This window comes from Aeromonas sp. SER, assembly GCF_038739615.1.
Taxonomy (GTDB): domain Bacteria; phylum Pseudomonadota; class Gammaproteobacteria; order Enterobacterales; family Aeromonadaceae; genus Aeromonas; species Aeromonas jandaei.
The window spans coordinates 230687-288101 of the sequence record NZ_JBCGFC010000003.1; the positions used below are offsets into that span (position 1 = coordinate 230687).

Below are 57415 nucleotides of genomic sequence, written 5' to 3' on the forward strand. Positions count from 1 at the left end.
CGGTCCGTTTGGGGATCTTGCGCAGCATGTACATGATAAAGCCGGCGATGGTCTCGTAATTCTGATCGTCCGGGAACTCTTCGATATCGAAGGCACGCATCACGTCGGAGATGGGGGTCACCCCGTCCACCAGCCAGGAACTCTCGTCCCGCTGCACAATCTGCTCTTCCACCACGTGGGTGGCCCACTCGCCCATGACGGTACTCATCAGGTCGTTCATGGTGACGATACCCACCACCAGCGCGTATTCGTTCATCACCACGGCAAAGTCGCCTCTGTGGTTCTTGAAGTACTCCATCGCCTCGTAGAGGTTGAGGGTATCGGGGATGATGATGACGTTCTGCACCAGCGAGCCGCTATTGAGGTCGATGCTCTGGCCACCGATGACGCGGATCAGCAGCTCTTTGGCATCGACAAAGCCCTTGATGCTGTCAAGGTTGTGGTCACAGACCAGAAACTTGTTGTGCGGGTGCTCGGCGATCTTGGCCTTGATGCTCTCTTCATCCTCTTGCAGGGTGAAGTAGATGAGGCTCTCGCGCGCGGTCATGGCGGAGGTCACGCCAAGGGACTGCAGCTCGAACACGTTCTCGATGAGCTGATGCTCCTCGCGCTGGATGACCCCCGCTTCGGCACCGGCATCCATCACTGCATAGATATCATCCGAGGTGATCTCGTCGTTGCGCACGGTGGAGACCCGCATCAGACGAAACAGGGCGTTGGCCAGTCCGTTGAAGATCCACACCAGCGGCATCAGCACGGTGACAAAGAAGAGCATGGGACGCACCACCACCACGGCGATCTGCTCGGGCATGATCATGGCGAGGCGCTTGGGCATCAGGTCGGCGATCAGGATAAACATACCGGTGACGAACACGAAAGATGCACCGGAGCTGATTTCGCCAAGCCAGGGGCCCTGATAGAACTCGGAGACGATCCCCTTGATGGCGGGGTTGAGGGCAGACTCACCCAGAATACCGCCCAGAATGGCAACGGTATTGAGGCCAATCTGCACCACGGTAAAGAAATTGCCCGGCTGGGCCTGCAGTGCCAGCACCTTTTCGGCCTGACGATTGCCTTCGTCCGCCATCACCTGCAATTTGATTTTGCGGGAGGCCGCGAGGGAGATCTCGGAGAGGGAGAAGAACACACTGCCGCCAACCAGCAGCATCAGAAAGAACAAACTATCGGCAAAACTCATGATTAACCTAATTGCTACGCCCGCCTTAGCACAAGACGGCAAACTGGGCCCGGGAGACCGGACCGTGAGTCCATCCGGGACTCACACAGGGGGAGTATTCTATCAGAAAACAGCCAGTTGGGGGCTTTATCTTACTCCGACCAGTTATGCAACAAAAAAGGCGCCTGACGCGCCTTTTTATTCACTTTTCGCTTAGCCCTTGCCCAGCAGGGTGCCCAGATCGTCCGCCTTGGTGTGGCGCACGTCCTTGCCCTTGACGTAGTAGACGATGTACTCGCAGATGTGCTGGCAGCGATCGCCAACCCGCTCGATAGCCCGCGCTGCCCACAGCACGTTGAGCACCTGCGGTATGGTGCGGGGATCTTCCATCATGTAGGTCATCAGCTCGCGGATGATGGACTCGTACTCGCGGTCTACCTTGTCATCTTCCTTGTAGACCGCCAGTGCCGCGTCCAGATCCATCCGGGCGAAGGCATCGAGCACGTCGTGCAGCATCTTGATGGTACGGCGGCCCATGTTCTCCAACGACACCAGCGGCGGCTGCGGCTTGTTGGCGTTGTCGGTCAGCATGCGGGCGATCTTGTCCGCCACATCGCCAATGCGCTCCAGATCGGTGATGGTCTTGATGATGGCCATCACCAGACGCAGGTCGGAGGCGGTCGGCTGGCGCTTGGCGATGATACGGGTGCACTCCTCGTCGATCGCAACTTCCATGGCGTTGACCTTGTGGTCATTGGCCACAATCTTGCGCGCCGCTTCCAGATCCTGGTCGTGGATCGCCGCGATGGCGTCGGTGAGCTGCTGCTCTACCATGCCACCCATCACCAGCACCTGGTTGCGCACACTCTCGAGCTCGGCATTGAACTGACCGGAGATATGTTTATTGAGGTTCATATTGTCCATACAAATAGTCCTTGATGCTCCGATTATGCCTTAGCCGTTGAATTGACTGCCAATCTGTTTGTGGTGGTTCATCCTCTCCTCTCCTTAACCGTAGCGACCGGTGATGTAGTCTTCGGTCTTCTTCTTGGCCGGGGTGGTGAAGATGGTGTTGGTATCCGAGTACTCAATCAGCTCGCCCATGTACATGAAGGCGGTCTGATCCGAGACCCGCGCCGCCTGCTGCATGTTGTGGGTCACGATCACCACGGTGAACTGGCTCTTGAGCTCGTTGATCAGCTCCTCGATGGTGAGGGTGGAAATCGGGTCGAGTGCCGAGGTCGGTTCATCGAGCAGCAGCACTTCCGGCTCGATGGCGATGGCGCGGGCAATCACCAGACGCTGCTGCTGACCACCTGAAAGACCGAAGGCGTTGTCGTGCAGACGATCCTTCACCTCATCCCACAGCGCCGCGCCGCGCAGGGAGCGCTCGGCGGCATCGTCCAGGGTACGGCGATCGTTGATCCCCTGCAGACGCAGGCCATAAACCACGTTCTCGTAGATGGACTTGGGGAAGGGGTTGGGGCGCTGGAACACCATGCCCACCCGACGACGCAGGGCGGAAACATCGACGCTCTTGTCATAGATGTTTTGACCGTGCAGCTGGATCTCACCATCGATGCGGCAAATTTCCACCAGATCGTTCATCCGGTTGATGCAGCGCAGCAGGGTCGATTTACCGCAGCCGGAGGGGCCGATAAAGGCGGTCACCTGACCTTTGGGGATCTTCATGTTGACGTTGAACAGCGCCTGTTTGCTGCCGTAGTACAGGTTGAGATCCTTCACCTCCAGCGCGGTCTGCTCCGGGCTCAGGTTGAGCAGGTCGGTCGCGGTATGCTGGGTCGCGGCGGTCGTTACGTTGATCATCTGTTACCTCAAAATCTGTCGGTGGCGGCGGGCAATCTCATCGCCCGCGGCCGGAACGCTTGGCTGGCAGGGGACCTGTCTCCTGCCCGTCTCTGTGGTGGCTGGCCTATCAATGTTCCAGCGACCGGAATTTCTCGCGCAGGTGGTTGCGAATACCGATAGCCGTCAGGTTGAGACCGACGATCACCGTCACCAGCAGGAAGGAGGTGGCGTAGACCAGAGGACGCGCCGCCTCGACGTTGGGGCTCTGGAAGCCGACGTCATAGATGTGGAAGCCCAGGTGCATGAACTTGCGCTCCACATGCAGATACGGGAAGTTGCCATCCATCGGCAGGGTCGGTGCCAGTTTCACCACCCCCACCAGCATCAGCGGCGCCACTTCACCGGCCGCACGGGCAATCGCCAGAATAAGGCCGGTCATGATGGCCGGGCTCGCCATCGGCAACACGATGCGCCACAGGGTCTCGGCCTGGGTAGCACCCAGCGCCAGCGAGCCCTGACGGATGGTGCTCGGGATCCGCGCCAGCCCCTCTTCGGTGGAGACGATCACCACCGGCAGGGTCAGGATGGCCAGGGTCAGCGCCGACCAGATCACGCCGGGTGAGCCAAAGGTCGGGCTCGGCAGCGCTTCCGGATAGAAGAGGCGGTCGATGCTGCCCCCCAGGGTATAGACGAAGAAGCCCAAACCGAACACGCCGTAAACGATGGAGGGCACGCCCGCCAGGTTGATCACCGCGATGCGGATAAGCTTGGTCAGGCTGTTCTTGCCCGCATACTCGTGCAGGTAGACAGCCGCAATCACGCCGAGCGGAGTGACGATGATCGCCATCAGGAACACCATGAAGACGGTGCCGAAGATGGCCGGGAACACCCCGCCCTCGGTGTTGGCTTCACGGGGATCGTCGGAGACAAACTTGCCGATCTGGTGGAACCAGTAACCTACCTTGGCCAGCAGACTCATGTCGTTGGGCCACACCACATCCAGTACCTTGGACATCGGCATGGTTACCTGCTCGCCACGCATATCCTTGACGGTGATGCTGTCTCGGTCAGCCTGACTGCGCAGGGAGAAGAGCTCCTTCTCCAGCACCTGATAGCGATCGTTGAGAGCCTGACGCTCGCTCGCCAGCTGGGCTTTGAGCTGATCGGTCAGGTTATTCTCAAGCTCGGCCTTGCGCTCCTTGAGGCGCAGCCGCTCCAGCTGATAGTTGATGCTGCCGATGTCCCCTTTTTGCAGGTCGTTCGCCTGTTCGGAAAGGCCATTGGCCCGCGCCAGCACCCGCTGCAGAGCGGCGTGCAGATCCGTGGTGATCTCGCGCCCATCCTCTTTGACCGAGCTGATGTAGCCGTAGAAGTTGCCGTTGGTGGCGCGCTCAATCATGGCGAGCTCGACCGGCTGACTCTGTGACTTGATGTCGGTCTCTAGCACCCAGCGGAAGTCCAGATCGACAAACTCGCGGTTGCCGGTCTTGACCAGATAGCGGGTCAGCAGCTCGCGCTCCTCCCCCTTGAGCGGCAGGCCTGCGGCGCGCAGGCGCTCCACCGGCACCAGCTCGCGATCGTTGATCTCGCCGATCAGCACGCTCTTGTTGCCGCTCGCATCTTCCAACTGCCACTCATAGATGGGGTGCGGCCAGAAGTAGACCAGACCACGCCAGCCGATGAGCAGCAACAGCCCCAGTACCGCGACCAGACTCAGGCTGACGGCGCCGCCGGTCATCCAGATCCACGGGGCCCCTGATTTAAACCACTTACCCATTGTCATTCCTTGGTCCTTACAGAGAGCTGTATTTTTCACGCAACCGCTGACGGATGAACTCGGCCAGGGTGTTGAACAAGAAGGTGAACACGAACAGGACGAAGGCTGCGAGGAACAGCACCCGGTAGTGAGAGCTGCCCACTTCCGACTCCGGCATCTCTACCGCAATGTTGGCGGCGAGGGTACGCAGCCCCTGGAACATGGAGAAGTCCATGATGGGGGTGTTACCGGTGGCCATCAGCACGATCATGGTCTCACCCACGGCGCGGCCAAGGCCCATCATCACCGCCGAGAAGATGCCCGGGCTGGCGGTGAGGATCACCACCCGGCTCAGGGTCTGCCACGGGGTGGCACCGAGGGCCAGCGAGCCCTGGGTCAGGTGCTTGGGCACCGAGAAGACCGCGTCTTCGGCGATGGAGAAGATGGTCGGAATGACCGCAAAGCCCATGGCGATACCAACTACCAGCGAGTTGCGCTGGTCGAACTTGATGCCCATGTCGTGGGTCAGCCAGATGCGCGAATCACCGTGCATAAAGGCATTTTCGATAAGCGGACTCAGCGCGAACGCCCCCCAACCGATGAAGAGCAGCACCGGAATAAGCAGGATGGCGTGCCACCCCTCCGGCAGCCAGGTACGGCTGCGCTCCGGCAGGTAGTTCCACACCAGCGCGGTCAGCAGCATTCCTGCCGGCAGCAAAATAAGCAGCAGCACCACGCCAGGCAGAGAGCCCTCGATGATGGGCGCCAGCCAGAGACCCGCCAGGAAGCCGAGGATAACGGTCGGCAGGGCCGCCATGATCTCGACGGTCGGTTTGACATATTTGCGCAGCCCCGCCGACATGAAGTAGGCGGTGTAGATGGCGCCCGCAACACCGAGCGGCACCGCAAACACCATGGCATAGAAGGAGGCTTTCAGGGTACCGAATACCAGCGGCACCAGGCTCAGCTTGGCTTCAAAGTCGTTGCTGGCGGAGGTGGATTGCCACACATACTGGGGCTCCGGATACCCTTCGTACCACACCTGTTGCCACAGGGCAGACCAGGTCACCTCGGGGTGCTCGTTCTCCACCGCAAACAGTTTGAACGTATCGCCCTGCTGGGTCAGCAGCAGGTTGTGGCGCGGCGAAATGGCCAGCGCAGAGAAGGCGCCGCCATCGACATGCTCGCTCAGCAGCTTGGTCTCGCCGGTGGCGTGGAAGAAGCTGACAGTGCCATCCTTGTCGGCGCTGATAAAGCCCTTGCGAAAGTGCTCCGGGGTCAGCTGCGCTACGGCACCATCACCCTTGAAGTCACGGATCTGGGTGAACTGGCGTTTGCCATCCTTTGCCACTTCAAACCACTGGGAGATGACGCCATTGTCATTGCCCACCAGCAGGGAAGAGGCGCCGGAGAGCAGCTCGACCCGGGTCACGTTGGCGTTGGGGGCATTGATCTCCAGCACATTGCGCACCGAGATATCGCTCAGGTTCTGGATGTCGTAGACAGAGAGGCGGTTGCCCTCGCGCACGAACAGAATGCGCAGGTTGGGGGTGAGCAGCATCTGATCCACATGGCGCGGCAGGGAGGGAATGGTGTAGTTCTGGGCACTCCACTCGATCTCGCCGGAGAGGAAGTTCTCCTCACCGCTCATCACCGTCATCACGCCACGACCATCTTCGGTCACGGCGGCGGCGGCCATCTTGTCCTTGGTGGCTTCAAACACCATGGTCTTGAGCGCCTTGCCCTCGGGATCCACTACCACCGGCTCTTCGCCGAAGGGGTACTGGAGGCTGGGCTCAATGACACGCACATCGTTGGGATAGGAGACCTTGAAGGAGGGCTGTACCACCTGCGCCTTGCCGTCGGCAAAACCGTAGGCGATCAGCTTCTGACCCGGCGCGGGCGGCGCCACGGCAGTGACGTCACCGGCTACCTCAGCCTGACCGAGGGATTGACCGACCTTGATCTTGCCATCGCCCTGCACGGCGAAGAAGTTGACCTGCCCGTTGTCGCTGAAGCGATAACCGATCTCGTTCTGCTCTTCCACCCCGAGCCAGGCGGTCTTGCCGCTTGTCGGCAGGGTAAACGAGGCGGTCGGCTCCATCGTGGCGCCATTGAAAATGGGCTTCACCACATAGAGCAGGTAAAAGAAGATAAGCAGGAGCGCCACCAGCACCAGCGCCCCACCCGTGGTGACGCCGTACTTGGCTAATTTGTCCTTGATGCGGCGTTTTCGACTCCCCGCCATACCCAGGTGTAACGATTCCGATGACATGCAAAACCTCAATGTAAGCTAGGCTTGGCGGCATTATATGGCGGTTGCATGACAGTTTTGTTACACCCGCCACCTTAAATAAGCAGGATAAACAGGGGCACGGAATACCAGGGGAGAGAGGGAGTGAAGGCTTAATAACTGATTGTTTTTAAAGTGGTTATAGAAATGGCATACGGCGGGTTAGCGCATCCCGCCGCCGACCGGCTCAGGCGGAGGCCTCACCCGATTGTTGCAGCGCCAGCTTGGCCGCCTTTTTCTCGGCGCGGCGCCGCTTGAAGAAATCGGAGAGCTGGGTCGAGCAGGCCTCGGCCAGCACGCCTGCGGTCAGCTCGACCCTGTGGTTGTGGCGCGAGTCCTGCAAGATCTCGAACACCGACCCCGCCGCACCCGTTTTGAGATCCCGGGCGCCAAAGACCACCCGTTTGACCCGGCTATGGATGAGGGCACCGGCACACATGCAGCAGGGCTCCAGCGTCACATAGAGGGTGGTGTCGAGCAGGCGGTAGTTCTCCAGCCGGCTACCTGCCGCGCGGATGGCCATCACTTCGGCATGGGCGCAGGCATCGTGCTCGCTGATGGAGCGGTTCCACCCCTCCCCCACGATCTCGTCACCCAGCACCAGCACGGCCCCAACCGGGATCTCGCCGATCCCCTCGGCGCGTCCCGCCAGTGCCATGGCGTGGCGCATCCACTTCTCATCCGTTGCGGCCTGTTCCGGCGCATCGGCCCCCTCTGCTGGTTTCACGGCCATGCCTCTCTGTCTGTTCAATCTCTGCATTGGTATTCCATACTTCCACACCTTTCAGCCGACATCATGAATATCTTGCATGAATAGTGGCTGCTGCGGGGCGGCGATTATGCCAAAACTCCCTCCTCCGCCCAAGCCGCATCTTGGCTGCGCAATAAAGAAGCAGTCGGCATCTCTATGATAAAAAAGGAGTTGCACCCATGGGTGCAGATCATTAGACTTCCTCCCCGTCAGCTCAGACTGACCTTGTCGGCGTGTAGCGCAGCCAGGTAGCGCACTGTCATGGGGTGTCAGGGGTCGGAGGTTCAAATCCTCTCACGCCGACCATTATTCCCCGAAAATAGCCCAGTCAAACGACTGGGCTATTTTTTTGCTCCCGTTTTTGCTCTGACCAGCCTTCCCTTTCCCGGCCTTTTGCCCGATTCAACCCGCGCCATCATCGTCAGGAACAAAAAACGTACAGAATCGCTTGAATCTTTTTGATGCGATCATTAATATGCGCAACTTTCCGCCGGTATCAAGACAGGGAGGTGGAGGCACAAGTGAAGGGATCACTGGCCGGCTTGCATTCAACACGGGAGCAAGCATGAACCAGACAACCGATTTCACCCCGCTCATTCCGCTCTACCCTGTTCCTCACGACAACTCCTGCACCCCGCAGGGTGAAGAGGAAGAGTTGGTCATCCAGCTGGATGTCATCGATCTGGCCGAACCTGACGATGACTACTGAGCCCGCCTGCGGGCGATTTTCCCTCTCTTTGCCTGATTTTTTCCCTGCTTTTCCCCGTCTTATGCCTCTTGAGACGTACCGTCTTAAAAAAACGACAAACCACTACCAAAACATGATTACTCAGTGTAATTGACTGCTATTTAACCACCGCTCCCCGCCCGGTTGATCCCCATCAGCTGATACAAACCTACGTTATTGCGCTCCACTTTCAATGCGGCAAGCCGTCAGCACCAACAGAGCCCTGCGAAAGCCTGATAGTTTTAAACGAACGTTCACTATCCAGCATCAACGCCATCAGCCTATTGATTGAAATATTTAAACACACTTCATACAGCTGTTTTTAAAAAGCCTGGAGTAAGGTCGGGATTTGTTTTTGCATTTGTAATTTTATTACGTAATAAGTTACGAATTGCATAACAAGAAGGGTGACCGGACGAGCCATCGCCCGGGCAGAAAAACCAGGAGCATAACCATCTGTGTAGAGCTTTTATACCAACCCAATAACTCAATTAAAAACATCAACTTAAATATCTACCCCAAACAGGCGTTTTAAAAAAACTGTTGACGTAATCGACAATATTTCGCACCTTATCAATCGTGTTATCCCGTTGTTGCGGGAACGTTTCAGGAACAGGAATTCGACTTTAGTCGTAGTTAGTTAGTTCAAAATGTAATTATCAAAGGAGTGAACCTTATGTCGGCACCGGCTCAGACCCACTGTAGCGCCCGCCTTCGCATCCAGGGCGAGATGCTGCCCGAATACGCGCAAATTCTGACGCCGGACGCGGTGGCGCTGGTCTCCGAACTGGTGGAACGTTTTGCTCCCCAAAGAGGGGAATTGCTGAAACAACGTGTGGCACGTCAGGCCCGTATCGATGGTGGCGAGCTGCCGGACTTCCTGCCGGAAACCGCCCACATCCGTGAAGGTGACTGGACCATTCGCGGCATTCCCGCCGACCTGCAAGATCGCCGTGTGGAGATCACCGGCCCGGTCGAGCGCAAGATGGTAATCAACGCCCTCAACGCCAACGTCAAGGTGTTTATGGCAGACTTCGAGGACTCACTGGCCCCCGCCTGGAACAAGGTGATCGAGGGCCAAATCAACCTGCGCGATGCAGTCAACGGCACCGTCTCCTACACCAGTCCGGAAGGAAAGGCCTATACCCTGAACACCAATCCAGCGGTGCTCATCTGCCGGGTGCGTGGTCTGCACCTGCCGGAAAAACATGTCACTTTCGATGGCGAGCCGATCCCCGGCGGTCTGTTCGATTTTGCCCTCTACTTCCTGCACAACTATCAGGCGCTGCTGGCCAAAGGCTCCGGCCCCTACTTCTACGTACCCAAGCTGCAGAGCCATCTGGAAGGGCGCTGGTGGAGCGAGGTATTCGCCTGGACCGAGGACAAGTTCGGTCTGCCCCGCGGCACCATCAAGGCCACCGTGCTGATTGAAACCCTGCCAGCCGTGTTCGAGATGGATGAGCTGCTCTATCAGATGAAGGATCACATCGTTGCGCTGAACTGCGGCCGCTGGGACTACATCTTCAGCTACATCAAGACCTTGAAGAACCATCCGGATCGCGTCCTGCCGGACCGCCAGGTGGTGACCATGGACAAACCGTTCCTCTCCGCCTACTCGCGGCTGCTGATCAAGACCTGTCACAAGCGCGGTGCGCTGGCGATGGGTGGCATGGCCGCCTTTATTCCGGCCAAGGACGCTGCCGTCAACGAACAGGTCTTCGCCAAGGTCAAGGCCGACAAGGAGCGCGAAGCCAATAACGGCCACGATGGCACCTGGGTTGCCCACCCTGGCCTCGCCGATACCGCCATGGCGGTATTCAACGCCACCATTGCGGCTGGCGCCAAGAACCAGATAGGCGTGCTGCGCGAGCAGGATGCCCCCATCACCGCCGCCGACCTGCTGGCCCCCTGTGAGGGCGAGCGCACCGAGGCGGGGATGCGCACCAATATCCGGGTCGCCCTGCAATATCTGGAGGCCTGGATCAACGGCAACGGCTGCGTGCCCATCTACGGTCTGATGGAAGATGCCGCCACCGCAGAGATCTCCCGCACCTCAATCTGGCAGTGGATCCGCCACGGCAAGAGCCTGTCGAACGGCAAGGTGGTAACCAAGGAGCTGTTCCGCCAGATGCTGGCTGAAGAGCAGGAGGTAGTCAAAGCCGAAGTGGGTGCCGAGCGCTGGCAGGCGGGTCGCTTTGCCGAGGCGAGCGAGCTGATGGAAGAGATCACCTGCGCCGATACCCTGATCGATTTTCTGACGCTGCCCGGTTACGAGCGGCTCTGAACTCCGGGCCCCGGGCGGGGCTCGCCAATAACAAGTCAATGGAAACGTGAAATCAATGAAAGAGGGAACTGATATGGCACTGACCCGTGAGCAACAGATCCAGGCTATCGAGAAAGACTGGGCGGAAAACCCCCGCTGGAAAGGGATCAAGCGCGGCTACAGCGCCGAAGATGTGGTAAACCTGCGCGGCAGCTTGCAGCCGGTGCACACCCTGGCCCAGCGCGGTGCCGACAAGCTGTGGGGTCTGATCCACGGCGACGCCAAGAAAGGCTACGTCAACTGCCTCGGCGCCCTGACCGGTGGTCAGGCGGTGCAGCAGGCCAAGGCGGGGATCGAGGCAATCTACCTCTCCGGCTGGCAGGTGGCGGCGGACAACAACTTGTCCTCCACCATGTATCCGGATCAGTCCCTCTACCCGGCCAACTCCGTACCGTCCGTGGTGGAGCGCATCAACAACTCCTTCGCCCGTGCCGACCAGATCCAGTGGGCCAACAAGGTCGGGCCGCAGGATGAGGGTTTTATCGACTACTTCCTGCCCATCGTGGCCGATGCGGAAGCCGGTTTCGGCGGCGTGCTAAACGCCTTCGAACTGATGAAAGGGATGATTGAAGCGGGTGCCGCTGGCGTGCACTTTGAAGATCAGCTGGCATCAGTCAAGAAGTGCGGCCACATGGGTGGCAAGGTACTGGTGCCGACCCAGGAAGCGGTGCAGAAGCTGGTTGCAGCCCGTCTGGCAGCCGATGTGTGCGGCACCACCACTCTGGTGATCGCCCGTACCGACGCCAACGCCGCTGACCTGCTGACCACCGACGCTGACCCGTACGATGCAGACTTCCTGACTGGCGAGCGCACTGCCGAAGGGTTCTACAAGGTGCGTGCCGGTATCGATCAGGCCATTGCTCGCGGTCTGGCTTACGCCCCCTACGCCGACATGGTGTGGTGTGAAACCGCCAAGCCGGATCTGGACGAAGCGCGTAAATTTGCCGAAGCGATCAAGGCCAAGTTCCCGGATCGCATCCTGGCCTACAACTGCTCCCCGAGCTTCAACTGGAAGAAGAATCTGGACGATGCCACCATCGCCCGCTTCCAGCAGGAGCTCTCCGACATGGGCTACAAGTATCAGTTCATCACCCTCGCGGGTATCCACAACATGTGGTTCCACATGTACGAACTGGCCTACCAGTACGCCCGTGGCGAAGGGATGAAGCACTACGTCGAGATGGTGCAGGAGCCGGAATTTGCAGCCGCCAGCCGTGGCTACACCTTCGTAGCCCATCAGCAGGAGGTCGGTACCGGTTACTTCGACAAGGTGACCACCGTCATTCAGGGTGGCCAATCCTCGGTCACCGCGCTGACCGGTTCCACCGAAGAAGATCAGTTCCACTGATAGGCAGAGCTGTCTTGAAATAGCAAAACCCCGGCCTGAAGCCGGGGTTTCTTTTTATCTGCCATTCAAACGAAAGTCAGGCCACAACCGCAGACCGCAGACCGCAGACCGCAGACCGCAGACCGCAGACCGCAGACCGCAGAGAGGATCAGAGCTCGAGGATCTCTTTGACAAAGGGAATGGTGAGCTTGCGCTTGGCGCGAAATGAGGCGTTGTCGAGCTGATTGAGAGTGGTGAGCAGGGTGCGCATATCGCGGGAGAGTCGGTTGAGCAGGAAGCGGCCCACATCGATGGGCAGTTTGAAGCCCCGCAGCTCGGCACGCAGCTGCAGGGCACTGAGCTTGCCTTCGTCATCCAGCTCTTCGAGATGGAAACTCACACCCCAGTCGAGGCGCGAGGCGAGATCCGGCAGCTGCAGCCCCAGTTTGCGCGGCGCGCTGCAACCGGTGACGATCAGCGTCCCTTCCCCTTTCTCCTGCCAGCGATTGTAAAAATCAAACAGCGCCCGCTCCCACACGGCATTGCCGGCGATCGCCTCGAGGCTGTCTAGACAGACCAGCGGCAGGCTTTCGAGAGCATCGAGCATGCTGGGATCGAGCTGTTCAAACTGATCGAGGGAGAGATAGGCCGCAGCCGCATCGCGGGCGTTGACCTCGGCACAGGTGGCGTGGAGCAGATGAGAGCGCCCGGAGCCCTTGGCTCCCCAGAAATAGAGGAAAGGCGACCCCTGACCGATGGCCGCATTCTTGAGGGCGGTGATCAGATGAGCATTGGTGCCGGGATAAAAACTGACGAAGGTTTCATCATCCGGTAGTTGTACGGCTAGGGACAGTTGGGCCGGTTGCTTCACTCGTTGGGCTTTGACTGTGACATTTGTGGCTAAGTGTACCATCGCAATGGCAGATAGAGAACCGCCCGGACAAGCCGGGCGGTAGACAAAAGCCTTGTGAAATCAGGGCTGCGACCATTGGTAACGCAGATTGCTGCCATTATCGTCAACCTTGTGCAAGCGGCTCTCCAGCTGCAGGGCGCGCACCAACTCGCTCTGCTCCCCCTGCAGGGTGAAGTTGAAGGTGACCTGATTGCCTTCCAGCTTGCCGATCTCGACCTTGCTGACATTGGCCATCCCCTGCAGCATCTTCTGCACGGAGATCATGCTGTCCACATCGGATAGGCCATCCACCACCAGGGTTTGGCTGGTTGCCGGCCCAGAGATACGGGCGCCGTAGTTTTTCACCAGCCAGGTCGCCAGGGTATCGGCAAGCCCTTGCGCCACTTCGGCCTGGGTACCCGTGGTGTTGCCTCGGGTCAGTTCGGCCACTTCACCAGCAGCCTTGGGACCGTAGAGTCCCCAGTCGATGCTCCACTTGTCCCCTTCCGGGGTCAGCTTGCCCAGCACAACCATCTCGGCGCCATAACGCTGGCTCGCCTTGAGGATGGGATCGGCAAAACGGCCCCATACATCGGTGGCACTGACCGCCATGTTGTCGTCGAGATCCATCAGGGGAATGCTGACCGGCAGCCCCAGCGCCAGGGTCTGCTCGCGCAGTGCCTGTGCCCAGCCATCGGTAGACTGGTCTGCCAGCAGATGGCGCTCCCCCTGATCCACCACCAGCCAGAGGGCCATCTGGGGACGAGCCGGGCCAAGCAGAGCGAATTTGCTCTCGGAGACCAGGCTGTTGACCTTGTCGCTCTTGAACTCGGCCTTCAGATACTTGACCGAATCCACATCCTGATAGCCATAGCTCTTTACATAGTCGCCCGGCGCAGCCAGCGCCTTGACCACGGCAGGCTGGGTCAGAATGTCCCGCTTGCCGGTCACCTTGATCAACACCTCGCCCAGCGCCTGACCCTGAGCAGCCACCATGTCGCCGGTGGTCGGGGCCTTGCCCTGATAGAGGTCGGTAACCTGAGCGGCCGAGGCAATGAATGACAAGCCGCAGCAGAGGGCGGTCACAACACGTTTAAACATGAACAGAGTCTCGAAATGGGAGATGGTGCTTATGGTAGCGGCAAGGCGCGTCCTGCGGCAAGGCTGGGACAAAGGCCATAAACAGCGAAGCCGGCAGGACGCCGGCTCCGTCAGCCGCCTCGGCAGAGGCGGCGTGTCACAGCAACTTACTTGGTACCGAAGATCTTGTCGCCGGCATCGCCCAGACCCGGCACGATGTAGCCTTTCTCGTTCAGGCCCTGATCGATGGAGGCACAGAACAGCTCCACGTCCGGGTGAGCGGCTTCCAGCGCCTTGATGCCTTCCGGCGCGGCAACCAGCACCAGCACCTTGATGGACTGGCAGCCTTTCTTTTTCAGCAGATCGATAGTGGCGATCATGGAGCCACCGGTGGCCAGCATGGGGTCGATGACCAGCGCCAGACGCTCTTCGATGTTGCTGACGATCTTCTCGAAGTAGGGAACCGGCTGCAGGGTCTCTTCATCGCGGTAGATACCGACCACGCTGACGCGGGCACTCGGCATGTGCTCCAGTACGCCATCCATCATGCCAAGGCCGGCACGCAGGATCGGTACGACGGTTACCTTCTTGCCCTTGATCTGGTCAACTTCTACTGGCCCATTCCAGCCATCGATGATAACCTTCTCGGTTTCGAAGTCAGAGGTAGCTTCATAGGTCAACAAACTGCCCACTTCTTTGGCCAGTTCACGGAAACGCTTGGTGCTGATATCGCCTTCACGCATCAGACCGATCTTGTGTTTGACCAGGGGGTGTTTGACTTCAACGACTTTCATTATTATCTCCTCTAACCTGCCGCAAAAAAATCGCGGAATCATACAACAAAAGCCGCCGCTTGTAGAGCAGTTTTGCGCAAAAACGCGCAAACGATTTCCTTTCTGGTTTTTCACCGCCACTGTTAGAATACGCCCCGAATTTTACCCTCCACTTCTCACATGACGGGGACTACTCGTGACTGACAAAACCTCACTGAGCTACAAGGATGCTGGCGTGGATATCGATGCCGGCAATGCACTGGTTGAACGTATCAAGGGCGTGTCAAAGCGCACTCGTCGTCCTGAAGTCCTTGGTGGTCTTGGCGGCTTTGGGGCCTTGTGTCAAATCCCTGCGGGCTACAAGGAGCCGGTGCTGGTCTCCGGCACCGACGGTGTGGGCACCAAGCTGCGCCTCGCCATCGATCTGAAAAAACATGACACCGTGGGTATCGATCTGGTGGCCATGTGCGTCAACGACCTGATCGTACAGGGTGCCGAGCCCCTCTTCTTCCTCGACTACTACGCTACCGGCAAGCTGGATGTGGACACCGCGGCCGCAGTGGTCACCGGGATCGGTGCCGGTTGCGAGCAGTCCGGCTGCGCTCTGGTGGGCGGCGAAACCGCCGAGATGCCGGGCATGTATGAAGGGGAAGACTACGATATCGCCGGTTTCTGCGTCGGCGTGGTGGAGAAGAGCGAGATCATCGACGGCAGCAAGGTTGCTGAGGGTGACGCCCTGATCGCGCTGGCTGCCAGCGGCCCCCACTCCAACGGTTTCTCCCTGATCCGTAAAATTCTGGAAGTCTCCAAAGCCGATGTGCAGCAGCCGCTGGGTGACACCACCCTGGCCAACGCCCTGCTGGAGCCGACCCGCATCTATGTGAAACCTGTGCTCAAGCTCATCAAGGAGTGCGAGATCCACGCTCTCTCCCACATCACCGGTGGCGGCTTCTGGGAGAACATCCCGCGCGTGCTGCCCGCCAACACTCAGGCAGTAATCGATGAGCAGAGCTGGCAGTGGCCAGCAGTGTTCAGCTGGCTGCAGCAGGCTGGCAACGTCACTCGCCACGAGATGTATCGAACCTTCAACTGCGGCGTTGGCATGATCATCGCCCTGCCAGCCCATCAGCTGGAGAAGGCGCTGACCCTGCTCAAAGCCGAGGGTGAGAACGCATGGCACATCGGTCATATCGCCAAGGCCGCCGATGGTGAGGAGCAGGTCATCATTCAATGAATGACCGGATCAACAGCCAAATGACCTCCCCTATGAAACGCATCCTCGTCCTCATCTCAGGCAACGGCAGCAATCTGCAGGCAGTCCTCGACCACTGCGCCAGCGGCAAGATTGCCGGTGAGGTGGTCGGCGTCATCAGCAACAAGGCCGATGCCTATGGCCTGATCCGCGCACAAGAGGCAGGGGTGGCTACCACCACCCTCAGCCAGCAGCAGTTTGCCAGCCGGGAGGAGTATGACGCCGCCCTGCTGGCGGTGATGGCTGACTATCAGCCGGACTTGGTGGTACTGGCCGGCTTTATGCGCATATTGAGTGGTGATCTGGTGCGCCACTTCGCTGGACGGATGATCAATATCCACCCCTCCCTGCTGCCGAAATATCAGGGGCTACACACCCACCAGCGCGCTATCGATGCTGGTGATAGCGAGCATGGCGCCAGCGTCCACTTCGTGACCGAAGAGCTCGACGGTGGCCCGGTGATCCTGCAGGCCAGCGTTCCCATCTTCGAAGAAGATGAGGCCGATGAGGTGGCAGCACGGGTACAGGTGCAGGAGCACAGCATCTACCCGCTGGTGGTGCAGTGGTTCTGTGAAGGACGCTTGCAGATGCGAGATGGGTCTGCCTTTCTCGATAGCAAGCAACTTGGCCCGGCTGGCTATGCCTGCGAGTAACCGCTAACCACAGCAAGCAAAATACAACAAGGGAGGCCCAGGCCTCCCTTGTCATTTCCATAGTTCAACGCAGTGACCACGTTCATCTCCGATGACGCCGCTACGGGGCTAATCAGACCGGATTGTCGATATCGATAAAGGCCACATCCAGCCCGTGCACGGTCGCCAGCCACTCTCCCAGCGCCTTGACGCCGTAGCGCTCTGTAGCATGATGGCCAGCGGCGTAGAAGTGCATCCCCATCTCGCGAGCGGTGTGGATGGTCTGTTCGGAAGCCTCGCCAGAGATAAAAGCGTCGATGCCCTGCTCCGCCGCCAGATTGATGTAGCTCTGGCCGCCGCCAGTGCACCAGGCCACGGAACGGATTAGCTCGGGGCCGCTGTCGCCACAGTGGAGCGGCTCACGACCGAGACGCTCGGCAATCAGTTTGGCAAAATCGCTGCCGCTCATCGGCTCTTCCAGCTTGCCCACCATGGCGACACTCTTGCTGTTCCACGGCTCCAGGCCACGACGCACCTTGATATCGAGCAGCTTGGCGAGCTGGGCGTTATTGCCCACCTCGGGATGGACATCCAGTGGCAGGTGGTAGGCAAACAGGTTGATATCGTGGGCCAGCAGGGTCTTGATGCGGCGCTGCTTCATACCGGTGATCTGGGCCGGTTCACCGCTCCAGAAGTAGCCATGGTGAACCAGAATGGCATCGGCATCGGCAGCCACGGCCGCATCTATGAGGGCCTGACTGGCGGTCACGCCGGTCACGACCTTGCGAATGCGCTCGCGCCCCTCGACTTGCAGACCATTGGGGCAGTAATCCTTGATGGCGTGGGGCTCAAGCAGGTGGTTGAGTACGGTTTCCAATTTTCGATGAGAGATCATAAGGGTCCCTTTATAACGGCGCGATTCCCTGTTTTACCAATAAAAACAAGGCCCCGGCTCAAAACGCCAAGGGCCCTATGATAATCGAGAGCCGCCATCAAGACCATGACGGTTCCCACACAGTGATACTTCCCTCTAGTGAGGCACCAGCCTGTTTCAGGCAGGCAAGTCGATGCCGGCATCCCGCATCTGGGCCAGCTTGTATCGCAGAGTGCGGGGGCTGATCCCGAGCCGGTCGGCCACATCCTTGCGACTGCCGTTGCACTCTTGCAGGGTGTCGAGAATGATCTGGTGCTCCTGCTGCTTGAGTTCGCTGCCGAGGCGATCACCGCCATAAGCGCGCTCCGCGACGGCAAACTCCATCTCCTGCTCGTCCACCTCTTCCAGAATGAGGTGACTGCAATCGATCACTCCATCAGGGCTAAGGATCAGCGCCCGCTGTACCACGTTGTCGAGCTCGCGCACGTTGCCGGGCCAGGGATGAGAGAGCAGCCGCTCGCACGCCTGCGGCTCCAGCTGCGGAGTCGGCAGCCCCTGCTGGCTGGCGTGCAGGGCCAGCAGATGTTCAGCCAGCGGCAAGATGTCACCGGGTCGCTCGCACAGGGCAGACCAGCGCAACGGAAAAACGTTGAGACGGTAGTAGAGATCTTCGCGAAACAGGCCATCCTGCACCGCCTTCTTGAGATCCCGGTTGCTGGTGGCGATGACCCGCACATCCAGCGGGATCATCTTGCGGCTGCCGAGCCGCTCCACCTCTTTCTCCTGCAGCACCCGCAACAACTTGGCCTGCAATCCCAGATCCATCTCGGTGATCTCGTCGAGCAGCAGAGTCCCCCCCTGCGCCTGCTCGAACTTGCCGGGGCACCCCTGCACCGCGCCGGTAAATGCCCCCTTCTCGTAGCCAAACAGGGTCGCCTCCAGCATGTTCTCCGGAATGGCGGCACAGTTGATGGCGATAAAGGGCTGCTCGGCGCGGTTGGAATTGTCGTGGATATAGCGGGCCAGCACCTCTTTACCCGTGCCGCTCGGGCCGGTCACCATGACGGTGGCCTCGCTTCTGGCAACCCGGGTCGCCAGCTGGAACAGCTCGGCGCTCTTGGAATCGCCATACACTACGGCACGTTTTTCTACCTTCTGGGCCGGGACATAGCGACTCACCTGGTTGAGCAACACCTCGGGCGAAAAGGGTTTGGCCAGATAGTCGATGGCCCCTTCCCGCATGGCACGCACCGCGCCGTCGATGTTGGCGTAAGCGGTCATCAGGAGTACCGGCACCTGCGGATACTGCTGGCGAATGGTCGCCAACAGGGTCAGGCCATCCATTCCTCCCATCTGAATATCGGAGATCACCATGTCAAACGGCTGACGGGAGAGAGCCAGCAAGGCCCGCTCGCCGCTGTCTACCTCGCGGCACTCATAGCCGCCAAGCAACAGGGTATCGACCAGCGCTTCACGCAGGCCATTGTCATCTTCAACTACCAGGATCCGGGCCTGAGTCATGCTACACCTCCCACGACAGCCAACCTGGCCGCATTGATATGGCTCCCTCTCGGCCGGCACAGCGCCTTAACAAGGCTCATGCTGCACCTCCAAGTTGTACCTGCTGCTGATGCAGGGGGAACGACAGAGTAAAACAGGTGCCCTCTCCGGGAACCGAGGCCACACCGACCTCGCCCTGATGAGCACGCACGACGGATTGCACCACCGCCAGTCCAAGGCCGGTTCCCTGGGAGCGAGTGGTAAAGAAGGGTTCGAAAATCTGGCTAAGCAGGTGGGCAGGCATCCCCTTGCCATTGTCAATCACCCGCATCTCGACCCGGGCACCGCTGCGCACCGCGCTCACCAGAAGTGACGTTGCCCCCGCCTGCTGGGCGTTGGCAATGAGATTGTTGATGGCTCCGGAGAGCGCACTACTGTTAGCCAGCAGGCAGAGATCGGGCTCCGGTGCCTCCATGTGTAGCTCGCAACCCTGCTGGGCGCAGAACGCCTCTGCCCCCGCCTGCACTTCAGCCAGCAGACCCTGCACCGAGATGGGGGTGACCACCTGATTGTCGCCATTGCGGGCAAACAGCAGGATGTCGTTGATCTGCTTCTCCAAGTCCTGCAGCCGGGCCATCAGCTTTTGCTGAAACTGGGTGCGGGATTCGGGTTTGAGGGTGCGGTTGGCCAGGTTGGCGGCATAGAGCATGGCGGCCGAGAGCGGGGTGCGGATCTGGTGGGCCAGCGAAGCGGCCATATTGCCAAGGGCCGACAACCGCTTCATGTGGTTGATGCGATCCTGCAACTGACGGGTTTCGGTCAAGTCGTTGATAAATACCAGCTGACCCGCCTGATCCTGCAGCGGCTGAGTCGAGAGCTGGACCCGGCGACCATCGCGCAGGGAGATCTCGTGGCCGTCATCCTCGCGCGGCTCGAAGCAGCGGGTGATGACATGACGCCAGAGCTCCCCCTCCAGCGGCTCCCCCAGCAGGTCTATCGCCGCCGGATTGGCACGGGTGATGATGCCAGTGCCATCAAGCAACAGCACCCCGGTCGGGAGCGCCTTGAAGATGGCGTAAAGCTGGCTCACTTCGTGAGACTGGAGTGGGATATCCTGCTGTTGTGCTGTCATAAACCTGACCTCAAACTGGCGACCTGGTCAGGTTATTCAATTTCCATGCCACTAAATTAATCTATTAAAACCAATAGATTACTGCTCTGCGTCAAGGCTTTGACCCTCAGACGTCCTTGCTCATCCCGTACTTTTTCATCTTCTCGACTAGGGTAGTACGGCGCATGCCGAGCAGATCAGCAGCGCGGGCAACCACCCCGTCCTGCGACTCCAGCGCCTGGCGGATCAGCTCCACTTCGAGGTCGGCCAGCATCTCCTTGAGATTGACCCCCTCCTCCGGCAGCTGCATGGTTCGAGGCGAGGAAAGCGGATGGTCGATCTCCGGCGGATCCTGAAACACCGCGGCCAGCGCATCCCGCTCATCCATCTCGGTCAGCCGCTCATCACGCGGCTCGCTTGGCAGCAAGCGGTAGCGGCTCGGCAGATCGGCCACATCGACAATCTGCTGCGGATAAAGAATAAGCAGCCGCTCAAGCAGGTTGGAGAGCTCGCGCACGTTGCCCGGCCAGGGATACTGCATCAGCGACTCCATTGCCCGCTGGGTCAGACGGATGGTGCTGTGGTGCTGCTCGGCATGGCGGTTGAGCAGCTCCTGTAACAGCAGGGGGATATCGTCGATGCGATCCCGCAGCGGCGGGGTTTCGATGGGGAAGACGTTGAGGCGATAGTAGAGATCCTCACGAAAACCCTGGGTGCGGATCAGCGCCTCCAGATCCCGGTGAGTCGCGGCGATGATACGCACATCGGCCTGAATGGGCTTGCCACCACCGACCCTATCAAAGAGCCGCTCCTGCAACACCCGCAGCAGCTTGACCTGCATCGGCATCGGCATGTCGCCAATCTCGTCGAGGAACAGAGTGCCCCCCTGCGCCAACTCAAAGCGGCCACGCCGCGCAGCGATAGCGCCGGTAAAGGCCCCCTTCTCGTGGCCGAACAGCTCGCTCTCCAACAGCTCCGCCGGAATGGCACCGCAGTTGATGGGCACGAACGGCCCCTGGCTACGGCCAGAGAGTTCGTGAATGGCGCGCGCCACCACCTCTTTACCAGTACCCGACTCACCGAGGATCAGCACGTTGGCATCGGTCTCGGCGACCTGGCTGATGAGACGACGCACCTCCTGGATCCCCTTCCCCTTACCCACCAGCAGGCGCAGCAGAGCCTGCCCCTTGTCATGGGTCTGCTGACGGGGATGGAGAGAAACAAACGCCTGACAGAAGTGCAGGTGGCGAGTCAGCGACTCATAGGTAAACGGCGCCTCGGCAACCCCGATGAAGTTGCTGTTGGGCAGATCGGCCTCGACCAGAGAGATAAAGGGGGTTCGGGGAAATGCGGCCAGCAGATCCGGCAGAACACGGGCGCCGAGCTCGCCAGCCAGTACACCTTGCAGGGGGCCGGAGGAGTCGATGGCGACATCCAGATCGCCTTCAGCTACCTCTTGCCACGGGATCCCCATAAACGAGAGCACTGTTCCCAACTGCTGACGCCGCTGCGCATCGGCATCAACAATCAACACGCCCATCTCCACCATATCAATCCCTCGCGACGACCGAATATAATTCATTGTTTTATATAGATATAAAACATATATCACTTATTTTATTGCAGACAGACAAAGTGCCAAAATTCCGACACTTTGTCAAAAATTGTCGTATTCAGGCTAAGTGTATCGACATAAAAGGGGGATAAACGAAATGGCTACGGCATTTTTTTCGCAGGGAATATTCAGGTGATACCGCCTTGCCGGCGGCGGTATCACTCAGATGCAGCAGTTCAAGGGTGGATATGGTGGCGCGGGGTGGCGTAGCGGCACTCGGGGAAACGGCTGCAGGCCAGAAAGAGGCGGCCGGCATGGGGCCCTTTCTTGGCTTCACGCTCCACCAGCGGCGCATCGCAGCGAGGACAGAGGTGCACCTCTTCATCCTCGTCTTCAGACGGATCGGCAAACAGGTTGTCGGCAAGCTCCGGCTCCATCACGGGAACTGCAGCGCTCGGCGCAGGGCTCTCCAGATTTGGGAAGTGAAGCGGCTCTTCATCGACCGGGCGAACGGTTGCCTGTGGCGAGCCACCGCGCAGCGGCGTGCCAAGATCGACCCCGTCCAGCAACAGAGGATTGAAGGTAGGTTCGCGCCGCTGGCCCGGCAGCAGATCATCGACCACCGGCTCGCTGGTTTTGACCAGCAACGGCAGAATCTGTTCGCGCAGCTCTTCCACCTGATAACCGCTGCTGGCCGGAATTTGCAGCAGGGGCAGACCGGCGCTGTCGCAGGCAGTTTTCAGAAAGAGATCACGCGCCTTGCGCTTCTGATGACGGTGAGAGCTGTCATCCAGCTCGATGGCGCAGATAAACGAGAGGTCGGTCGGATGGCAGAGCAGATAGTCAAAATGCTTGCCGCTGATCTTGTTGAAGTGTTGCTGCCATTTGCTCTTGCCGAGCCCCGCTTGCGGAGTCAGCACATCGGCCACCCGCACCTTGGCAAGCACTCTGGCCTTGTCGCCTACCGCCAGATCCAGAACCCCGAGAAAAGAGCGCTCGGCCGGAGTGAAGAGAGTCTCCTGCAGATCGTAGGGCAGCTGCTTCTGCTCCTTGTTTCTGCTCCAGAAAATCGCCAGCACCAGCAGGGCCAGCAGCAGTAATCCCGACAGGACGAGGGTATTCATGAGAGCACAATCCAGTTCACAACACGAAAGGGGGAACACTTTACCACAGCCAGCGTCACGCAAGGCAGCAGGCAAGCGTATGGAAAGTGTAAAAGTCCCTGCTTTTTATCCATTTGCCAGCGGACGGGGCTTCATATGACCAGCCACAGCAGGCACAATGCTGGAGAAACCCAATTCCAAGGAGAGCAGGATGCAAAAGCAATTGGTGGTCACCGTGATCGGTGCAGACAAGCCAGGTATCGTCGAGAGTCTGGCTGCCGTCATCAGTCGCGAGCAGGGCAACTGGCTGGGCAGTGCCATGAGCGAGCTGGCAGGCCAGTTTGCCGGCATCCTCCATGTAGCCGTGCCCGAGGAGCACTACCGCAGCCTGTGCGAAGCGCTGGCCCTGCTGCCCGGCCTCACCATCAGTTTTGCCGAAGGGACCCCCACCGCCGAGCCGGCCCATCAGGTGATGATGACGGTCACCGGCAATGATCGCCCCGGCATCGTCCACGAAGTAGCGAGCATCCTGCGACAACTTGATATCAATGTGGCCGATCTCACCACCGGCTGTGAACCAGCCCCCCACTCCGGCGCATCGCTCTTCTACGCCCATGCGCTGGTTGCCCTGCCAGACGGGCTGGAGATGGAGAGTCTTGTCTCTGCGCTGGAGTCTCTCTCCGATGACCTGGTGGTCGATATTGACGAGGCGATGCCCGAGTAATATTGCTGTCACTTTTCTGTCATATATTCACGTCATACCTGCCGCGCAGAGGCGAACTGATTAGAGACCAGAGGCATAACATGAGCACCGACAAGCTGTATGAAGAGAAAGAGCTGAGCTGGCTCTCATTCAATGAACGGGTGTTGCAAGAAGCGATGGACAAGACGGTCCCCCTCATCGAGCGGGTCCGCTTTTTGGGGATCTTCTCCTCCAACCAGGATGAGTTTTTTAAAGTTCGGGTGTCGGACGTCAAGCGCCGCATTCTGATCAACGAAGTACATGGCGGCGACGATGAAGCCAAGGTTCTGCTGCGCGCCATCCAGCAGAAGGTGATGGCCCTTGGCGAGGCATTCGACAACACCTACAAGGAGCTGCTGATCGCCCTGGCTCGCCACAACATCTTTCTGGTCAACGAAAACCAGCTCTCCGACGCCATCCAGAAGTGGCTGCGGGTGTTCTTTCGGGAGAAGGTGCTGCGCCACATCATCCCGATCCTGCTCAACAAGGAGGTCAACCCGGTCAAGTTCCTGAAAGACGAGCACACCTATCTGGCCATCGAGATGAAAAAGAATGGCCAGGTGATCCAGTATGCGCTGGTGGAAGTGCCGACCGATGACCTGCCCCGTTTCTTCCAGCTGCCGCCGGAAGGGACCCGCCGCAAGAAGCAGATCATCATTCTGGACAATGTCATCCGCTTCTGTCTGGACGAGATCTTCAAAGGCTTCTTCGACTACGACGAGATTGCCGCCTATGCGGTGAAGCTGACCCGGGATGCCGAATATGATCTCTCCGACCAGCTGGACTTGAGTCTGGTCGACAAGATGAGTGATGGCTTGAAGCAGCGCCTCACCGCCATGCCGGTACGTTTCGTCTACGAGCGGGAGATGCCGGCGGCGATGATAAGCTTCCTCAAGCTCAAGCTGCAGATCAGCTCCTACGACGCCATCATGCCGGGCGGACGCTATCACAACTTCAAGGATTTCATCGGCTTCCCCAACGTGGGTCGCGACTATCTGGAAAACCCCAAGCTGCCGGCCATCGATTGCCGCGACTTTGACGGCTTCGTCAATGCCTTCGATGCCATCACCAAGCAGGACATCCTGCTCTACTACCCGTACCACAAGTTTCACCACTTCACCGAGCTGGTGCGTCAGGCAGCGTTCGATCCGGCGGTCAGCGCCATTCGCATCAATATCTACCGGGTCGCCAAGAAGTCGCGGATCATCCACTCTCTCATCGATGCCGCCAACAACGGCAAGAAGGTGACCGTGGTGGTGGAGCTGCGCGCCCGCTTCGACGAAGCCGCCAACATAGACTGGGCCAACATCCTGACCGATGCCGGGGTCAAGGTGGTGTTCGGTGTGCCGAGCCTCAAGATCCACTCCAAGCTCTGCCTCATCACCCGCCACGAAAACGGCGAGGCGGTGCGCTACGCCCATATCGGGACCGGCAACTTCAACGAGAAGACCGCCAAAATCTATACCGACTTCTCGCTGCTGACTCGCCACCCGGACATCACCGCCGAGGTGGAGAGCGTGTTCGAGTACATCGAGTACCCCTACCGGCGCTACAAGTTCAACCACCTGCTGGTCTCCCCCATCAACAGCCGCCGTCAGCTCTATCGTCTCATCGACAACGAGCTCTCGAACGCCAAGGCGGGGCAACCCAGCGGCATCACCCTCAAGATTAACAACCTGGTGGACCGGGATCTCATCAACCGGCTCTATGCCGCCGGTCAGGCCGGGGTGCCGATCCAGATGATCATCCGCGGCATGTGCGCCCTGCGCCCGGGCGTGCCGGGTCTCAGTGACAACATCAAGGTGATCAGCATCATCGACCGCTTCCTCGAGCACCCGCGGGTGATGGTGTTCCACAACAAGGGCAACCCCCAGCTCTATATCTCCAGCGCCGACTGGATGAGCCGCAATATTGACGGCCGGATCGAGGTGGGCACCCCCATCTATGACGAGCGGCTCAAGCAGCGCATCATGGATATTCTCGAGCTACAACTGAGTGATACCTGCAAGGCGCGGGTGATCGATGCCGACCAGCAGAACGAATATGTGAAGCGGGGCAACCGCCGCAAAATCCGCTCTCAGGTCGCGATTTACGACTATCTCAAACGTATCGAGTCAAACAATGGACAATAGCCTCTACGCCGCCGTCGATCTCGGCTCCAACAGTTTTCATATGGTGATCGCCCATCTGAGCGAAGGGCGTTTTCGCATCGTCGATCGAATCAAGGAGCGGGTGCGACTGGCGGAAGGGATGGATGAGCAAAAGCGCATGAGCCCGGAGGCGATGGAACGCGGCCTCGCCTGTCTGTCGCTGTTTGCCGAGCGGCTCACCAACATCAAACCGGATCAGATCCGCATCGCCGGCACCTACACATTGCGCCGTGCCAGCAACGCGCGCGAGTTCGTCAGCGAAGCGGCCAAGGTGCTCAATCACCCCATCGAGATCATCAGCGGGCAGGAAGAAGCACGGCTCATCTATCAGGGTGTCGCCCATACCCAGCATATCGAGGGTCAGGTACTGGTCATCGATATCGGCGGCGGCAGCACCGAGCTCATCATCGGTGAAGGGTTTGAACACAAGGCCCTCACCAGCCGCAAGATGGGCTGCGTCAGCTTTACCCAGAGCTTCTTTGCCAGCGGCAAGCTGAGTGACAAGCACTTCACCAATGCAGTGCTGGAGGCGCAGCACCAGCTCGCGCCCATCGTCAACCAGTACCGCAAGCTGGGCTGGCAGAGCTGTCTTGGCAGCTCAGGTTCGATCCGCACAGTGCGCGACGTGCTGCAGGGTGAGGGGCTGACCGATGGCAGTATTACGCTGGAGGGGCTGGAGCGCCTCAAGGCCCTGATGATCGAACATAAACGGGTCGATAACCTCAAACTGGTCGGGCTCACCGAGGAGCGTCAGGAGGTGTTTGCCGCCGCGGTCGCCATCCTGCTCGGCCTGTTTACCTCGCTGCCCATCGAGCGGCTCGACTACTCTGACGGTGCCCTGCGTGAAGGATTGCTGTATGAGTTCGAGGAGCGCTTGCAGCACCACGATATCCGCGAGCGCACCGCACAAGCCCTCGGCACCCACTACCGGATGGACCGCAAACAAGCCGCCCGGGTGGAGCAGAGCGTGCTGACCCTGTTTGATGCCCTGCAAGAGCCTTGGCAGATGGAGATAGAGCCCTATCGCGCCATCCTCGGCTGGGCGGCGCGGCTGCACGAAATTGGCCTTGCCATCAACTACAGCGGCATCCACCGCCACTCCGCCTATATCCTGCAACACACCGACCTGCCCGGCTTCAACCAGGACGATCAGGCATTGCTGGCCGCGCTGGTACGCTTCCAGCGCAAGGGGCTAAAACTCGCCGAGCTACCGCCCCTGCCCAACCACGACCTGCAGACGGTGCTGCGCTGCATCCGCATTTTGCGCCTCGCAGTCGCCGCGCACCACAAGCGCCAGGACAACCTGCTGCCAGAGTGGAAAGTCGCGGTACAAGGGGATCAGCTGGTAGTAACCTTGCCGATCGACTGGTGTGAGGAGAACCGTCTCCTGATGCAGAATCTGGAGAAGGAGCACCGTTATTGCCAAGAGCAGGGCTGGCCTCTGTTGTTCCAGCTCGGCTGAACCGCAAAGAGAGATGTAAAAAAGGCAGCCCGTGGGCTGCCTTTTGCATTCTCAGGTTGTAGTTTACTGCAGCTCGGGCAGCAGCAACTTGGCAATCTCGAAGTAGATGATAAGACCGGTACCATCCACCAGCGTCGCGATAAAGGGGGCCGATACGACCGCCGGGTCGATACGGAATCGGCGCAGCACCATGGGGATCACCGACGCCACAGTGGCGCTCCAGAGCACGATGGCGATGATGGTCAGAGTAACTACCATGCCAATCTGGGGACCCACCCCCAGACTCCAGGCCCGCACCCAGGCCGCCAGCGCAATGGCCGCCGAAATGAGCAGACCGGTAGAGAGCTCCTTCTTCAGCACAGTGCCGAGGTTACGCAGACTCACCTCCCCGACCGCCATGGCGCGTACTATGGTAGTGGTGATCTGGGTACCGCTGTTACCACCGGTACCGATCAGCAGAGGGATAAAGAATGCCAGGGCAATGGCAGCTTCCAACTGCTCCTCGAAAGCCCGCAGCACGGTGCCGGTATAGGCTTCGGCCACAAACAGAATGAGCAACCAGCCCACCCGCTTGCGCCACAACTGCCAGGGAGTTGCCTGCAGATAGGGGGTATCCAGCGGCGATGAACCACCCTGCATCTCGGCATCCTCGGTGGATTCGAGCTCCAGGATATCGGCTGCATCATCAACGTGGAAAATACCGACCAGCCGCCCCTGATCCTCGACCGGCAACACCGACAGGTCGCGGTCAATCAGCAGGCGCGCAGCCAGCTCCTGATCCGCACGGGCGTTGATCCGCACCGTTTCACGATCCATCAGAGTCGCGACGCTGGCCAGCGGGTCAGCGATCAGTAACGTCTTGAGCGAGATGCTCCCCTGCAGACGCCCATCCGCGTTGACCACATAGATGTGGCGAAACAGCTGGGCATTATCCCAAGCATCGTGGATCAGCTGCTTGGCCTTGCCCACGGTATCCTGTTCGCTCACGGCCAGGTATTCATGACGCATGTTGGCCCCGACCGACTCGGTAGGCCAGTCGAGCAGGGAGTAGTACATGGCCTGAGCCTGGGTCGGAAAACGCGCCAACAGCATGGTGCGATCCTGACGGCCGAGCTTGCGCAGGATCGCCACCATCTCGCGACGGGGAATGGCCTCTTGCAAGACTGTAACTATGCTGCCATGCATGCGCTGCAACAGGCGACCCGCACTCTCTGCCGAGAGAGAAGCGATAAGTTCAGCCCCCTGCGGCACAGGCAAGGTATCAAAGATGCAGTTGAGCTCTTCCGGACGCAGGGTCAGCAGTTGATCGGCGCGCTGAACCGGATCCAGATTGTGTTCCAACCAGCCCTGCAGGCTGGCGAGATCGAGCAGTTGATGACGGTTGAGAATGGTGTGTGTTTTCTTCATCACAAATAATCCCATGTGATTCCAGGCAAGCCTGAGCGCGAGCGGAGATCCGTTCGCCATCTGAAAGAAAACAGCAATTTGATTGACGAGTAATAGGCAGGAAATGACGCCGTTCGGCGTGTCATCATCCCCACGTACCAGCTTTAGCACTGCATAACGTATCCGGCATGCCGGAAGCCACTTGGGTTTACACCTTAATCCGATGAAAACTGTCCTGATCTTGGGCGTCTCTGGACGTCGTGAGATCAGTGGCCTGTGTTTATACAGGAGCCTCGCCTAACGAGATGCTGCAATTAAACTTGCACAACGCTCTGTTGTGCGGGCGGCATAATTGTCCAATCACACAACAAGGTCAACCCCGGTTTAGCCAGAAACCGCCATAGGTAACAGCTTGTTACAATTACTGACCCAATCATGCTCAAGGATGGGATTGCCCAATATGCAAAAAGGCCCTGATAGGGCCTTTTGTAGATTCAGCGGATGTAATCAAACAGGGTCAACCTGCTTATCTTGCTGAAGGAAAGTTGTGACGCACTCAGCGCTGCGTCCTCTTTCGCCAGCGTGGATATTACCTCGTAGAGATCGGCCTCGGAAACCTTGGCCCTCGCCTCGGTGTTCAGGTTACTCAGCCCTTCGTTGGAGCTCATCACCTGTTCAAGGCTGTTCATCCGGCCGCCCAGTTCACCTAGTCCATGATCGATGTTCTGCCGAGCATTCTTCATATGAACGGTTACATCAGCCACCTTGCTCTGAAACGTATCGGCAGATACGCTCGGATCACGCAGCGTATTGATAAAGTCAGACATGCCATTGAGGATGTTGTCATTCTTTGGCGGATTGAGCGAAAACTGCTGTGCCGTCCCACCTGCTGGCAAATCGAGCGTCAACTCGAGACCGTTGAACGGAATCTTGGTCCCGGGCGTGTAATTTCCCGTCTGCAACGTAGCACCACCGGAATCCTTGATCTGATAGGTATCGGGAGGCCCTATTGTGGTGGAAACGGTGTAGTCATTGCTGGCCAGCGCCGAGTTGTAGTTTGCTTGGAAAAAGTTATCAAAGTTGCCCTGATCCGCGATACCCACCTTGATATTGGCAGTCCCTGCACTGGCTGTGCGCCTGGTTGCCACAATCTCGAAGAGATCCTGCCCCGAGTCGTTGGCGGCAATTTTGACGGTCGGCGAGACCTGGATCTCGCGCTGCCCGGTATCCCCCTGATAGATGAACTTGCCGTTGGTATCTCTCACATAGGGCTGGGTCTTGCTCTGGTTGCCGCCGAAGATATATTCCCCCTGAGAGTTCTTGCTGTTCATCAGATCAAACATCTGCTGTTGCAAGCCCTCCAGTTCGCTGGCGATCGACTTGCGATCTTCCATGCTGATGGAACCGTTATTTGACTTCTGGATCAGGGTCTGAGCACTCAGCATGGCGGTATTCAGAGAGGTCAATACCGTCTCTTCATGACCAAGGCTGTTTTCCAGAAGACTACCATTGACCCCATATTGCTTGAAGAGGTCGATCTCCTTGGTCAGCGCCATTTTTTGGCTCATGCCAGCCGGGTCTTCACCGGCCGTCTGGAACTTATTGCCGGTCTGCAGCTGCTGATAAGCGGTATTGAGCCGCTCATTTGCACTGTTGAGGGAATAGATATTCCGGTCGTAGATCATGTTGGTAGTAATGCGCATGACGTTACCTCACGGAAGCAAGCAGTGTGTCGAAAATGGTTTTGGCGGTACTGACGATCTGGGCCGATGCCGCGTAGGATTGCTGGAACCGAATCAGATTGGCCGCTTCCTCTTCCAGATTGACCCCGGAGACGCTTTCATAGATTCCGGTACTCTGGATCAGCTTGGACTCATTGGCCTTGAGCAAAGTCTTCGCCTGGCTGGTATTGTTACCTACCGACATGACCAGCCCAGAGTAGGCTTCATTGAAAGTCATCTTGTCATTGGCTGTACCGCCACTACTGCCTTTGCGCACCAAATCCTTGTTTTGCAGCTCCGCCAGTGCGAGACCGTTGCTGTTATCGGCAAAGCCATTACTGTTGTAACTGAGTGTGAAACTGTCACCCGCGTTGACAGTACCGGTAATGCTGAACTCGTAGCCAGGAGTCTGTTTGGGATTGGCATAGACAGCCCCAACTGCGGGAGGCGGCAGTTGCAAAGCCGCCATCAGATTTTGGCCCTTGCTGGCTGCCGGAGCCACACCGAGCAGCGTTCCCCCCTTGTCATAGACTTCGTAGTCACCAGCTCCGTTTATTTTGACAACCTGAGGAGCCGCAACGTTGAGCGTGTTGGTACCAAAACCGGAACCGGCTCCGGTATTGAACACCCCACCCAACTTGATATCTGCACTACCACCGTTATTTGTGGTCTTTTGCGCTTTGAGCGGAGAAGCCAAAGCCAAATCTTCCGGTCTGGTTATATTTTGTGTTATGCCAGCGGCGGCACTCTTGGCTGGTTGCAACAGCAGCTTGTCGCCGGCAACTGGCGCCCCGGTCAAATCGACAGAAATGCCGTGACCCGGGATCTGGAAAGTGGCAGGTGGCGTAGTTCCTGTCGCAACCGAGGTCGCATTGCCATCCTTGTCCAGTGAAAAGACCTCATAACCTGTGGCGCTGCTAAAGCGGATCTCGTAGTCAAAGGGGGTCACTTCTGTTCCCTTACCGGGTACAAAACTGACCGTAGCACCGGCAGTACCGCCATTGGAGTTGTAAGGCAACCCCTTGCTGGTTGGCAGGTTGAAAATATCGCTACCCAGCTCGTTATCCAGATCCATCCCCAGCCGGTTTTGCTGGTTCATGGCATCGGCCATGGCAATAGAAAGTTGCCCCAACTCGCGCTTGGTCGGCTCCAGATCAGTTCGAGCCTTGAAAAGCCCACCCACAGTCCCCCCGAAGGTATCGTGATCGATAAGCGCCTGATTATCACCAAGCGTCAATTGCAACTCCTGATTGCGCGAATCAGGATCCCCTGCCACAACTTTGAACTGAGCCACGCCACCATCAAGGATCAATGAATGACCTGTGCTCATATTGACCAGCATACTGCCGTTGGCCTGAGGTATGGTGCGAATATCCATCTTTTCGGAGAGCTGGCGAATCGCCTCATCGCGCTGATCAAACAGCATCAGGTTCTCTTCGGGCGAGCCCTGGGTCCGTATAATCGCCTTGTTCAGGTCATTGATGCTGGTGAGCAGGCTGTTGACCTGCTTGGTCTCGTCCTCAATACGGGTGCTGATGGTGTCACTCTGCTTGTCGAGCTGGGCCGAGAGAGTATGAAACCGGTTGACCATACCGCTCAATTCGGTCATGACAACCTTGCGGCCACCAATGTCGGCCGGTGACTCATTGGCAGAGTGGAAAGCATTGAAATACGAGGTCATAGCAGCCCCTACGCTGTTGCTGGTATCCCCAAGCAACCTGTCCACAGAGGAAAGCTGATCATAGTGAGTCAAGGATGCATAGTAAGCAGAGGTATCACGACGCACCTCCCCCTGCATATAGCTGTTGAGGATCCGCTCGGTCTTGATGTCGCCAGTACCCAGACCAACTGAATTGGTATACACCAGCGTACGCTCACGCACATAGCCCTGACTATTGACGTTTACTATGTTGTTACTGGTGCTCTGCAGCAGGCGTTGCTGTGCCAGCACACCTGATGAACCAATCCCAAGCAGATCGCTTGCCATATGTTACAGCTCCATCTCGTTGTATTGCGCAATCGCATCGCTGCGCAATACCTGTTTCAGTTTGTTGGCGTAGTGAGGATCTGTGGCATAACCGGCCTTTTGCAGTGCTTCAAAGTAGTGATCCGGACTGTCTACCTTGGCCAACGCCCCCTTGTAACGGGAGCCGGAGGTGAGAAAATCCACGTAATCGTTGAAGCTCTCTTCAAAAGAGTCGTAGGAGCGGAAGGCCGCTTTTTGGCGCGATGCAACCCCTTCCTCATACTCGAGCGTACTCACCACTGCCTTGGGCCCTTCCCAACGGGGATCAGCCTTAATGCCAAACAGGTTGTGAGTTACGTTCCCCTCGCCATCCTTGATCACCCGCTTGCCCCAGCCACTTTCCAGCGCGGCCTGAGCCACCAGTACCGCCGGACTGAGTCCAAGCTTGTCGGCCGCTTTCTTGGCAAGTGGCATCAAGCGCTGCACAAACTCTTCCGGACTATCAAACTCTTTGCCATCGGCACTGCTACCAGCTTGGGCGGCAATGCCCATCGGCGGCACGGTACGGTGAGGGCGTACCGGCATGGTGAGCGCAGGTTTATCCTCTGCCATCCCCTTTTCAGCAAAATCCTTGCCAACTTTAGAGGCTTCAATCAAATCATTGGCTGCCCCGGTGGGCGGTTCGTAGGGTTTGTAGGCACGCTCGGTGCGCTGCGGCATCTTGAGCACCCGTCCATCCTTGTGGGTAAAGGTGGCCGGTGAGAGCTGCTTGGCCACCATGTCTGCCAATCCTAATCCACCTTTATTGGTCATATCGGAAACACGTTGCTCATCCAGCATCCCTTCATAAAACTGGGTATAGCTGCTGTTGAACGGGCTATCCTGGGTCAACACCTGATTGGCCTGCCGCATCCCCTGAAAAATCATCTGGGTGAAAATTGACTCGAACTGGCGCGATGCACTCCGGAGCGCTTCCGCCTGCCCCTCTTTGCTGTTGCTCATCTGACGGAGGCGATCAAGGTTTTTGACGTCCTGCACGACCCCGAGATTGATACCGCTGTTAGTGTCAAAGTCCGCCATTTTGCTTACCTCTTTGCCGCCCGTGGCAACCCCTTGCCGCTTGTTACAATATGATCAACTGTCCTTCGATGGCGCCTGCCTGCTGCAGCGCCTCGAGGATGGCCATCAGGTCACCGGGAGCAACCCCAACCTGGTTGACGGCCCGAACCAGCTCATCAAGCGTGGCGCCGGTGTCAAACTTGAACATCCGCCCCTGCTCCTGCTTGACGTTGATAGTCGAACTGTTGGTGGTAGTGGTCTGCCCGCCAGAGAGTGGATTGGGCTGGGAGACCTGCTGGTTTTCCGCGATGGTGACGGTCAAACCACCGTGGCTGATAGCCGCCGGTTTCAACCTGACTTCACTGCCAATGACGATAGTGCCGGTTCGCGAGTTGACGATGATCTTGGCCGCTTCATTGGCCGGATCCACTTCCAGATTCTCGATGGTCGCGAGATAGGAGACCCGCTGACCCGGATCACGCGGTGCATAGACCTTGACCGAAGTAGCGTCGAGTGCCTGCGCGGTATTGGGGCCGACCAGATCGTTCACCACATCCGCCAGTCGGCGTGCAGTAGTAAAATCCGGGCGGTTCAGGTTGAAGGTGATGGTATCGCCCTGACTGAACGCATTGGGCACTTCCCGCTCGACGGTCGCCCCGTTGGCAATGCGCCCGACGGTCGGGGTATTGATCACCACTTTGGAGCCATCCGCCCCTTCGGCGCCCAGACCACCAACGACCAGACTGCCCTGGGCAACCGCATAGACCCGACCATCAAGCCCCTTGAGGAAGCTCTGCAGCAGAGTACCGCCACGCAGGCTTTTCGCCTCGCCAATCGCGGAAACCGTGACATCAATGGTCTGGCCCGGTTTGGAGAAGGGCGGCAAGTCGGCATGAATAGCCACTGGCGCCACATCCTTGATCTTGGGCTTGATGTTGTCCGGCACCTTGATGCCAAAGTTGTTGAGCATGGTACGGAAAGTCTGCTCGGTGAAGGCGTTGTTCTTCTCGCCAGTACCGGGCAGACCGACCACCAGCCCGTAACCAATCAACTGGTTGGTACGAACCCCTTCAACCGAGCTGATGTCCTTGATCCGGGCGGCATGAGCCATGCCCAGCGGCAACAGACAGCAGAGGAGTGTGGCAAGACGGAGTGACTTCATAACATCTCCTAGAGCGGCCACCAAGGACCATTGAAAAAGCTGGTCAGCCATCCCTGTTCCTGGGTATTGGCCAGATCACCGGTACCACCGTAGTAGATACGGGCATTGGCAACTTTCTGGGATGACACGCTGTTATCAGAGGTCACATCCTCTGGGCGGATAAGACCGGTAATACGGATATACTCGTTGCCATTGTTAAGCATGATCCACTTCTCGCCACGCACCAGCAGATTGCCGTTGGGCAATACCTTGGCCACGCTGACCGAGATATTCCCCTGCAGGCTGTTGCTCTGATCCGCCTTGGCTTGTCCCTTGAACGCGCCAGTCTGACCGATGCTGGCCGAGAGATCATAAGGCCCCGCCGTCACCGGCACGCCGCCCAGGCTGACCGCATCCAAATTGAACTTGTTGTCCTTGCCACTCTGGGTGTTGGCTTTTTTGGATGCCGAGGTCGATTCAGCCAGCTGAATGGTGATGATGTCACCCACCTTGTGCGCCTTGATATCCGAATAGATGCCGTTGACCTGCTCCGGCTGAAAGATCGCCCCTGTCGGTCTCACCGAGACCGGCTCCGACTCCCCGTAAACGGGGGAAAACTCGGGATCATCGGGTTTGGGAGTATTGGGGGTCGAAGTACAACCACCCAGCACCAGCAAGCCCAGCATCCATACGGCTTTCATCATGCACCTCCTACTTAGGTACGCTGGATAAGGAAGGACATCATGCCGTCCACCGCCGAGATAACCTTGGAGTTCATCTCGTAGACCCGCTGGGCCTGGATCAGGTTCACCAGCTCCTCGGTCACGTTGACGTTGGAGGTCTCCAGCATCCCCTGTTTCACCACACCCATACCGTCGGCACCCGCAGTCCCCTGAATGGCCGCGCCACTGGACTGGGTTTCCACAAACATGTTCTCCCCCATCGGCTGCAGGCCGCTGGCGTTGACGAAATCGGACAGAGTGATCTGACCGACCACCTGAGATGCGCCATCTCCCTTGAGCTGGACAGAGACCTGGCCATCTTCGCCAACCGTCACGCTCTGGGCATTTTCTGGGATCTGGATCTCCGGTTGCAGCGTGTAACCGTTGCCGGGAGTAACGATGGTCCCTTCGCTGTTCAGGGTAAATTGACCGTTGCGGGTGTAGGCAGAGCTGCCATCCGGCAACTGAACTTCAAAGTAACCGCGACCACTGATCATCAGATCCAGAGAGTTATCTGTGGTTTGCACGTTACCTTGGCTGTGATCTTTCTGAGTCGCCACCACTTTGGCACCGGCCCCCAGCATCAAGCCTGAGGGTCGTTCGGTATCAGCCGAGGAGCGGCCACCGGGCTGGTTGATGTTCTGATAAAGCAGATCTTCAAAGATGGCCCGCGACTTTTTAAAGCCCACGGTGCTGGCGTTCGCCAGGTTGTTCGAGGTAACCGAAATATTGGTCTGCTGAGCATCCAACCCGGTCTTGCTGATCCAGAGTGCAGGATTCATAGGTAACTCCTTGATTAGCTGATACGCAGCAGCTGGGTTTGGGCCTCGTCATTCTCTTCGGCCGTTTTCATTAATTTGATCTGGGTTTCGAACTGGCGCTGCAGCTGAATGAGGTTGGTCATCTCATCCACCACATTGACGTTGCTACCTTCCAGAGAGCCGGCGATCAGACCGACAGCCGCTGAGGCTGGCTCATTTTGGCCGTCCTTGCGGCGAAACAGGCCATCGGTTCCCTTCTCTACCGCATTGGCAGCCGGGTTAACCAGCTTGATCCGCTGAAAATCCTCAGACAGGTTGGCCGCCGCACCTTCGGGACGCCCGCTGATGGTGCCATCACGGTTAATCTCAAGCTTCTCCATCGGCATCGGCAACACGATGGGTTGGCCACCATCATCCACCACGTTCAGACCGGTTGAGGTCTGCAGATTGCCAGTCGCATTCACCTGCAAATTACCCATGCGGGTATAGGCCTCGCCCCCCTTGGGGTCCTGCACTGCAATCCAGCCCGGGCCATCAACAGCCACGTCAAGATCCCGACCTGTTGTCATCAACATGCCATGCTGCAAGTTCTGACCGGGACGCTCCGTCATGGCAAATACCCGGCTGGGCAAGCCTTCCCCAAAGGCCTGCATGCTGCGGGCCTGCTCGAAGTCGGACTTGAAGCCGGTGGTATTGGCGTTGGCGAGATTGTTACTGCGAATAGCCAGGCTATTCATGTTCTCTTTGGCCCCGGACATGGCGATGTAAAGCAGGTGATCCATGGGATTCTCCGTCAAACAGATGACTCTGATGAGGGAACTGCAATTTGAGTGCCAACAGGAAAAATTGGAGGGATATTGCGGGGAGCCTAGAGTCAGAAATACAGAGGGGGACATCAGTCCCCCCTCTTAAATGGTCAGTAGATCAATTAACGGATCTGCAGGATGGTCTGTTGCAGCGAGCTGTTGACCTCCAGGGAACGGGAGTTAGCCTGGAAGTTACGCTGGGCGGTGATCAAATCCACCAGCTCTGAGGTCAAATCCACGTTGGATTGTTCCAGCGCCGAGGACTTGATGGTACCGAATGTGCCCGAGTTGGGGGTACCCGGTAAGGCATCGCCAGAGAGCAGTGATTGCCGCCAGGAAGTATCGCCCACCTGAGTCAACCCTTGCGAGTTGGCAAACTTGGCCATAGCAACCATAGCAACCTTGATGGTGGTAGCGTTGCTATAGGTAGCAGAGACAATCCCATCTGGAGTGATCTCAACCTTGGTCAAACGACCGACGGTCGAACCATCCTGTGACAGCTTGTTGACTTCAAACGGTGACGCATACTGGGTCACCGTGCCAAACGAAATATCAACCTGCTGAGTAGGATCTGCACCGTTAGTGATAATACCGGCGCCAGCAGGGGGCGCGACACCCAACTGCTCTGTCTTGATGGTTGCCGGAACTGTCGGTGTGATCATTTTGCCATCAGCACCAAACGTAATCTGTGCGCCCAGCGGGGCCTGGTTCAAGCCCGCAGCCATAGTAGGCGCCGCACCACCAACGATATCGATCGGTTTATCTCCTTGATACAGATACATCCGCCAAGAAGTAGGGGTGGTCGGCTTGCCCGGGTTTGCTGGATCAGCTTCTTTGACAAAATACTGGGTTATTGTATGAGGCTCCCCCAACGAGTCATAAATCACTACAGAAGTCGATGATGAATAGGTCTTTGAGTCCTTCGGATCAAATGTTGATGCTGGACCACCACCAAAACCGGATGGTAATGGGGCGGCCGTAGACGGCAGGTTAAAACTAGCGTCAATTTTACTAGTCTTCACCGGCTCACCTGCACGGTCTGGAATCTGGATCGGCTTGGTTGCATTGATACTGACGGCCTTTGGAGTACCATCTGCGTTTATTTCATATCCCTGCAGGTAATGGCCCTGATTATTCACCATATAGCTGTTTTCATTGAGCTTGAAAGCACCTGCACGGGTATAGGTTCGGTCCAGATTGGTAAGACCATCGGAAGTCACAAAGAAACCGTTACCCTGGATCGCCAGATCCAGCGCATTACTGGTGAATTGCAGCGCTCCTTGGTGGAACTGCTGCGCAACAGCACCGGTTGCTACACCGTTACCAACCTGAGTTTTCGCATTGACAAAAATGGAGTTGGCGTAAACATCCGCAAACTCGGCTCGGGACTCTTTAAAGCCCATGGTATTCACGTTGGCAATGTTATTGGCGGTGACGTTCAAGTCTTTTTGTGCCGCGTTGACACCGCTTAAAGCATTGTTAAATGACATATCCAGCTCCTTAGATCGATGATGTCGACGTGGTCTTGGATGACGTTGTCTTGGTGGACGTGCTCGTCTGATTTGAATTAATTCCTGACACCTGTAGGATGTTGTTTAAATACTCTCCACCCAGCCCCTTCAAATTGAGCCGAGTCGGGCTTGTGGCGGTACCCAAGGCAACACTTTCCACCTTGCCATAAGCAAAAGTGGTAATACTTTCCGACTTGCCATCGAGATTGCCACTGGCCTTAAGCACATATTTACCTGATGGGGCACGCTTACCATCTTTATCTGTTCCATCCCAAGCAATCTCGACGTTACCCATCTGATCACCTTCAAGGGGAAACTCTTTGATAACCTGCCCTTTCTCGTCTTCGACAGTAATTTTGACGCTTGCATACTTGTTAGTCGTACCAACCGCAACAACCCCAGACAAAGAACCTTCCTTATCCAAAAAACCGGTACTGCTTTGCAGCAACACATTCTGTCCAACCAGAGAAGAAGCTTGCAGAGCCTGACTGGAAATCATCTGCTCATTTAGCTTGCCCATCTGGGTAGACAAACTGCTAATACCCTCCGAGGTGGACATAGACGCCATCTGAGAAAGCATCTGGGCATTATCAACAGGCTTGAAAGGATCCTGATACGAGAGCTGCATCGTCAGCAATTTCAGAAATGAAGCCTGATCCAGCTCCTTCTTTGGCGCTGTTGTCGTACCATTTGTCTGAGTGGACGCATAGTTAACGCCACTCACACCGTTTGCATTGGCCATGTTGCCTTCCCCCTATCAGGACTTGCCAAGATTCAGCGTCTGCTGAAGCATTTTCTTGGCCGAGTCTGCAACCTGAACGTTCGTTTGATAGCTGCGCGAGGCATTGATCATGTCCGCCATCTCTTCCACCATGTTGACGTTCGGCTTGAAAATGAAGCCATCCTTGTCCGCCATTGGATGATTGGGGTTGTACTCCTTGAGCAATGGAGCCTTGCTCTCGACAATGCCTTTCACCTCTACCCCAACCGAACCCTGATTATCAGACATAGCCTGATCGAGCTGAGCGGCAAAGATTGGCCGCCGGGCATGGTAAGTTTTTTCCACACTGGAGCTAACGCTATCTGCGTTGGCCATATTGCTGGCAACAGTGTTGAGCCGCACGGTCTGCGCGCTCATGGCAGAGCCTGCGATATCAAAAACCTTGAACAAACTCATCACTGTTCTCCTTTCAGCGCCTTGAGCAGGCCACTGATCTTGCTATTCATGAATTCAAGGGAGGTCTGATACTCAAGGCTGTTACGCAGAAACTCGGTGCGCTCCTGCTGCACATCCACCGTATTGCCGTCTCCGGTATCAGGCTGCAACGGGTTGCGATATTGAACCGAACCAGGGGCATCCATATTCAAGGCAAAGTGTTTTTCGCTGGTGGTCGCCAGACCAAACCCCTGTTGTTGGTGCTGTGCATCCTGCAATGCCTGTGCAAAGTCGATATCTCTGGCCTTGTAGCCTGGGGTATCGGCATTGGCAATATTGCTGGAGAGCACTTCTGCACGCTTGGCACGGACCCCCAGCGTGTATTGATGAACACCAAATGCCTTGTCGAATGAAAGAGCCATAGCTCACCTCCTGCTTGATACTGTTTCCAAGCAAGAGCTATGCCACAAACAACTGGTAATGAAAGGTAAGCAAGGAAGGGGTTGCATCATCAGAAAGCACGGAACACACCAATAAACAGGCTGACGATGGAAGATCCACGCACAGAGGGCTTCTAGCATAAATAAAGAGGGAGGCATTGTGCCTCCCTCTGGGGTGAGATTGCCGCTATTCTGTCAATCCAGCTGGAGTGCGGATTGAAGGCCTATTTCACCTTGTAAACAATCCCCGGATTGCAACGGATCATATCGAATCGATCAGTCAAACCGGCCAGTGACTCTGATGCCCCCAGCATCAGATATCCTCCCGGATTGAGGCTTGCAGCAAACTGATTGAGGATCTTTGACTTAACTTCCGGAGCAAAATAAATCAGCACGTTACGACAGAAAATAATGTCAAATTTACCGAGCAAGCTATAGCTTTCCAGTAAATTCAAGGGACGGAACGTGGTCAATTTTCTGACTCGTTCCACCACCCGCATTTTATTGTCACCGTAGGGTTCAAAGAACATCTTCTTGCGCTCAGGTGACAAGCCCCGTGCCAAAGCAAGGCTATCGTAGACACCCTCTTTGCACTGGTTGAGCATGGTGGTCGAAATATCCGTCCCTACGATCTGTACACCACCAGGCAAAGTGCCGGGCTTTTTCATTTGCTGCTCCAGCGCCGTCATGGCAATGGAGTATGGCTCCTGACCAGATGATGACGCCGCAGACCAAATTTTGACGGGGCGGCCACTTTTACCCAGTTCAGGGAAAATCTTGTCAGTCAGCAACTGGAACGGATAGGTGTCACGAAACCAGAGAGTCTCGTTGGTTGTCATGGCATCTACCACTGCCATTTTCAGGTCACGCTCTCGCACACTCATTGCACGGGTAACCAGGTCAGACAGACTCTCGATGCCAAACTGAGCCATCAAAGGTGAAAGACGGCTCTTCACCAGATACTGTTTGTTATCACCCAGCACGATTCCGCTCTGAACTGCCAGAAAGTTGCTGAACTGTTTGTATAAGTCGTCCGAAAGTGTCTTCATGCAGCTGTTCTTCTTTATTAGAGTGCGTTTTGTACGGCCTTGGCCAATTCATCCGGTTGGAACTTGGCGATAAAATTGTTGGCCCCCACTTTCTGCACCATTGCCTGGTTGAATACTCCACTGAGGGATGTGTGCAGAATAACATGCAAATCTTTGAGGTTGGGATTATTGCGGATCTCGGCAGTGAAGGTGTAACCATCCATCTCCGGCATCTCGATATCCGAAATGACGAGAGCAATCTGCTCTTTGATAGGGCCATTCTTGGTCATCTCAAGCAGCATGTTCAATGCTTCACGACCATCTTTTGCCAATACACACTCGACCCCGATAGCCTCAAGTGCACGCTGAACCTGCTTGCGAGCAACCGATGAGTCATCAGCTACCAGCACAGGGCGTCCGAGAGTGGGGTGTTCAACACTTGCTTCAACCAGCTCCTGACTAACTTCGGTGGAGACCGGAGAGATCTCGTTGAGAATGCGTTCAACGTCGAGGATTTCAACCAACTCACCATCCACTTCGGTGACAGCCGTCATGTAGTTGATACGGCCTGCACCCTTCGGCGGCGGTAGAATTGATTCCCAGTTCATGTTGATGATGCGCTCGACCGAGTGGACCAAAAATCCCTGAATGGAGCGGTTGTACTCGGAGATAATAATGAAGCACTTGCTCAGGTCTTCAATGGGACGTTTGCCCATCGCCATGCTCAGGTCAATAACCGAAATAGTCTGACCCCGAATATGCGCTACCCCGCGAATGCAGGAGTTCAACTTGGGCATCACAGTCAAGGGAGGACACTGCAACACTTCACGCACTTTGAATACGTTGATGCCAAATCTTTGACGTCCATTGAGACGAAACAACAACAATTCCAGCCGGTTTTGTCCCACTAGCTGGGTACGTTGGTTGACCGAGTCCAGGATACTGGCCATAAACACTCCCTAAAAACGCTTGGCATTAATCATGCATGCGTGATGGATTGCGTCAGACTATCGATGAGACAACGAACAGATTCTGAAGCAATCATAGTTAAATATGGTGATATGCGTGAACAACTTATCGACCAACGAGCAAAAATGATTAACCGACTTTTACTCATCAGCCTCTTTTTTGGCAGCATCTCTTCCAGCCACGCCTCGGACGTCACCACCTATTTGCAAGAAAAAGCACAAGAGTTCGTGTTTAACCAGCTCGAGGTGCCATTAGATGCCAGGGCTGAAGTAACGGCGGCAACCCTTGATGAGCGACTTCCATTGACCCGCTGCGACGATCTATTGACCATAAGCTTACCTGGAAAAATGGAAATTCGCCGTAATACAACAGTTTACCTGAAATGTGAGGAAGACAAACCCTGGGATGTCTATCTTCCGGTACGAGTGAGCATTCAAAAGCCATATGTGACTGTCAACACTCCGATTGCCAAAGGCGACCTATTGAGTGAAAGCCAGCTGCAACTGGGCTATCAGGATCAGACGCTGATCCGCGGCGACTACCTGACTGACATGAGCATGCTGGTCGGCGTACGCAGCAAACGAGAAATCAAACCGGGGCAACCAATCCGTTTGAGTCAGGTGTGTGTAGTATGCAAAGGTGATCAGGTCACTCTGACAGCCGAAAATAGCAGCTTCCAGATCAAAACCATGGCCCGAGCCTTGCAAGATGGCAGCTTCGGAGAGATCATCAAGCTTGTTAATATTCGCTCCGGAAAAACTGTCGAAGGAAAAGTCAGTGCAGTCGGTGCCGTAACGGTCGCTTTTTAAATGTCGGGTTTATCACCAACTTTTTTCTAAAGTTTTGACCTGCCGCACCGATAAACAGGTAAGCAAACCTTAAAGCAGACGAAGGTAACTCAAATGGCCATCAACAATATCAACAACTTGGCGAATAATCGGTTGCAAAACACCGTTAGCAGCCAAGGGACAGGCAGCAAGTCAGTCACATCTTCTTCGCCAGAGCCCGAAAATAAAGCGGCTGCAGTCAAGCTGGACTCCGTCTCCTTGACCAGTGAGGCCCAACAATTGCAAAAGATGCAGCAGAATCTCAATACGGCCTCTACCGGCAACGAAAGCAAGGTCGAGCGGCTCAAGAAAGCCGTTGCCAGTGGCGAATATCAGGTGAACAGCGAAGCTGTGGCCAAGAAGATGTTCAGCTTTGAGACCAATCTGGACAAAGTTCTCGGATGATGGATCTGCCTTCGTTACTGCACACCCAGGATGAACACCTCAGCCAGATGCAAAGCATTCTGGAGGAGGAGTTCTCCTTGCTCGAAAAGCATCAGGCACTGGCCCTGCCCGAACTCACCGAGCGAAAACAGCTGCTGCTTGCTGAAATAGAGAGTCTGGATAAGCAGCTGGCCCAATTGCCTGAGTTGGCTCAGCAACTGGCGGCTTATCCTGACGAAATGACCCGGATCCGGGAAAAACTGGATGCCTGTCAAGAACAAAACGACCTCAACGGTCGACTGCTGGAGCTCAGTATTGTCTCCAATCGCCGTCTGGCGAGCTTTCTGAGCCAGCTGCGCGATCGCAACAGCCTCACCTACGACGCCAAGGGCAATACCCGCTCAGGCACCCGCTCCTTCGGTATCAAGGCCTGACTCTCGACGAGTCGGGCCTTGCCACTTTCTGCAATCAATAAGACCTACAGCGCCAGTCGCAGTAATTCTCGCCCGTCGACACAATTCTTGACGCTCAGGACTCCCGCCTCATAGCAGCCATAACTGGCCGGCAGTTCACCGCGTGGAAAACAGATGGAGCCAGGATTCATCAAGATCTGGTCTCCCTGCCGCTCCAGTACCGGAACATGGCTATGGCCGCTCAAAAATACACTGTCCGCAGGCAGTTGCACCTCATCGGGGCGGTAGAGATGCCCGTGGCTCATAAACCAGCGGCGCCCATCAACCAGCAGCTGGTTGTAAGGGGCTGTGATGGGAAACGCGAGCAGCATCTGATCCACTTCGGAATCGCAATTTCCCCGCACCGCCATGATATAGGGGGCCAGCTCGTTGAGCCGCTCGGCAACTGCAGCCGGGTTGTATCCTTCAGGTACGGGATTACGAGGGCCGTGGTTGAGCAGATCGCCGAGCAACAGGTAGTGGTCGGGCTGCCAGGTGTCCAGCCGTGACAGCACCTGACCCAGTGCAGTGATGCTGCCGTGAATGTCGGAAATAATGGCAAGTTTCATTAGGTGCTCCTTACAGCGGGCCGAAATAGAGATCCTTGGTGGCAATCGTCCCTTTCAGATTCTGGCTGGGCAGCCCGTGCAAAGTGGGATCAACCAATCGCATCTGGTTGTAATGATACACGGGGATGATGGGCGCCTCTTCCATCAGCAGCTGTTCGGCATGCTGATAGAGTGCAACCCTGCTCTTCTCATCCAGAGTGCTGGCAGCCTGTTCCAGCAACAGATCAAAATCGGGATTGCAGTAACCGCTTTCGTTGCGCAGATCCTGGCAGCGGAAACTGTTCAGCATGGCCGAGGGCTCGACGTAATCACCGAACAGAAAGCTTCTTGCCACCAGAAAATCACCGCTATCCTTGGCGACCTGATAGTTGTTCCACTCCAGATTGTTGAGCGTGACCTCAACCCCCAACTGACGCCACATACCGGCAATCAAGGTGGCAATCTTCTTGTGGGTATCAGCCGTGTTGTAGGTAATGCTAAGCCTGAGTGGATGAGCACTGCTGTAACCGGCAGCGGTCAGCAATGCAACGGCCCTGGCCTGGCGGGTCATCTGGTCCTCCAGTGCAACAGGGAGAGAGAGGTGGGAGTAACCCGGCATATCAGGCACCAGAGACCAGGCCGCCAGCTCCTCCTGACCGATCACCGACTTGGCCAACTGATAGCGGTCGATGGCAATGGAGAGCGCCTGGCGCACCCGCACATCCTGCAACTCGGGGCGGCGCATATTGAAGGTGTAGAGATAGGTGCCCAGCAACGGCGATCCCCAGACTCGCAGCGGATCGCTCTGCTTCATTTTCTGGTAATAGTCGGGCGATACCCGGTTGGTCAGCTGTATTTCGCCCGCTTCATAACGCAAGCGCTCGGCATGTTGTGAAGCGATGGGCAGGTAAGTGACACGCTGAATGCGGGTATGGCGATCATTCCAGTAATTGCTGTTGCGCTCCGCTTCAAGCCGCTCGTTGGTCACCCGGTTTGCCAAGCGGTAAGCACCATTGCTTACCAGCTTGCCGGGCTCGGTCCACTGCTTGCCAAAACGAACGATAGCCTGCTGATTGACCGGCACGAATGGCAGCTGGCTGATGAGCTGCAGGAAATAGGGCACCGGTCGTTCCAGAGTAACTTTCAGGATCTGGGCGCTCTGCGCCTCGACCCCGAGATTGGCGGGCTCCAGCGCACCGGCATAGATGGACTGGGCATTGTTGATCCCGGCAGTCAGCAGCAAGGTCGCCGAGGGGGAGCCGAGGGCAGGATCAAGCAGCCGGCGCCAGGCGTAGACAAAGTCATCGGCAACCAGCGGATCACCATTGGACCACTTCAACTGGGGGCGCAGGAAAAACCGCCACTCGAGGCCATCTTCACTCACTTCCCAACGCGCAGCCTGGGCAGGAACAATGCGTCCCTGGCCATCCTCGCTAACCAGACCTTCAAAGAGATCCACCAGCACCTCTTCCCCGGGAAAACCGCTGCGCATCAGCGCCGGATCCAGAGAGTCGGGTTCACCGCCATTGCCCTTGACCAGCACCTGCCGATCCGACAAGCGGGGCGCCATCTCCACCGTAGTGGCGTATACCGGCGGCAACGCCAGTACACCGAGCAAAAGCGGGGAAAGCCAGCGTTGCGCCAGCCGGGGGAAGAGACCATACCTCATGACAAAACCTCGAATAAAACCACTGCAGGAGGGGAAGGCCGACGGCGCGCCTGATGAATGCCTGATGCCGCCCTTGTTATCCCCGAAAACGCCCCGTATTGTATCGGGCTTGCCCCGGAGATGGAGTCTTTAGGGTTAATTTTTTCGGGAGTTTTTATGGGTTATGAGTGGCTGGCTCTCGCATCGGCCAGTTTATGGGCAGTTGCCGCCCTGATTTCGGTCAAACCAGCCCGCCATCTGGGCCCGTTTGCCTATAGCCGCTGGCGGATGTTTCTGGTCAGCCTGATGCTTGGCAGCATCAGTCTGCTGACTGGCGGCTGGCACACCCTCTCCGGCAGCGCCCTCCCGCTGCTCGCCCTGTCCGGACTGATCGGCATCTTTATCGGCGATACCGCGCTCTACGCCTGCATGAACCGGCTCGGCCCGCGGCGCAGCGGTTTGCTCTTCTCCTGCCATGCCCTCTTCTCTGCCCTGCTCGGACTCTGGATCTTCAACGAACAGTTGACCGGCTCACGACTGACTGGTGCCCTGCTGGTCTTTGCCGGCGTCATGCTGGCCATTCTGTTTGGTCGACGCAGCAGTGGCAGTGAATGGGAGCGGATACGGGGAAGTCTGGCTATCGGTGTGGCGCTTGGCCTCACCGCCGCCCTCTGTCAGAGTCTGGGCGCCATCATCGCCAAGCCAGTAATGATGAGCGGCAACGTCGATGCGGTGAGTGCATCGGGAGTCAGGATGGTCAGTGCCCTGCTGGCCCACTGCGCATTGCGGCTGACAGGATTGCCGCTGACCCGAGCATTTCGTCCCATCAACCGTCAAATCTTCGGCATGATCGCCATCAACGGCTTTCTGGCCATGGCACTCGGGATGACGCTGATCCTGCTCGCATTGCGACACGGCGACGTGGGAATGGTGGCGATCCTCTCCTCCACCACGCCGGTCATCCTGCTGCCGCTCTTGTGGTGGCACTCGGGGGAACGGCCTTCGGCGGCGGCATGGTGCGGAACCCTGCTCGCCACACTGGGCACAGTGCTGGTACTGGGTGCCAGTGGCCACTGACACCCGGGAGGATTTAGAAGAGAGCAATCTCGTCTGCGGTGAGTTCACGGTACTCGCCGGGTGCCAGATCTGCATCCAGCGCCAAGCCACCGACCTGCTCGCGGTGCAGACCCACCACCTTGTTGCCGATGGCGGCAAACATCCGCTTCACCTGATGGTACTTGCCCTCATGAATGGTGAGACGCGCCTCGCACTCCCCCAGTAACTCCAGCTGGGCGGGGCGAGTCTTCTCGGTTTCACTGCGCAACAGCACACCTTCGGCAAAGAGGGCGATGGCATCCGGGCTCACCGGATCGGCCAGCCAGACGTGATAGGTCTTGGCACACTCGTGGCGGGGAGAAGTGATGCGATGGGACCACTGGCCATCATCGGTCACCAGCACCAGTCCGGTGGTGTCGAGGTCAAGGCGCCCCACCACGTGCAACTTGCCCATGGAGGGCTCATCCATCAGGAAGAAGACGGTCGGATGATCGGGATCCTCGTTGGAGCAGACATATCCTTCGGGTTTGTGCAGCATGAAGTAGCGATTGCGGCGATCCAGAGTGAGAGTGACGCCGTCGAACTCGATCTGGCTCTCTTCATTGATGTGAAACGCCGGCTGCTTGACCACGATGCCATCCACCATGACCTCCCCCTGACGGATCAGTTTGCCAGCGAGCGAACGGGTCAAATCGGAACAGTCGCACAGAAATTTATCAAGCCGCATTCACAACCTCGGAGTCCAAAAAGTAAAGGGGCAACATTATATCTGGCGGGGGCGACAACGCCACTGTTAACGGGCGGCCAATTGTGACGAAGTGGCCATCCAATGTTACACTGCGCTATGACCCATCACGGGCGATACTCATAATAATAAATCTCGGGAAGCCGCCATGAAGTCTCAAGCATCCTATCCTGTCATCCCCGTCAATCAGCTGAAACCCGGCATGTATGTCATCGCTATTGCCAGTCAGACCGGCGGAATGGAAATTGCCCAGATGGGGTTGGTCACCACTCAGGGACAAATTGCCAATCTGGTTCGTCAGGGTGTTCTCACGGTGCGGATCGATCTCTCCCGCAGCAAGCTGGGTCATGCCGAGAGCGAAGCGGTCGCGTCGCCCGAACTTGGCAACGGCAGCGATCAGGCCAGACGCCGGGTCAGTGCCAACGGTGAGGGCAAGGAGCTCAAGATCCGCCGCCTCTATCAGGAAGCACGCGAGCTGCAAGGCAAGTTCATCAGCCATCTCAAGGCGGGCGAGCCCATCGATATCACGCCGCTGGCCGAAGTCGCCGAAGAGATGGTAGACACCATGTTTACCCACGGCGACGCCATGCTCTGTCTGGCCCGCATCCGCGCCAAGGATGCCTACCTGATGGAGCACTCCATGAACGTCGCCATCCTGCTGGCCAACTTTGGCCGCTATCTGGGGCTGGAGCGCAGCGTGCTCAAGGAGCTGACGCTCGGGGGCTTGCTGCACGATGTGGGCAAGATCATGACGCCCGACGAGGTGCTCAACAAACCGGGCAAGCTGACCGATGAGGAGTTCGCCATCATGCGCCAGCATGTAGTGCACAGCTACGAGATCCTGAGCAACACTCCCGGCATAACCCCCACCATGCTGGAAGTAGCCGCCAATCACCACGAGCGGCTCGATGGCACCGGTTATCCACAGCGGCTCAAAGGCGACCAACTCTCGCTCTATACCCGCATGAGCGGCATTGTCGATGTCTATGATGCCATCACTGCAGATCGGGTCTACAAGGCGGGGATGCAACCGACCCAGGCGTTTCGTATCCTGCTCAAGGGGCTGCACAGTCACTTCGATGCCGAGCTGGTCACCAAGTTCATCAAATGCATGGGGGTCTATCCGGTGGGTACGCTGGTGCAGCTGTCAAACCAGCGGCTGGCCATTGTCATGCAACGCAATCAGCAGGAACCACTCAAGCCGGTGGTCAAGGTGATCTATCACGCGACCCAGCGCCACTACCTTGATGTGCAGTGGCTGGATCTCGCCAAAAACGGGGTTCAGGAAACCATCGAGAACACGGTTGATCCCAAGGAGTTTGGCATCAATCTGGCCAACTTCGTCTAAATCCGCTCCGTCTAGCCCGACTCGCCTTCTCGCCGCCGCTCGGCGCAATGCTGGATGAGAAACTCCTCATCCAGTGGCGACAAATCAAAACGGATACACGCCTCTTCGATGGCTCGAATATCGTGTTGATGGTGCTCGCTGAGCCAGCGCACGGCGCGGCGCAGATCTTCACCATGGGGCAGCAGGGAGTGGTCGCTCATGGGGCACCTCCGGTCAGCCATCGACACCAGCCCGTCACATCGGGCTCTCCTTTATAGCTTAGCCCTCTGCCACCCCGTCATCTTGCCTTCAATCAGGCTCAGGCAAATGCCTGTTGCCAATCCTGATCGAATTTCGCCAGCGCCGCGTCCACCGCCGGCACTCTCAGCAGCTGCTCGGCCACGTCGAGCGGCAGAGTGATGGACTGGCAGCCCGCCAGCAGGCAGTCGAGCGCCTGGCGGGGCGTGCGGAACGACGCCGCCAGCACCTTGCTGCCCGGAACATGCAGCGCCAGCAGTTGCTGCAGCTCCTGCACGGTGGCGATGCCGTCGCCCCCCTGCGCATCCAGCCGGTTGACGTAAGGCGCCACATACTCAGCCCCCGCTACCGCCGCCAGCCAACCCTGCAGCGGGGTATAGACCGCCGTCCCCAGCGTCGGCACCCCGTTGGCCGTCAGGGTCTTGATGGCCGCCAATCCCTCTTCACATACCGGGATCTTGATCACCAGATCGCGGTCCAGTTCACGCAGGGAAAACGCCTCGCGCACCATCTCGGTCTCGGTCTTGGCCATCACCTGGGCAAACAGCCGTGCCTTGGGCCCAAGCACCTCCCGCAAGGCGGGCAGCAACTCGGTCAGCGGCATGCCGCCTGCCGCAGCAATAGACGGATTGGTGGTAACGCCAGCCAGCGGCAGGATCCGTGACCAGCGGCGCACCGCAGCCACATCGGCAGTATCGAGATAAAGCTCCATCTCTGACTCCTTAAAGGGATGTTCGATCTATCGCCATTTTAGCCAGATAACATCCGCAATTTAGTTGATCAAAATCAAATCAACTTTCGAACGAAAGCAAATAGAATACAAATACAAAAGGAGGCGGTATGATTTTCGACCTGCAACGATATTCAACTCACGATGGCCCCGGCATTCGCACCCTGGTATTTCTCAAGGGGTGCTCGCTGGCCTGTCGCTGGTGTCAAAACCCGGAAAGCCGCGCTCCCAAGCCGGACATACTACTCGACCGGCGCCAATGCATCGAGGGATGCCGGCTCTGCAGCGATGCCTGTCCGGCAATCTTGCGTGACAGCCAGGGTGTCCAGCTCGTCCGCTCAGCCCTCGGCAATCAGGATGTGGAACGGCTGCGCGGCCTCTGCCCGAGCGAAGCGCTGCAGGTGTGCGGCCGGGAGGAGAGCCTGGACACCCTGATGGCCACCATCTTGCGGGATCGCCCCTTCTTCGAACGCAGCGGCGGCGGAGTCACCCTCTCCGGCGGCGAGCCCTTCATGCAGCCCGAATTTGCTGCCGATCTGCTGGCCCGCTGCAAGGCCGAGGGGCTGCATACCGCAGTGGAAAGTTGCCTGCACGTGCCCTGGCACCAGATTGAGCCAAGCCTCCCCCATCTCGACTTGCTGCTGGCGGATCTCAAGCATGTGGATGAGGAGCGCTTCTTCGACTGGACCCGCGGCAAGGTAGCCCTGCCCCTGGCCAACCTCAAGCGTCTGGCCGAGCGCGACGTGGCCATGCAGATCAGGGTGCCGCTCATCCCCGGCTTCAATGCCGACCGCGCATCCATAGAGGCCATCACCCAAGCTGCCGCCAACCTTGGCACTGTGCAGGAGATCCACTTTCTCCCCTACCACACCCTGGGCGCAGGCAAGTACGCCCTGCTCGACCAACCCTATCAGGCCCCCCCGCAACCGCTCGATGACCCGGCACTGCTCGCCTTTGCCCATGAGTGTGCCCGTGCGCAGGGGCTTACCCCGCTCACCCGGGGCTAGCAGCACCCCATGACATCAGCCACTCACTGCCCAATGACCAGAGGATAAGACCATGACCCAGCTCGACCTCACTACCCTGCCCCCGCGGATCCGTGCCCACAAGGAGAGCCTGATCCACATCGTCCAACCGCCGGTCTGCACCGAGCGCGCCCGTCACTACACCGAGGCCTATCAGGCCCATCTGGCCCGGCCGCTGCCGGTGCGCCGCGCCCTGGCGCTGGCCCACCACCTCAAGGAGCGCACCATCTGGATCAAGCACGACGAGCTCATCGTCGGCAACCAGGCCAGTCAGGTGCGGGCGGCGCCGCTCTTTCCCGAATACACGGTGGGCTGGATCGAGAAGGAGATCGACGAGCTGGCTGACCGCCCCGGTGCCGGCTTTGCGGTGAGCATGAGAGACAAGCAGATCATCCACACCCTCACTCCCTTCTGGCGCGGCCAGACGGTGCAGGATCGCTGCTACGGCCTCTTTACCGATGAACAGAAGGGGCTGCTGGAGAGCGGCATCATCAAGGCCGAGGGCAACATGACCTCGGGGGATGCTCACCTCGCGGTAAATTACGAGCAACTGCTTGCCCTCGGTCTCGATGGCCTCAAGGCCAAGGTAGCCGAGCGGCGTGGTCGGCTCGATCTGGCTGACTGGGCCGATTTGCAACGCGAACAGTTTTTGCAAGCCGTCGCCATCACCTTCGATGCCGTCAGCCTGCACATCGAACGCTACGCCGCACTGGCCCGCGACATGGCAGCACAGGAATCGCGCCCCGAGCGCCGCAGTGAACTTGAGACCATCGCGCTCAACTGCGCCCACATCGCCCACCAGCCCCCCGAGACCTTCTGGCAGGCGCTGCAGCTCTGCTACTTCATCCAGCTCATCCTGCAGATCGAGTCCAATGGCCACTCGGTGTCGTTTGGCCGGATGGACCAGTACCTCTACCCCTGGTATCGCCGAGAGGTGGAATTGTCGGAATCCCTGCCGCGCACACGCGCCATCGAACTGCTGCAAGGGTGCTGGCTCAAGCTGCTGGAGGTGAACAAGATCCGCTCCGGCACCCACTCCAAGGCATCCGCCGGCAGCCCGCTCTATCAGAACGTCACCATCGGCGGCCAGAACTGGCAGGGGGGCAAAGCCCATGACGCGGTCAACGGTCTCTCCTACGCGATTCTGGAGTCCTGTGGCCAGTTGCGGTCGACCCAGCCCAACCTCTCGGTGCGCTACCACGCCGGCATGAGCGAGGATTTTCTCGGCGCCTGCATTCAGGTGATCCGCTGCGGCTTTGGCATGCCCGCCTTCAACAACGACGAGGTGGTGATCCCCGAGTTCATCAAGCTCGGGGTAAGTGAGGAGGATGCCCACCACTACGCCGCCATCGGCTGCATCGAGACCGCAGTACCCGGCAAGTGGGGCTATCGCTGCACCGGCATGAGCTTTATCAACTTCGCCCGCATCCTGCTGGCGGCGCTCGATGGTGGCCGCGACGCCACCACTGGCAAGGTCTTTTTGCCTCAGCCCCAGTCGCTGCGGGACGGCACGTTCGGCCACTTCGACGAGGTGATGGCCCGCTGGGACGAGCAGGTGCGCTACTTCACCCGCAAATCCATCGAGATCGACTGCGTGGTCGACAGCGTGCTGGAGGCTCAAGCCCACGACATCCTCTGCAGCGCGCTGGTGGATGACTGCATCGAGCGCGGCAAGACCATCAAGCAGGGGGGCGCCGTCTATGACTGGGTCTCCGGCCTGCAGGTGGGGATCGCCAACCTGGGCAACAGTCTGGCAGCACTGAAGAAACTGGTGTTCGAACAGGGGGTGGTAGATCAGAGTGAACTGGCCGAAGCACTCGAGCAGGATTTTGCCGGGGTCAAAGGCGAGCAACTGCGCATGCGCCTCACCAATGCAGCCCCCAAATATGGCAACGATCTGGACGAGGTAGATATGCTGCTGGTACAGGCCTACCAGAGCTACATCGACGAGCTCAAGGGGCTGCACAACACCCGTTTCGGCCGCGGTCCCATCGGCGGCACCTACTATGCGGGCACCTCCTCCATCTCGGCCAACGTGCCCTTCGGTGCGGCCACCATGGCCACCCCGGATGGCCGCCACGCCCGTACGCCGCTGGCGGAAGGGGCCAGCCCCTCGTCGGGTTCGGATCGTCTCGGCCCCACGGCGGTGTTCAACTCCCTTGGCAAGCTGCCCACGGCGGCCATCCTCGGCGGCGTGCTGCTCAACCAGAAGCTGAGCCCGGCCAGCCTTGAAAACGAGCGGGACAAGGCCAAGCTGATGAGCCTGCTGCGCACCTTCTTCGAGGTACACAAGGGGTGGCACGTGCAGTACAACATCGTCTCGCGGGAAACCCTGCTGGCGGCCAAGGCCCATCCCGATCAGTACCGGGATCTGGTAGTGCGGGTGGCGGGTTACTCGGCCTTCTTCACAGCCTTATCCCCCGATGCGCAAGATGATATCATCGCCCGAACCGAGCACAGTCTCTGACGGGCCCCACCAGGGGCAGCTGTGCCCCTTATATGACCGGCAAGCCACCCGCGGGGTGGCTTGCCGCTATCCACTGTCAACCAGCGAGGTCCCATGAACCCACGCCACCAACTGATCCTCACCCTGGTCCATCAGGCCCGCAAGATGAGCGTGAGCGAGCTATCCCAACGTACCGGGGTCTCGGAGGTGACGGTGCGCAACGACCTGACCGCTCTCGAAAAGCAGGGGCTGCTCAAGCGGGTGCACGGCTCGGCCATGGCGCTGGAGAGCGACGACCCCGATGCCCGGATGAACATTAACTACCTGCTCAAGGAGCGCCTCGCCGAGCGGGCCGCCCAGCTGGTGGAGGATGGCGAGACGGTCTTTATCGAGGGGGGCAGCGCCAACGCCCTGCTGGCCCGCCATCTGGCCCAGCACAAGCGGGTCACCATCATCACCATCAGCAGCTACATCGCTCACCTGCTGCGCGATACCCAGGCTCAGGTAGTGCTGCTCGGCGGCCTGTTCCAGCATCAGAGCGAGAGCGTGGTGGGACCGCTGACGCGCCTCTGCATCGAGCAGGTGCACTTCTCCAAGGCCTTCATCGGGGTGGACGGCTTTCATCCCGAGATGGGCTTCACCGGCCGAGACATGATGCGCGCCGACGTGGTCAATAGCGTGCTGGCCAAGGGGGTGACCAATGTGGTCATCACCGACAGCAGCAAGTTCGGCGCCATCCACCCGAGCCCGCTCGGTACGCCGGGCCAGATCGGCGTGCTGGTCACCGACGACGCCCTGCCCGCCCCCATGCGAGCCACCCTGGCTGCGCGTGGCATCACAGTGCACTGCGTCGCCGCCTGAATCGCACCTTGCCCCCCCGTTGCCAGGCCGCTATCCCGTCCCGAGGCTTGACTGAGCCCACCGAGGCTGGGGTATGCTCGTCCTCTTTTGGCCTCTCCCGGGCCACGAACCGAAGGACGCCGCATGCACATCAAGGACAAGTTTCTGGCCGCTCTGGTCATCCTCTGCTGGGGGCTCAACTTCGTCGCCATCAAGTGGGGGTTGGAGGGCATTCCCCCGTTGCTGCTGGGGGCGCTGCGCTTCGTCGGTGTGGTCTTTCCCGCCATCTTGCTGGTCCCCAGACCCGCCATGCCCTGGCGCTGGCTGCTGGCCTATGGCGGTGCCATCAGTCTGGGCCAGTTCTCCTTTCTGTTCTGCGCCATGAAGTTCGGCATGCCGGCGGGCATGGCCTCACTGGTACTGCAATCCCAGGTGGTGTTCACCCTGCTGTTCGCCATGATCTGGCTGGGTGAGCGCTGGCAACCTCACCACTGGGTAGCCCTGCCGCTGGCGGGGGCCGGCCTCTATCTCATCGCCACCCATGGCGAAGGCAATCTCACTCTGCTCGGCTTTGTGCTGACCCTCTGCGCGGCCGCCTGCTGGGGCCTTGGCAACGTCATCAATCGCCAGATCGGGCTGCACTACCAAACCACGCTGCCGAGCCTTATCGCCTGGGGCGGAGTGGTGCCCATCCTCCCCTTCTTCGCACTCTCCTGGCTGTTCGAGGGGCCGGAGCTGATGGCCAGCAGCCTGCTCAATATCAGCTGGCAGGGTTTCCTGTGCGTGCTCTATCTCTCCTTTGTCGCCACCTGGCTCGGCTACGGCCTGTGGGGGCGGCTGCTGATGCGCTATCCGGTAGCACAGGTGGCTCCCCTCTCCCTGCTGGTGCCCTGTGTCGGCATGGTGGCGGCAGCCCTGCTGCTGGACGAGCATCCCACTGCGTTGCAGTGGCTGGGCTCTGCTCTGGTGCTACTCGGCTTCGTGGTACATCTGCTGGGTGGTCGGCTGCGCTGGTTCAAACCTCAGACCGCCGCCTGATCCGTTATTTGCCCGCCGCCATTGACCGGGGCGAGGAAAATTTCCATGATGAGCCAGCCCCCAACGGGGCTGAAGTCACCATCTGGTGACCTGCAGGACGCAGCTATCAGGAGAGCAAGGATATGCCATCGACATTCACCGCCGGATCCCGGATCATCCCGCGCCTTCTTCGCACCAGTGCCATCACCCTGACCCTCTGTTTGAGTCACTACGGCTGGAGCGCCACCCTGCCAGCCGATTTGAAGTGGGAGAGCAACAACACGGATCCCGTTTACGCGGATCCTGCTGCCAAACGGGGGGGGACATTCCGCGACTTCGTCACCAGTTTCCCCCTCACCCTGCGCAAGTTCGGGCCCGACTCCAACGGGGCGTTTGCCGCCTATGTCAGGGAGACCAACCTGCCGCTGCTGGCCACTCACCCAATTACCGGCAACCCCATGCCGATGCTGGCGAGTGAATGGGCTTTCGGCTCCGACAACAAGACCCTCTATTTTCGCATCAACCCGAAAGCTCGCTGGTCGGACGGCCAACCGGTTACCGCCGATGACTGGGTGTTTACCCTCAAGATGATGCGCAGCAAGGAGATAAACGATCCCTGGTACAACAATTACTACAGTACCCAGATTGTCGATGTGACCCGCTTTGACGACCACACCCTCTCCATTACCAGCGGCACCGCAAAGAGTCGCCAGGATCTGCTGGAGTCACTGCCCATCAGCCCGGAGCCAAGCCATGCCATCAAGCTCACCAGCAATTGGGTCAAGGAGTACAACTGGAAGGTGCTGCCGGTCACCGGCCCCTACCAGATCGACGAGGTGAAGAAGGGCAAGTCGGTCACTTTCAAACGGGTCAAGGATTGGTGGGGCGATGACGAGCGCTACTTCCGGCACCGCTTCAATCCCGCACGACTCGAGATCAAGGTGATCAGGGATCAGAACATCGCCTGGCAGCACTTCCTGCGCGGCGAACTCGATACCTTCCCGCTGGTGATGCCCAACTGGTGGCATGACAAGAGCAAAACGCCGGAGTTCGAGAAGGGCTATATCGAGCGGCTCTGGTTCTACAACCAGACCCCGCAATCCCCCACGGGCCTCTATCTCAACACCGCCGATCCGCTGCTGAGCAATCTCGATGTGCGGCTCGGCATCCAGCACGCCCTCAATATCGACAAGATGCTCACCACCCTGCTGCGCGGGGATTATCAGCGCCTCAACAGCTACGGCGCGGGTCAGGGAGATTTTACCAACACCGATCTCAAGGCCCGCCCCTTCGATCCGAAACTGGCGCGCACCTACTTTGCCAAGGCGGGTTTCACCTCCGCCGGCCCTGACGGCATTTTGCAAAACGGCAAGGAAGAACCGCTTACCCTGACCATCACCTACACCACGGCAGAGCACGCCCAGCGTCTGACCCTGCTGCGGGAAGAGGCCAAGAAGGCGGGACTCAACTTGGAGCTCAACCTGATGGACGCCTCGGCTGGCTTCAAGTCGATGCTGGAGAAAAAGCACCAGAGTGCCTGGATGGCCTGGAGTGCTGGTCGCTACCCCGCCTACTGGGAGCACTTTCACAAGATCAATGCCCACAAACCGCAAACCAACAACATCATGAACATCGATGACGAGGCGATGACCGCCTTGGTAGAGCAGTACGACAAGGCTTTCGATTTTGGCAAAAAGGCCGAGCTGTCGCGCCAGATCCAGCAGCGGCTCTATGAGCTGGCCAGCTTCGTGCCCACCTATCAGGTGCCCTACACCCGTGATGGGGCCTGGCGCTGGATAAAACTGCCCATGGTGCCCGCAACACCCAAGAGCGAGTTGCTCCACTGGCCCCTCGATGGCGGCAACAGTGGTTACAGCTATGGCGGTCTGTTCTGGATCGACGAACAGGTAAAAAGTGAAACGCTGGAGGCTATCAAGAGCGGGCAAAGCTTCCCTCCCGTTACTCAGGTCGATACCCGCTTCAAGCAGCCCTGAGCCAGCGGCAGATACAAAAAGACCCCGCACGCTGGCGGGGTCTTTTTTTGCAACCGGTTTTTTGCAGCCTCAGTTGCTCGCGTCAAGCTGGGGCAGTTAGCCGCGCTTGGCCTGCTTCTGGGCAATAGCGTCAGCGATGTCGGCCGGCTCCAGCACAATGCCT

At 58.1% G+C, this 57415-nt stretch carries 52 protein-coding genes, 1 tRNA gene and 1 riboswitch (2 of these 54 cut by a window edge); of the genes, 19 read left to right on the plus strand and 34 right to left on the minus strand.

Going from position 1 to position 57415, the window contains the following annotated elements; genetic code table 11:
* From AAHA41_RS06120 to tadA, 6 genes are all read right to left on the minus strand, one after another.
* A protein-coding gene (locus tag AAHA41_RS06120; protein ID WP_041209873.1) for a hemolysin family protein crosses the window boundary here: on the minus strand, positions 1-1198 show its 5' portion. Its footprint begins 125 nt before the window's first position; 1198 of the gene's 1323 nt are visible here — the first part of the coding sequence; the start codon lies at positions 1196-1198; its stop codon lies beyond the left edge, outside the window.
* 192 nt (positions 1199-1390) lie between these two features.
* Entirely contained in the window at positions 1391-2101 is a 711-nt protein-coding gene (gene phoU / locus AAHA41_RS06125; protein ID WP_033114383.1) for a phosphate signaling complex protein PhoU, read from the minus strand.
* A gap of 84 nt (positions 2102-2185) precedes the next feature.
* On the minus strand, positions 2186-3004 hold the full coding sequence (gene pstB / locus AAHA41_RS06130; protein WP_033114382.1) for a phosphate ABC transporter ATP-binding protein PstB: 819 nt from the start codon (positions 3002-3004) through the stop codon (positions 2186-2188).
* A 109-nt stretch (positions 3005-3113) separates the two neighbouring features.
* Positions 3114-4763: a phosphate ABC transporter permease PstA gene (gene pstA, locus AAHA41_RS06135; RefSeq protein ID WP_042033357.1), complete on the minus strand. Its 1650-nt coding sequence runs from the start codon at positions 4761-4763 to the stop codon at positions 3114-3116.
* A gap of 16 nt (positions 4764-4779) precedes the next feature.
* Positions 4780-7017, minus strand: coding sequence for an ABC transporter permease subunit (locus tag AAHA41_RS06140; protein WP_198506333.1), 2238 nt, complete (start codon positions 7015-7017; stop codon positions 4780-4782).
* A 205-nt stretch (positions 7018-7222) separates the two neighbouring features.
* Positions 7223-7705 (minus strand): tRNA adenosine(34) deaminase TadA, encoded by a 483-nt coding sequence (tadA, locus tag AAHA41_RS06145; protein WP_323071021.1) that lies wholly within the window; start codon positions 7703-7705, stop codon positions 7223-7225.
* A gap of 310 nt (positions 7706-8015) precedes the next feature.
* Between tadA and AAHA41_RS06150 the strand changes: the two genes are divergently transcribed.
* The 4 genes from AAHA41_RS06150 (at position 8016) to aceA (ending at position 12184) form a co-directional block, all read left to right on the plus strand.
* A tRNA-Pro gene (locus AAHA41_RS06150) sits at positions 8016-8092 on the plus strand.
* A 259-nt stretch (positions 8093-8351) separates the two neighbouring features.
* A complete protein-coding gene (locus AAHA41_RS06155) occupies positions 8352-8495 on the plus strand; it encodes a hypothetical protein (protein WP_167335513.1) in 144 nt (47 codons plus the stop codon).
* A gap of 694 nt (positions 8496-9189) precedes the next feature.
* Positions 9190-10797: a malate synthase A gene (gene aceB / locus AAHA41_RS06160; RefSeq protein WP_323071013.1), complete on the plus strand. Its 1608-nt coding sequence runs from the start codon at positions 9190-9192 to the stop codon at positions 10795-10797.
* 73 nt (positions 10798-10870) lie between these two features.
* Positions 10871-12184 carry an isocitrate lyase gene (gene aceA, locus AAHA41_RS06165; RefSeq protein ID WP_005344572.1) on the plus strand — a complete coding sequence of 438 codons (1314 nt, stop codon included), beginning with the start codon at positions 10871-10873 and terminating at the stop codon, positions 12182-12184.
* Between the two features lie 148 nt (positions 12185-12332).
* On the opposite strand, the gene hda is transcribed toward aceA, so the two are convergent.
* The 3 genes from hda to upp form a co-directional block, all read right to left on the minus strand.
* Complete coding sequence (hda, locus tag AAHA41_RS06170) at positions 12333-13034, minus strand: DnaA inactivator Hda (RefSeq protein WP_236350717.1); 702 nt, start codon at positions 13032-13034, stop codon at positions 12333-12335.
* A 102-nt stretch (positions 13035-13136) separates the two neighbouring features.
* Complete coding sequence (locus AAHA41_RS06175) at positions 13137-14156, minus strand: DUF2066 domain-containing protein (protein WP_124242399.1); 1020 nt, start codon at positions 14154-14156, stop codon at positions 13137-13139.
* A 146-nt stretch (positions 14157-14302) separates the two neighbouring features.
* Positions 14303-14929 (minus strand): uracil phosphoribosyltransferase, encoded by a 627-nt coding sequence (upp, locus tag AAHA41_RS06180; RefSeq protein WP_033114376.1) that lies wholly within the window; start codon positions 14927-14929, stop codon positions 14303-14305.
* Between the two features lie 175 nt (positions 14930-15104).
* Between upp and purM the strand changes: the two genes are divergently transcribed.
* Entirely contained in the window at positions 15105-16142 is a 1038-nt protein-coding gene (gene purM, locus AAHA41_RS06185; RefSeq protein WP_323071012.1) for a phosphoribosylformylglycinamidine cyclo-ligase, read from the plus strand.
* 32 nt (positions 16143-16174) lie between these two features.
* The gene (gene purN, locus AAHA41_RS06190; RefSeq protein WP_323071010.1) at positions 16175-16813 is read left to right on the plus strand and encodes a phosphoribosylglycinamide formyltransferase; all 639 of its coding nucleotides are present in this window, start codon (positions 16175-16177) and stop codon (positions 16811-16813) included.
* Positions 16814-16925: 112 nt separating this feature from the next.
* Here the strand turns inward: purN and AAHA41_RS06195 are convergent, their stop codons facing one another.
* From AAHA41_RS06195 to AAHA41_RS06215, 5 genes are all read right to left on the minus strand, one after another.
* Positions 16926-17687, minus strand: coding sequence for a Nif3-like dinuclear metal center hexameric protein (locus AAHA41_RS06195; protein WP_342697312.1), 762 nt, complete (start codon positions 17685-17687; stop codon positions 16926-16928).
* 156 nt (positions 17688-17843) lie between these two features.
* Entirely contained in the window at positions 17844-19187 is a 1344-nt protein-coding gene (locus AAHA41_RS06200) for a sigma-54 dependent transcriptional regulator (protein WP_323071009.1), read from the minus strand.
* A gap of 76 nt (positions 19188-19263) precedes the next feature.
* Complete coding sequence (locus AAHA41_RS06205; protein WP_042033343.1) at positions 19264-20298, minus strand: ATP-binding protein; 1035 nt, start codon at positions 20296-20298, stop codon at positions 19264-19266.
* Positions 20299-20404: 106 nt separating this feature from the next.
* Positions 20405-21826, minus strand: a complete 1422-nt coding sequence (locus tag AAHA41_RS06210) for a sigma-54 dependent transcriptional regulator (protein WP_042033342.1) — start codon at positions 21824-21826, stop codon at positions 20405-20407.
* A 242-nt stretch (positions 21827-22068) separates the two neighbouring features.
* On the minus strand, positions 22069-22956 hold the full coding sequence (locus AAHA41_RS06215; RefSeq protein WP_323068815.1) for a DUF2726 domain-containing protein: 888 nt from the start codon (positions 22954-22956) through the stop codon (positions 22069-22071).
* Between the two features lie 190 nt (positions 22957-23146).
* Between AAHA41_RS06215 and AAHA41_RS06220 the strand changes: the two genes are divergently transcribed.
* The 3 genes from AAHA41_RS06220 (at position 23147) to ppx (ending at position 27289) form a co-directional block, all read left to right on the plus strand.
* Complete coding sequence (locus AAHA41_RS06220) at positions 23147-23659, plus strand: ACT domain-containing protein (protein WP_033114369.1); 513 nt, start codon at positions 23147-23149, stop codon at positions 23657-23659.
* 80 nt (positions 23660-23739) lie between these two features.
* Positions 23740-25809, plus strand: a complete 2070-nt coding sequence (gene ppk1 / locus AAHA41_RS06225; RefSeq protein WP_041209862.1) for a polyphosphate kinase 1 — start codon at positions 23740-23742, stop codon at positions 25807-25809.
* Positions 25799-27289, plus strand: a complete 1491-nt coding sequence (gene ppx, locus AAHA41_RS06230; protein WP_159158627.1) for an exopolyphosphatase — start codon at positions 25799-25801, stop codon at positions 27287-27289. Before ppk1 ends, ppx begins: the two co-directional genes overlap by 11 nt.
* Positions 27290-27352: 63 nt before the next feature.
* On the opposite strand, the gene mgtE is transcribed toward ppx, so the two are convergent.
* The 14 genes from mgtE to AAHA41_RS06300 form a co-directional block, all read right to left on the minus strand.
* Complete coding sequence (mgtE, locus tag AAHA41_RS06235; protein WP_042033338.1) at positions 27353-28696, minus strand: magnesium transporter; 1344 nt, start codon at positions 28694-28696, stop codon at positions 27353-27355.
* Between the two features lie 121 nt (positions 28697-28817).
* Positions 28818-28987: riboswitch (M-box (ykoK) riboswitch) on the minus strand.
* A 182-nt stretch (positions 28988-29169) separates the two neighbouring features.
* Positions 29170-30378, minus strand: a complete 1209-nt coding sequence (gene flgL, locus AAHA41_RS06240; protein WP_201959702.1) for a flagellar hook-associated protein FlgL — start codon at positions 30376-30378, stop codon at positions 29170-29172.
* A 4-nt stretch (positions 30379-30382) separates the two neighbouring features.
* Positions 30383-32383: a flagellar basal body rod C-terminal domain-containing protein gene (locus AAHA41_RS06245; RefSeq protein WP_323068813.1), complete on the minus strand. Its 2001-nt coding sequence runs from the start codon at positions 32381-32383 to the stop codon at positions 30383-30385.
* Between the two features lie 3 nt (positions 32384-32386).
* Positions 32387-33442 carry a flagellar assembly peptidoglycan hydrolase FlgJ gene (gene flgJ, locus AAHA41_RS06250; protein ID WP_041209857.1) on the minus strand — a complete coding sequence of 352 codons (1056 nt, stop codon included), beginning with the start codon at positions 33440-33442 and terminating at the stop codon, positions 32387-32389.
* 43 nt (positions 33443-33485) lie between these two features.
* Entirely contained in the window at positions 33486-34583 is a 1098-nt protein-coding gene (locus tag AAHA41_RS06255; protein ID WP_041209856.1) for a flagellar basal body P-ring protein FlgI, read from the minus strand.
* Between the two features lie 8 nt (positions 34584-34591).
* The gene (flgH, locus tag AAHA41_RS06260; RefSeq protein WP_041209855.1) at positions 34592-35263 is read right to left on the minus strand and encodes a flagellar basal body L-ring protein FlgH; all 672 of its coding nucleotides are present in this window, start codon (positions 35261-35263) and stop codon (positions 34592-34594) included.
* Positions 35264-35277: 14 nt separating this feature from the next.
* Positions 35278-36066 carry a flagellar basal-body rod protein FlgG gene (flgG, locus tag AAHA41_RS06265; protein WP_043850558.1) on the minus strand — a complete coding sequence of 263 codons (789 nt, stop codon included), beginning with the start codon at positions 36064-36066 and terminating at the stop codon, positions 35278-35280.
* Positions 36067-36080: 14 nt separating this feature from the next.
* Positions 36081-36827 carry a flagellar basal-body rod protein FlgF gene (flgF, locus tag AAHA41_RS06270; protein ID WP_042033329.1) on the minus strand — a complete coding sequence of 249 codons (747 nt, stop codon included), beginning with the start codon at positions 36825-36827 and terminating at the stop codon, positions 36081-36083.
* 146 nt (positions 36828-36973) lie between these two features.
* On the minus strand, positions 36974-38341 hold the full coding sequence (flgE, locus tag AAHA41_RS06275) for a flagellar hook protein FlgE (RefSeq protein ID WP_041209852.1): 1368 nt from the start codon (positions 38339-38341) through the stop codon (positions 36974-36976).
* Between the two features lie 10 nt (positions 38342-38351).
* Positions 38352-39104 (minus strand): flagellar hook assembly protein FlgD, encoded by a 753-nt coding sequence (locus tag AAHA41_RS06280; protein ID WP_041209851.1) that lies wholly within the window; start codon positions 39102-39104, stop codon positions 38352-38354.
* Positions 39105-39119: 15 nt separating this feature from the next.
* A complete protein-coding gene (gene flgC / locus AAHA41_RS06285; protein ID WP_033114356.1) occupies positions 39120-39539 on the minus strand; it encodes a flagellar basal body rod protein FlgC in 420 nt (139 codons plus the stop codon).
* A complete protein-coding gene (gene flgB, locus AAHA41_RS06290) occupies positions 39539-39940 on the minus strand; it encodes a flagellar basal body rod protein FlgB (RefSeq protein ID WP_033114355.1) in 402 nt (133 codons plus the stop codon). Before flgB ends, flgC begins: the two co-directional genes overlap by 1 nt.
* Positions 39941-40182: 242 nt before the next feature.
* Positions 40183-41007 (minus strand): protein-glutamate O-methyltransferase, encoded by an 825-nt coding sequence (locus AAHA41_RS06295; RefSeq protein WP_323068810.1) that lies wholly within the window; start codon positions 41005-41007, stop codon positions 40183-40185.
* Between the two features lie 17 nt (positions 41008-41024).
* On the minus strand, positions 41025-41936 hold the full coding sequence (locus tag AAHA41_RS06300; RefSeq protein WP_033114353.1) for a chemotaxis protein CheV: 912 nt from the start codon (positions 41934-41936) through the stop codon (positions 41025-41027).
* 144 nt (positions 41937-42080) lie between these two features.
* Between AAHA41_RS06300 and flgA the strand changes: the two genes are divergently transcribed.
* The 3 genes from flgA (at position 42081) to AAHA41_RS06315 (ending at position 43600) form a co-directional block, all read left to right on the plus strand.
* A complete protein-coding gene (gene flgA / locus AAHA41_RS06305) occupies positions 42081-42764 on the plus strand; it encodes a flagellar basal body P-ring formation chaperone FlgA (protein ID WP_081849366.1) in 684 nt (227 codons plus the stop codon).
* 93 nt (positions 42765-42857) lie between these two features.
* Complete coding sequence (flgM, locus tag AAHA41_RS06310) at positions 42858-43187, plus strand: flagellar biosynthesis anti-sigma factor FlgM (protein WP_033113408.1); 330 nt, start codon at positions 42858-42860, stop codon at positions 43185-43187.
* Positions 43184-43600, plus strand: coding sequence for a flagellar protein FlgN (locus AAHA41_RS06315; RefSeq protein ID WP_041209848.1), 417 nt, complete (start codon positions 43184-43186; stop codon positions 43598-43600). The genes flgM and AAHA41_RS06315 overlap by 4 nt, the downstream gene beginning before the upstream one ends.
* Before the next feature lie 44 nt (positions 43601-43644).
* On the opposite strand, the gene yfcE is transcribed toward AAHA41_RS06315, so the two are convergent.
* The gene (yfcE, locus tag AAHA41_RS06320) at positions 43645-44187 is read right to left on the minus strand and encodes a phosphodiesterase (RefSeq protein ID WP_323068808.1); all 543 of its coding nucleotides are present in this window, start codon (positions 44185-44187) and stop codon (positions 43645-43647) included.
* A gap of 10 nt (positions 44188-44197) precedes the next feature.
* Positions 44198-45835, minus strand: a complete 1638-nt coding sequence (locus AAHA41_RS06325) for a peptide ABC transporter substrate-binding protein (protein WP_323068807.1) — start codon at positions 45833-45835, stop codon at positions 44198-44200.
* Positions 45836-45991: 156 nt separating this feature from the next.
* Here AAHA41_RS06325 and AAHA41_RS06330 point away from each other — a divergent pair, with 156 nt between their 5' ends.
* Positions 45992-46891, plus strand: a complete 900-nt coding sequence (locus AAHA41_RS06330; protein ID WP_203976816.1) for a DMT family transporter — start codon at positions 45992-45994, stop codon at positions 46889-46891.
* Between the two features lie 13 nt (positions 46892-46904).
* On the opposite strand, the gene rsuA is transcribed toward AAHA41_RS06330, so the two are convergent.
* Positions 46905-47597, minus strand: coding sequence for a 16S rRNA pseudouridine(516) synthase RsuA (gene rsuA / locus AAHA41_RS06335; RefSeq protein WP_043850552.1), 693 nt, complete (start codon positions 47595-47597; stop codon positions 46905-46907).
* A 166-nt stretch (positions 47598-47763) separates the two neighbouring features.
* On the opposite strand from rsuA, the gene AAHA41_RS06340 reads away from it, so the two are divergent.
* Entirely contained in the window at positions 47764-48963 is a 1200-nt protein-coding gene (locus AAHA41_RS06340) for an HD-GYP domain-containing protein (RefSeq protein ID WP_041209843.1), read from the plus strand.
* An 11-nt stretch (positions 48964-48974) separates the two neighbouring features.
* On the opposite strand, the gene AAHA41_RS06345 is transcribed toward AAHA41_RS06340, so the two are convergent.
* On the minus strand, positions 48975-49163 hold the full coding sequence (locus AAHA41_RS06345) for a hypothetical protein (RefSeq protein WP_043850551.1): 189 nt from the start codon (positions 49161-49163) through the stop codon (positions 48975-48977).
* A 98-nt stretch (positions 49164-49261) separates the two neighbouring features.
* The gene (gene fsa, locus AAHA41_RS06350; RefSeq protein ID WP_323068804.1) at positions 49262-49912 is read right to left on the minus strand and encodes a fructose-6-phosphate aldolase; all 651 of its coding nucleotides are present in this window, start codon (positions 49910-49912) and stop codon (positions 49262-49264) included.
* A gap of 128 nt (positions 49913-50040) precedes the next feature.
* On the opposite strand from fsa, the gene AAHA41_RS06355 reads away from it, so the two are divergent.
* The 5 genes from AAHA41_RS06355 (at position 50041) to AAHA41_RS06375 (ending at position 57252) form a co-directional block, all read left to right on the plus strand.
* The gene (locus AAHA41_RS06355) at positions 50041-50937 is read left to right on the plus strand and encodes a glycyl-radical enzyme activating protein (RefSeq protein ID WP_323068803.1); all 897 of its coding nucleotides are present in this window, start codon (positions 50041-50043) and stop codon (positions 50935-50937) included.
* Positions 50938-50989: 52 nt separating this feature from the next.
* Positions 50990-53422, plus strand: coding sequence for a formate C-acetyltransferase/glycerol dehydratase family glycyl radical enzyme (locus AAHA41_RS06360; RefSeq protein WP_323068802.1), 2433 nt, complete (start codon positions 50990-50992; stop codon positions 53420-53422).
* Between the two features lie 93 nt (positions 53423-53515).
* Complete coding sequence (locus AAHA41_RS06365) at positions 53516-54262, plus strand: DNA-binding transcriptional regulator YciT (protein ID WP_043850547.1); 747 nt, start codon at positions 53516-53518, stop codon at positions 54260-54262.
* Between the two features lie 123 nt (positions 54263-54385).
* Positions 54386-55279, plus strand: coding sequence for an EamA family transporter (locus AAHA41_RS06370; protein ID WP_323068799.1), 894 nt, complete (start codon positions 54386-54388; stop codon positions 55277-55279).
* A gap of 122 nt (positions 55280-55401) precedes the next feature.
* On the plus strand, positions 55402-57252 hold the full coding sequence (locus tag AAHA41_RS06375) for an extracellular solute-binding protein (protein WP_323068798.1): 1851 nt from the start codon (positions 55402-55404) through the stop codon (positions 57250-57252).
* Positions 57253-57348: 96 nt separating this feature from the next.
* On the opposite strand, the gene AAHA41_RS06380 is transcribed toward AAHA41_RS06375, so the two are convergent.
* On the minus strand, positions 57349-57415 hold the 3' portion of the coding sequence (locus tag AAHA41_RS06380) for a DUF2750 domain-containing protein (RefSeq protein WP_071911694.1). It continues 326 nt past the right edge of the window; only the last 67 of its 393 coding nucleotides appear in the window; the start codon falls outside the window, past its right edge; it ends in the stop codon at positions 57349-57351.

Excerpts from the sequence above, each read along its gene's own strand:
- phoU (WP_033114383.1), bottom strand. The coding sequence starts at position 2,101 with ATGGACAATATGAACCTCAATAAACATATCTCCGGTCAGTTCAATGCC.
- pstB (WP_033114382.1), bottom strand. The coding sequence starts at position 3,004 with ATGATCAACGTAACGACCGCCGCGACCCAGCATACCGCGACCGACCTG.
- pstA (WP_042033357.1), bottom strand. The coding sequence starts at position 4,763 with ATGGGTAAGTGGTTTAAATCAGGGGCCCCGTGGATCTGGATGACCGGC.
- AAHA41_RS06140 (WP_198506333.1), bottom strand. The coding sequence starts at position 7,017 with ATGTCATCGGAATCGTTACACCTGGGTATGGCGGGGAGTCGAAAACGC.
- tadA (WP_323071021.1), bottom strand. The coding sequence starts at position 7,705 with ATGCGCCACGCCATGGCACTGGCGGGACGCGCCGAGGGGATCGGCGAG.
- AAHA41_RS06155 (WP_167335513.1), top strand. The coding sequence starts at position 8,352 with ATGAACCAGACAACCGATTTCACCCCGCTCATTCCGCTCTACCCTGTT.
- aceB (WP_323071013.1), top strand. The coding sequence starts at position 9,190 with ATGTCGGCACCGGCTCAGACCCACTGTAGCGCCCGCCTTCGCATCCAG.
- aceA (WP_005344572.1), top strand. The coding sequence starts at position 10,871 with ATGGCACTGACCCGTGAGCAACAGATCCAGGCTATCGAGAAAGACTGG.
- AAHA41_RS06175 (WP_124242399.1), bottom strand. The coding sequence starts at position 14,156 with ATGTTTAAACGTGTTGTGACCGCCCTCTGCTGCGGCTTGTCATTCATT.
- upp (WP_033114376.1), bottom strand. The coding sequence starts at position 14,929 with ATGAAAGTCGTTGAAGTCAAACACCCCCTGGTCAAACACAAGATCGGT.
- purN (WP_323071010.1), top strand. The coding sequence starts at position 16,175 with ATGAAACGCATCCTCGTCCTCATCTCAGGCAACGGCAGCAATCTGCAG.
- AAHA41_RS06195 (WP_342697312.1), bottom strand. The coding sequence starts at position 17,687 with ATGATCTCTCATCGAAAATTGGAAACCGTACTCAACCACCTGCTTGAG.
- AAHA41_RS06200 (WP_323071009.1), bottom strand. The coding sequence starts at position 19,187 with ATGACTCAGGCCCGGATCCTGGTAGTTGAAGATGACAATGGCCTGCGT.
- AAHA41_RS06205 (WP_042033343.1), bottom strand. The coding sequence starts at position 20,298 with ATGACAGCACAACAGCAGGATATCCCACTCCAGTCTCACGAAGTGAGC.
- AAHA41_RS06210 (WP_042033342.1), bottom strand. The coding sequence starts at position 21,826 with ATGGTGGAGATGGGCGTGTTGATTGTTGATGCCGATGCGCAGCGGCGT.
- AAHA41_RS06215 (WP_323068815.1), bottom strand. The coding sequence starts at position 22,956 with ATGAATACCCTCGTCCTGTCGGGATTACTGCTGCTGGCCCTGCTGGTG.
- AAHA41_RS06220 (WP_033114369.1), top strand. The coding sequence starts at position 23,147 with ATGCAAAAGCAATTGGTGGTCACCGTGATCGGTGCAGACAAGCCAGGT.
- ppk1 (WP_041209862.1), top strand. The coding sequence starts at position 23,740 with ATGAGCACCGACAAGCTGTATGAAGAGAAAGAGCTGAGCTGGCTCTCA.
- ppx (WP_159158627.1), top strand. The coding sequence starts at position 25,799 with ATGGACAATAGCCTCTACGCCGCCGTCGATCTCGGCTCCAACAGTTTT.
- mgtE (WP_042033338.1), bottom strand. The coding sequence starts at position 28,696 with ATGAAGAAAACACACACCATTCTCAACCGTCATCAACTGCTCGATCTC.
- flgL (WP_201959702.1), bottom strand. The coding sequence starts at position 30,378 with ATGCGCATTACTACCAACATGATCTACGACCGGAATATCTATTCCCTC.
- AAHA41_RS06245 (WP_323068813.1), bottom strand. The coding sequence starts at position 32,383 with ATGGCAAGCGATCTGCTTGGGATTGGTTCATCAGGTGTGCTGGCACAG.
- flgJ (WP_041209857.1), bottom strand. The coding sequence starts at position 33,442 with ATGGCGGACTTTGACACTAACAGCGGTATCAATCTCGGGGTCGTGCAG.
- AAHA41_RS06255 (WP_041209856.1), bottom strand. The coding sequence starts at position 34,583 with ATGAAGTCACTCCGTCTTGCCACACTCCTCTGCTGTCTGTTGCCGCTG.
- flgH (WP_041209855.1), bottom strand. The coding sequence starts at position 35,263 with ATGAAAGCCGTATGGATGCTGGGCTTGCTGGTGCTGGGTGGTTGTACT.
- flgG (WP_043850558.1), bottom strand. The coding sequence starts at position 36,066 with ATGAATCCTGCACTCTGGATCAGCAAGACCGGGTTGGATGCTCAGCAG.
- flgF (WP_042033329.1), bottom strand. The coding sequence starts at position 36,827 with ATGGATCACCTGCTTTACATCGCCATGTCCGGGGCCAAAGAGAACATG.
- flgE (WP_041209852.1), bottom strand. The coding sequence starts at position 38,341 with ATGTCATTTAACAATGCTTTAAGCGGTGTCAACGCGGCACAAAAAGAC.
- AAHA41_RS06280 (WP_041209851.1), bottom strand. The coding sequence starts at position 39,104 with ATGGCCAATGCAAACGGTGTGAGTGGCGTTAACTATGCGTCCACTCAG.
- flgC (WP_033114356.1), bottom strand. The coding sequence starts at position 39,539 with ATGAGTTTGTTCAAGGTTTTTGATATCGCAGGCTCTGCCATGAGCGCG.
- flgB (WP_033114355.1), bottom strand. The coding sequence starts at position 39,940 with ATGGCTCTTTCATTCGACAAGGCATTTGGTGTTCATCAATACACGCTG.
- AAHA41_RS06295 (WP_323068810.1), bottom strand. The coding sequence starts at position 41,007 with ATGAAGACACTTTCGGACGACTTATACAAACAGTTCAGCAACTTTCTG.
- AAHA41_RS06300 (WP_033114353.1), bottom strand. The coding sequence starts at position 41,936 with ATGGCCAGTATCCTGGACTCGGTCAACCAACGTACCCAGCTAGTGGGA.
- flgA (WP_081849366.1), top strand. The coding sequence starts at position 42,081 with ATGATTAACCGACTTTTACTCATCAGCCTCTTTTTTGGCAGCATCTCT.
- flgM (WP_033113408.1), top strand. The coding sequence starts at position 42,858 with ATGGCCATCAACAATATCAACAACTTGGCGAATAATCGGTTGCAAAAC.
- AAHA41_RS06315 (WP_041209848.1), top strand. The coding sequence starts at position 43,184 with ATGATGGATCTGCCTTCGTTACTGCACACCCAGGATGAACACCTCAGC.
- yfcE (WP_323068808.1), bottom strand. The coding sequence starts at position 44,187 with ATGAAACTTGCCATTATTTCCGACATTCACGGCAGCATCACTGCACTG.
- AAHA41_RS06325 (WP_323068807.1), bottom strand. The coding sequence starts at position 45,835 with ATGAGGTATGGTCTCTTCCCCCGGCTGGCGCAACGCTGGCTTTCCCCG.
- AAHA41_RS06330 (WP_203976816.1), top strand. The coding sequence starts at position 45,992 with ATGGGTTATGAGTGGCTGGCTCTCGCATCGGCCAGTTTATGGGCAGTT.
- rsuA (WP_043850552.1), bottom strand. The coding sequence starts at position 47,597 with ATGCGGCTTGATAAATTTCTGTGCGACTGTTCCGATTTGACCCGTTCG.
- AAHA41_RS06340 (WP_041209843.1), top strand. The coding sequence starts at position 47,764 with ATGAAGTCTCAAGCATCCTATCCTGTCATCCCCGTCAATCAGCTGAAA.
- AAHA41_RS06345 (WP_043850551.1), bottom strand. The coding sequence starts at position 49,163 with ATGAGCGACCACTCCCTGCTGCCCCATGGTGAAGATCTGCGCCGCGCC.
- fsa (WP_323068804.1), bottom strand. The coding sequence starts at position 49,912 with ATGGAGCTTTATCTCGATACTGCCGATGTGGCTGCGGTGCGCCGCTGG.
- AAHA41_RS06355 (WP_323068803.1), top strand. The coding sequence starts at position 50,041 with ATGATTTTCGACCTGCAACGATATTCAACTCACGATGGCCCCGGCATT.
- AAHA41_RS06360 (WP_323068802.1), top strand. The coding sequence starts at position 50,990 with ATGACCCAGCTCGACCTCACTACCCTGCCCCCGCGGATCCGTGCCCAC.
- AAHA41_RS06365 (WP_043850547.1), top strand. The coding sequence starts at position 53,516 with ATGAACCCACGCCACCAACTGATCCTCACCCTGGTCCATCAGGCCCGC.
- AAHA41_RS06370 (WP_323068799.1), top strand. The coding sequence starts at position 54,386 with ATGCACATCAAGGACAAGTTTCTGGCCGCTCTGGTCATCCTCTGCTGG.
- AAHA41_RS06375 (WP_323068798.1), top strand. The coding sequence starts at position 55,402 with ATGCCATCGACATTCACCGCCGGATCCCGGATCATCCCGCGCCTTCTT.